Origin of the sequence: Actinoplanes awajinensis subsp. mycoplanecinus, from assembly GCF_001509495.1 — a bacterium.
Taxonomy (GTDB): domain Bacteria; phylum Actinomycetota; class Actinomycetes; order Mycobacteriales; family Micromonosporaceae; genus Actinoplanes; species Actinoplanes palleronii.
Genome location: NZ_LLZH01000312.1, coordinates 1 through 52,303 on the forward strand (window position 1 = coordinate 1; position 52,303 = coordinate 52,303).

Sequence of the window (52,303 nt, forward strand, 5' to 3'; positions counted from 1 at the left end):
GCCGTTGATGCCACCCGCGGCGTTCCACTCGTCGACGGCCAGCCGGGCGCCCTTGAGCTCCCAGGCGCCCAGCGAGCTGAGCTGCCCGCTCTGCGCGTCGACTACAGCGATCTTGATGGGGCCGGTGCCGTCGCCGGTGGACTTCTCGTCGGCGCCGGGCGCGCTGCACCCGGCAGCGAGGACGACAACGGCAAGGGCAAGGACGGAAGGGCGTTTCATGGCGTCTCACCTCAATCAAACGAAGGACCTGCGAGCGGTCGGGAACGGCGGTGTGCTTCACATCTGCGAGAGGTCCGCGAGCTGGCGGAAGTCGGTGAACATCCGCTCCTCGTCCGGGCGGCGGCCGGTGAAGAGCTGGAACGATGCGGCCGCCTGGTGGACGACCATGCCGCCGCCGTCGGCGATCCGGCAGCCGCGTTCCTTGGCCGCCCGGATCAGCGGGGTCAGCAACGGCCGGTAGATGACGTCGGCGACCCACAGGCCCGGGTGCAGGTGACCGGGATCGATCGGGGTGCCGGGATGGCCTTCCATGCCGATCGGGGTGGCGTTGACCAGGCCGTCGGCGGTGGCGAGCCGGTCCGGCACCGCGTGCAGGGGTACCGGCTCGACCGTCGTACCGGGGTGGACGGCCATGGTCCGGGCCAGGCGGCCGGCCCGGTCCGGGTCGACGTCGGCGACGATCAGCCACCGGGTGCCCGCGGCGGCCAGGGCGGAGGCCACCGCCGCTCCGGCACCACCGGCGCCGAGCAGCACGACCCGTTCGGTGCTGACGCCGGGCAGGGCTCGGGCCAGGCCGGTGGCGAAGCCGTACCGATCGGTGTTGTGCCCGATGGTCCGGCCGGGCTCGAACAGCACCGTGTTCACGGCGCCGAGCTCGGCGGCCTCCGGGGCGAGGACGTCGAGGTGCTGGACGACGTCCTGCTTGGCCGGGTGGGTGATGTTGAGCCCCCGGAAGCCGAGGCGGCGGGCTGCGCTGAGCAGCTCACCGATGTCTCCGGCCCGGGAGTCCAGGTCGATGAGCTGGTAGAAGTAGCGCAGACCCTGCCGATCCGCCTCGCGCTCGTGCAGCGCCGGGCTCATCGAGGAGCCGATGCCGCTCCCGATCAGGCCCACCAGAAATCGATCGTCCCGGGCCACCAGCCAGCCTCCCGCACTTTGTACGAACCAGTACGTTAGTTATCGGCGCAGGAGGATCCGATGTCAAGAGAGAGACGCTTATGGATCACCGGCGCCGCGGAGGCGGCGCCGGTGATCGCCGGTCAGAGCCGGCGTTTCAGGGTTCGGCGTTTCAGGGTTCGGCGCTTCAGAGCCCGGCGACCCACTCGGCCGAGGTCACCACGTCGGCCTGCATCGGGAAGACCTTCTCGGTCAGCACCCGGTGCACCTCCGCATCGCTGTCCAGGCAGCCGTCGGCGAGCACGGTGAGCCCGAAGTCCAGGTCGGCGGCCTGCCGCAGGGTCGACAGCACCACGCCACTGGTCGCGATGCCGGTGAGCACCAGGTTGTCGAAACCGCCGGCCCGCAGCACCATCTCCAGGTCGCTGCCGGCGAACCCGCTGACCCGGCGCTTGACCACGACGATGTCGCCGGGCTCGGGCACGACGTCCGGGTGGACCTGCATCCCCTCCTCGGCGGCGGGGTGGGCGGGCGCGCCGGCGAGCCGGCCGAACATCCGGTTACGCGGGCTGATCTCCGGGCCACCGGGGCGGAACCCGACGCTCACGTAGATCACCGGGACGCCGGCGCCACGGGCGGCGTCGATCGTGGAGCGCAGGCGCGGGAGGTAGTCCGGGTCGGGGTAGCGGGCGACGACGGCGCGCTGCACGTCCATGACGAGAAGAGCACTTGCGGACATGGTGATGCCTCTCAGAAGACCGGTCCTTTCACAAGACCGGGAAGGTGACGACTCAGGCGGCCGGGAAGGTGACAACGACTTTGTCCGCCGCGCCGGGCGTGGCGGCCAACTCCAGGGCCCGCTGCACCTCCGTGAACGGCACCGGGTCGCTGACGATCAGCGCGTAGCGCTCCCAGTGCGCCACGAGATCCTCGGTGACCTCGAAGATCTCGGTCGGATAGCCCATCGCGAACGCGATGGTCAGCTCGCTGGTCAGCAGCGCGCCGAAGTCCACGCTGATCGGCTTCTTGTGCACGGCGACGACGCTGAGCCGCGCACCGTGCTTCGCCGTGGCCAGCACCGTCTCGATCACCGCCGGCACCCCGGCCGCGTCCAGGTACAGATCGGTGCCGGGCTTGCCGCCGCGGCTGAAGTGCCGGGGCGCCTCGCCGTGCAGCTCACGCAGCCGCTCGGCGACGTCCTCCTCGGCCGAGTTGATCACCGCGTCCGCGCCGACCCGCAGCGCCTTGGCCAGCCGGTTCGCGACCACGTCCACGACCACCACGTGCGTGATACCGCGCAGTTTGAGGACGATCGTCGCACCCAGCCCGATCGGGCCGGCGCCGAACACGACAGCGGTCTGCCCGGCCTGCGGTTCGAGCCGGTTCACCGCGTGCGAGGCGACCGCCATCGGTTCGTTGAGCGCGGCCACCTCGAACGGGATGTGCTTCGGCACGGTGACCAGGTGACGGCCCACCTCGGCGTCCCTGATCAGCACGAAGTCGGAGAGCCCGCCCTGCGCGCCGCCGCTGCCGATGATGCCGTCGGAGGAGGCCATCGGGTTGAGCACCACGTGGTCACCGACCGCGATCCCGGTCACCGCCGCGCCGACCTGCGCGACCTCGCCGGCCGGCTCGTGGCCGAGCGGGGTGGCGCCCTGCCGGGGTGGGATGCCGCCGACCGCGATGTAGAGGCCGTCGGAGCCGCAGATGCCGCAGGCGCGGATCCGGACCAGCACGTCGGCCGGGCCGACGGCGGGTTCCGGGACGTCCACCACGGCGGTCTGCCCCGGCGCGGTCACCATTACTGTTTTCATCGCTACCTCGCTTTCCGGGGGCATCGTAAGTCACGTGACTTACACTTTCCAGGGAGAGGACCAAGGAGAACGGATGAACCCCGCCGAACCCGCCCGGACCGCCCTGCTCGACGCGGCGGAACGGCTCTTCGCCCTGGCCGGCATCGCGCAGGTCTCCGACCGCCGGGTCGCCGACGAGGCCGGCAACACCAACCACTCCGCGGTGCGGTACTACTTCGGCGGCCGTGACGGGCTACTGCGCGCGCTGCTGCTGCGGCACACCACCGAGTTGGACGCGCCGCGCGCCGCGATGTTCGCGTACTCCGACTCGGTGCTCGGCGACATCCGCAGCCTGGTCATGCCGACCATGACCGTTCTCGATCAGCTGCCCCGGCCGTCCTGGCGCGCCCGGTTCCTCAGCCAGGCCCTGAACGACCCCGGCATCCGCGCGCTGGTGGCCGAGACCACCGACGCGGCATCGGCCACCATGCTGATCCGGCAGTCGCTCTGCGCCCGCCTCGAGCACCTGGACCGTGCCGTGGTGACCGCCCGGGCCAGCCTGATCACCCGGATCATGGTGACCGCCGCGGCCGAGGTGGAGACCCGCGCCGAGCGCGACGGGCAGGACCCGCGCTGGGCCTCGGTCGGCGACTTCCTCTGCGACGCCATCGCCGGCATGCTGCTCGCCCCGATCACCCGTCCCGGCGACCCGAACCCGCTCACCGCTGTCGCGACATGATCAGTATCTGACAACCACTCAGGAGGCGGCCTTGCTCGCGGATCTGCCCACGCCCTACGTCACCGTCGACGCCGACGTGCTCGATCGCAACCTGCGCGCGATGGCCGGTCACGCCGCCACGCTCGGGCTCACGCTGCGCCCGCACGCCAAGACGCACAAGTGCGTGCAGATCGCCCGCCGGCAGGTCGAGCTCGGCGCGGGTGGATTGACCGTGGCCACCGTGCGGGAGGCCGAGATCTTCGCCGACGCGGGACTGACCGACCTGTTCATCGCGTACCCCATCTGGCCATCGGCCCAGCTCACCGCGCGCCTGCGGGATCTCGCGAGCCGAGCGGACCTGAAGGTTGGCGTCGATTCCGCGACGAGCGCGGAAGCCCTGGCCCGCGCGGTCCCCGGGTTGCAGGTGCTGGTGGAGGTCGATAGCGGACATCATCGCAGCGGCGTGGCACCCGAGGCCGCTGCCGACCTCGCGGTCGCTGCCGACAAGACCGGTTTACTCGTACGCGGGGTCTTCACGTTCCCGGGTCACGCCTACGGCCCGGGTCGCCAGCAGCGCGCCGCCGACGACGAGGCGACCGCCCTGACCACCGCGGCCGCCGTGGTCCGCGCCGCCGGCCTGGACGCGGGCGTCCGCAGCGGCGGCTCCACCCCGACCGCCGCGCTGACCACCGCGGGCCCGCTCACCGAGCTACGCCCCGGCGTGTATGTCTTCGGCGACGCCCAGCAGGCCGAACTCGGCTCGTGCGGCTGGGATTCGGTGGCGCTGACCGTCACGTCCACAGTCGTCAGCCGAAATGGTCCGCGGATCATCCTGGACGCGGGCAGCAAGGTCCTCGGCGCCGACCAGCAGTCCTGGGCGACCGGTGCCGGCCGGCTGCTGGACCACTTGGACGCCCGGATCGTGGCTCTTTCGGAGCACCACGCCACGGTCATCTTCCCTGATGGCGCTCCCCTCCCGAAACTCGGCGACACCGTGCAGGTGGTCCCCAACCACGTCTGCGCCACCGTCAACCTCGCCGACGAACTGTTCGTGGTCTCCGCCGGCGAGCTGACGGACCGCTGGCCGGTAGCCGCCCGCGGCGCCAACACCTAGCTTGGACAACCACCACCTGGACATCCGTGATCGACGCGGCGGTGCCGCTCGCCGAAGCCGGGGTGCTCGCCGCGCTCACCCGCACCCTGCGCTGGTGTCCCACCTACCAGACCTGTGCCCGCATGAACTCCTGCTCGGCATGCGTGTGGGTGGTCGGTGCCGTTGAGCGCGAGGTGGCGCAGCGTAGCGAACTCCGCTTCGATTCCAGGTCAGCCCGGAGCCGCAAGGAGCCGGACGGGCTTGCCCAGCGGTCTCCAGGCTTTCCTCGGCCCCGGCCCCGGCCCCAGCCCCGGCCTCGGCCTCGGCTGCAGGTTGAGCGGTCTGAAACTTGTCGGCGCAGACGACCCTGCCGCCGACGGGCGGCTGGTCGTAGAGATCGAGAATCCGGCGCATCGATCAGGTAGTCACGCGGCTTTGACAGCGACCAGCAGGAGAACGCCGGCCCAGGAATCGGGGTATCACACCGGCCGATCACGCAGATCCTGTCACGGGCCAACGGCACCCCGGCACGCCCAGGCACCGAGCGACCGGTTCACCGAACGGCCGGGCGGCTGACGGCGGCCACGCTGGGGTTTCTAAAACGGCTGAGCGCCCCTCGAGGCACTCGTGGTGCTGGTCATGATTCCAGCGCTTGTGCCGGGGCACCGCCAAGCGCCGCGTCCGCAGTGGTGAGCCTGAGCCGGAACCGGGGCCGAAGTCCCGCGCCTCGGGATGATTCGTCCCGTTTGGGCGAGCATGTTGGCGGGCCCAATGCCTCTTGTTCGAGAGGCTCCGCATTTGTTGACTAATGGTGAATGCCTCGATTGCGTCAGGAGGTGGAACCCATGAACAAATCCAAGATCTTCAGTGGTCCGCCAGCAAACAAGGTCGCCGCTTCGACGCTTGCGATCGCCATTTCTACCCTGTTCTGGACCGTTGCCGCTCACACGTTCTGGAAGAGTTTGAGCGCGGAAGACCTGGCCACTTTCGTGACCGCGTCCACTGTTATCGTCACCGCGGTCGTCGGCTACCTGGTCCCGGAGTCGCAGGAGTTTGCCAAGCACACCGTCGCCCGCGCGGCGATTCCTCCCGCTCCTGCACCGAGCGAGGTGGCCCGCATAGAAGCGCGGCTTACCGACCTGGAACAGGGCACCCGGGCCCTGGGCGAAGATGTGACCCGGCTCGCGGTGCACGGCACCAAGGCGCCGCAGTAGCAATTGTGCACTCGGCCCCGGCGCCGCGATCGACCGGCGCCGGGCGCCGACCCGACCGGTAGGGAGACGTCGTTGAGCCCCATGCCTTCCGCGCTCCACCGAGAGCTGGCCTGGCTGCAACTGCGCGTGGCCGCCGAGATAACGCGTACAGGCCAGCCCGACGCCGGCCCGGCATGCATCGAGGAAGACCTGCGGCGACAGCTCCTGGCACAACTGACCGGCGAACTGGACGCTCCGCTGAGCCGGCAGGCGCTTCTGATCCGGGCCGACGACGTACATCGGACCAGCCTCGGTGTGCCCGCCGCCGACCCGGCGGACGGCCTCGGCCAGTTGGCCGCGACGTTCGCCCTCGACGAGCGGGAGCGCGATCTGCTCGTCGTCGCCGCCGCACCCGAACTCGACTCGCGATTCGGCTACCTCTACGGCGTCGTGCTCGGCGACCCCGCACGCCGGGCCGCCTCTCTCGAGCTCGCGCAGCGACTACTCGCCGCGGACGGCGACGAGGAATGGGAGCTGCGCGACCGCCTGGACCCGCACGCGCGCCTTCGACGCTCCGGGCTGGTGCGCGCCGACGGCGCCGGTCCTTTCCCGTTCCGCCCGCTGCGCATGCCGGAGAACATCGTCCACCAACTCGCCACCGGGCAGGCGGACCTCGACACCGCGCTCTCAGGCTGTGCCTGGTTGGATCCACCAGCAACGACCGACCTGGAAGCGCTCGATTCCGCAGCGGTCGACACCCTGCGCCGTGCGGCCGCGCTCTGGTCGGCCACCGAACCCGGCAAGCGGCCGGTGATACAGATCAACGCGCCCCGCGGTGCGGCCCTCGACGAGGCGCTGGCCGCGCTCAGCGACCTCACCGGCCGGCCACGCATCTCCCTCGACCTGGCATGCGCGATCAACGATCCGCTCCGGCCCGAGGAGATTGCAGCCGTCGTAAGCCGTGACGCTCGGGCGTGCCAGGCCATTCTCGTGTTGATCAGTGGCGAGCCGGGGCCGTCCGCAGAGGTCCCGGACGTCATGCTGAGCCGGCTCGCCGAGGCGCCGAGTGTGCCTACCGTACTTGTTCGCCGCGCCGGCCCCTCCCTGCCGCGGCCGCCGCTTGCCGTATGTATCGATCTTGAGCCTGCGACCACGGCCGTTCGGTTCCGGTTGTGGCGCTCGGCGCTGGATGCCGCCGCCATCCCGGCGGACGCCCGCACCGTTCGCGACCTCGCGGCCACCTTTGTGCTCGACCCCGCGCAGCTGGCCAACGCCGCTGAACGCGCGGCCGTCCAGCGCCGATTGCACCCGCAAGACCGCACCCTCACGACCCTGCGCGCCGCCGCCGCATCCGGGTCGGCGCACAACCTGGATACGGTGGGCCGGCGGATCACACCAGCCGCCGGCTGGCCCGACCTGGTGGTTCCTGCTCCGGTCCGGACGCAACTGCAGGAACTCGCGGCTGCGGCCCGGGGCAGGCGGCTGGTCCTCGACGAGTGGGGACTGAGTCGGCGGGTACGAGCCCGCGGCGTCACCGCGCTGTTCACCGGAGGCTCCGGCACGGGCAAGACGACGGCTGCCGAAGTGCTCGCCGCCGACCTCGGCATCGACCTGTATGTGATCGACCTCGCCACGGTGATCTCCAAATGGATCGGTGAGACCGAGAAGAACCTGCGGCGCGTGTTCAGCGCTGCCGATTCGGCGAATGCGGTGCTGCTCTTCGACGAAGCGGATGCGCTCTTCGGTCGCCGGTCGGAGATCAAGGACGCCCACGACCGGTACGCCAACACGGAAGTCGCCTACCTGCTTCAGCTCATGGACACCGTCGACGGAGTCACGATCCTGGCTACGAACCTCGCCACGAACCTGGATCCGGCGTTCCTGCGGCGCCTGCAGTTCGCCGTCGACTTCCCGCCGCCCGATGCACACCTGCGGAGAAAGCTGTGGCAGCTGGCGCTCCCGGCCACTGTGCCCGCTCGCGACCTCGACCTTGACTTCGCCGCACAACACTTCGAGCTCACCGGTGGAGACATTCGCAACGCCGCGTTGCACGCCGCATCACTGGCCGCAGCCGACGGCGCCGTGGTCACCATGCCGCTGTTGGTGAGATCGGTCGTACGGGAATACCAGAAACGGCACCGGGTGCCGCCGCCGGCCGACTTCGGCCCTTGGCAGGACGAGGTCGCGCGGCTGTCCACCGGCGATCCGGTGGGGGTCTGATCATGGCCGAGACCGTGTATCAAGAAACGGAAGAAGACCTTCGGCGGCACCAGGGGCCGACGCTGCTGCCGGTCGTGGCGGAGGCAGATGTTCCCGAACAGCCCGAGGAGTCCTCGGCGGCGCTGGTGCCGCCCGCATTTCAGGCGAGCCTGCCGTCATCGACCGGGGTGACGCCCCGTAAACCTGCTACGCCGTCCGAGGCTGCCGCGAAGCCCCGCTCCAATCCGGCACACGGGGTGATCCATGCGGCCGGCACACCCATCGACCGCCCTTGGGTGCCAACGGCGCTCCTCGGCGACATTCAGAATCGCAAGGTCGGGCCGGGAGTGTATGTGGTGCCTTATACGTGGCCGCAGGGATGGCAGGCTCAGCAGATCGTGGATGTCGGCACCGGCGGCGACTATCGAGCAGTGCGTTTCTACCGTCTCTACCCGGAGGACCTCGCATTCTGGCTTCAGCAAGCAAATGGGGACACCGGCCTGGCGAAGGAGTTGCAGGAGAAATGGGTTAGGCGCAACAAGGATATGCTCCACTACATCGTGGGCCTGCGCGTTCCGGCGGAGTTCGCCGAGGCCGAGTTGCAGCGGATCGACGACGAGATCTACCGAGCGAAGGCTGGGGCCTTCGGCACCGTGCTGGGCCTGGGGGCGGCGATAAGCTCGGTCGGCGCGATGGCCACTCGCGGCGCTGCCCGCCAGCCGGCGAACGCGGGCTCGCCGGCGCACACCGGCGCACCGCAGGAGAAGGCCGTCGCCGGCGCGGCGAGCCAGGAGACACCGGATCGGACGCGTTTCCTGTCGGATCTGGCCGCGAAGGTGTCCTCCTGGTTCCGGGGCTCGAAACCGCCGGCACCGAGCCACCCAGTAACTCCCGCGAAGGCGCCGTCCAGCAGCATCGGGAAGCTTTTCTACAAGCCGACGATACGTTCCGATCCAACGATGGCGGCGGGCCGCGGCGAAACCGACCCCCTTGGCAACGTCGTATATTCGAGCCAAGGCACGGCGACGGACGTGAACCTTGTAAAGAACCATGAAATTGTCCATTCGATCCTTTCTCCGAAACTCCGTTTCCTGCAGAATTTCCGCGCGGAGGTCAGATCAAGGCTGTACGGAATTCCAAATTTTGATCTCACGGCCGGGCAACCGAAGACGGGTTCGAGTCTGCTGCGATATCTGGAGGAGGCAATCGCCGAAAGCTACGCCCAGTTGCACGAATTTGGAATCCGCGGGCTCCCAGCAGGTATTCGTTTCCCCATCGAGAATGGTTATGTAGAGCTCTTGGATGTGGTGACGGAGGCCGCGATCGGGACCATCGTCTACGGCGGCGTGACGTACGGGGTCTACCTCCACGCGAGCGAGCCGGCCCAGCCAGGCCAGTCGATACGGCAAGAGCAGACGAGACCTTCCGCCGACACAAGCGCAGCGCGAGCTCCGTAGCGAGCCGCCCACCACGCCATACCTTTCACTGATCGCGAGAAACCTGTGATCAAGGACCTGGATACGACCATCGCGACGCTCCTGCACGGGCCGGCGGCCGGACCGGAACTGTCCCACGCGGCGATCACGTTCGAGCTGCCCGACCGCGCCTGGCTTCAGCGCCTTGCCGACGACCTGACTGTCAACTGCTATCTGCACGCGGTTGCCGAGAACCTGGATCTGCGCACGGCTGAACCACTGCTGCAGAGATCCGGCGACGGACAGCTGGCGACCTGGCGTGAGCCGCCGGCGCACCTCGACTGCACCTACGCGGTAACCGCGTGGAGCCGCGCCGAAGACGGCACGCTCGACGAGCATCGCCTCCTGAGCCAGGTCGTACGCGTCCTCTTACGTCATCGGGAATTTCCGCGAGACGCCTTGGCCGGCGCGCTCGTCCATCAGCCGCTGCACTCTCCCACCGGAAACCTGGGCCGCGACGGTGTGGCGACCCGGCCGGAGTTCTGGTCGGCGCTGGAGCAGCGGCCCCGGCCGGTCCTGGTGTACGTGGTGACGCTTGCCGTGTTCGTCAACGAGCCAGGTGAGCCCGTCCCCACCGTGGCCAGCCTGGATCACCTTTCCGTCGGCGGCGACGTTCGCTATCCGCCGGTTTCGGAACACTTCTCCGCTGAGGAGGTTGTCCCATGAGTCTGAACCTGGGTATCAACGTCATCGAGACCGACGGGCGTGCGGTGCCCAGCATCGAGCCTGCGCCTACCTCGGTGGCGGGTTTCATCGTCCGTACCCAGCGTGGCGTTCTGCGGGATCAGCCGGTCATGGTGACTAGCTGGCGGCAGTTCCAAGAACAATTCGGCGGCTACGTGCCCGGCGCGTATGGCGCCTACGCCGTGCGGGGCTTTTTCGACAACGGCGGCTCCACAGCGTGGATCACCCGCGTCACCAACGAGATCCCCGCCGCCGTCGCCGCGCACGTCGACTCGGCCAAAGGGCCGTGGGACCTCGGGGACAGCACGGAGGTGACCGTCAGCGCCGAGCAACTGCGCACCAGCGTCAAGGTGCTGTTCACCGGCACACCGGCAGTGCTCGACGGCGGTGCCGGTCCGTTCGACCTGCGGTCCCCGTCGGAGGGCCAGGACCAGACACTGGACTTGACAGTCAATGGACGCGACCTGACGTACCGATTCACTGCGGAGCATTTCGGGGACCTCGCCGCCGTCACCGTGGAGGCCGTGGCCGCCGCACTCAACCGCGATCTGCCCGGCATCCAGGCCTGGACCGATGCGCGTGGCCTGCACCTGCGCACCGACAGGCGCGGCAAGACGGCCGAGCTGGCGTCCGGCGGGACCGCGGCGGCCACGCTCGGCCTGTCCCCGGTCGCGAAAGCGAAGGACAACGTCGGCGACCTGGCACGAGTGGACGCCGCGGAAGCCGTCGAGGTGTTCTCGAGAGCGCTGGACCACACCGACTTGAGCGTCTTCGCCGACGATGGCCGCGTCGTGATCGCCCACCCCACGCCAGGCAGCACGCACACCCTTCAGGTGCAGGATGCGCAGCAACGGTTCGGCTTCGTCTCGCATGCCGGCTCCGACGGCACCGACGGCACCCAGGTGGCCAGGCCTTCCTGGCGGGCGTGGACGCTGGACGGGCAGACCGTGCTGACGGTCCGCGCAGGCTATCGCGGCGCCGCCGACCCGGGAAAATGGGGCTCCGCGCTGCGCGTCATCATCGGGCCGGCGAAGGCGGGCCCTGAGCTGCTCGATCTCGAGGTGCAGCGCCTGCGCCCCGGCATGCCGCCAAGCGACAGCGAGGCGTATGCGGCGGTCGAGACGTGGCCCGCGCTCAGCCCCGACCCCGCGGATCGGCGCTGGATCGAGCGCGTCCTCAACAATTCGTCGTCCGGTTCCCGCTTCATCACCGTGGCCTCGACCGCAGGCGTGACCGTACCCGTGCCGCCCGCTCCCGTCTCCCTCGACCTGGACCAAGGCGCGGACGACGCCTTCGCCACAGGCCGGACCGCCGCCGCGTACAAGAATGCGATGGACCGATTCGCCACGGTGCCGATCCAGCTTCTGTGCTGCCCCGAGTCCGATGACTCGCAGGTGATCGCGGCGGGCCTGGCGCACTGCGCGACGCAGGGGGACCGGATGTTCGTCGGGCACTCCGCGGCCGGTGACGACGCCACGGCGGCGCGTGCCTTCGCACAGGAGCAGCGGGCTGACAAGGTGTACGGCGCGCTCTACTTCCCGTGGATCATGGTGGCGGACCCGGGCAGCGGTGAGCCGATGCCAATTCCGCCGGACGGGCACGTGCTCGGGGTGTATGCGCGCACTGAGCGCGAGCGCGGCGTCTGGAAGGCCCCGGCCGGCAATGCCGCCCAGATCGTCGGAGCCCTGGGCGTCGCGGCCGAGCTAAGCGACGTCGACCATACGGATCTTGTGACCAACGCCAGCCTCAACGCCATCCGCTATCTGCCCGGCCTGGGCATCGTCATCGACAGCTCGCGCACGTTGAGCACGAACACCCTGTGGCGCTATGTCAGCGTGCGCCTGCTGTTCAACTTCGTGAAGTCCTCGTTGAGGACCGGTTTGCGCTGGACGGTGCAGGAGCCGATCACCGAAGCGCTCTGGCGCCGAGTGGAGCACAACACGGTCCGTCCGTTCCTCATGGGGCTGTGGCGCCGCGGCGCTTTCGGCCCCGGAACTCCGGAGCAGGTTTTCGACGTGAAGTGCGACGCCGAGAACAATCCCCCGGCCGACGTCCAGCAGGGCCGTCTGACGGTAGAGGTCTACTTCTATCCGTCTCGGCCCGCGGAGACCGTCGTGATCACCGTCGGCCAGCAGGAAGGTGGTGGCAGCGCCACCGAGAGCTGATTCGACACAAGGCGAGAAGGGAGATGGGCCATGCCGGACGTGGGATTCACCGAGGCCTATAGGACTCACGAGTTCGTCGTGGAGATCCAGGGGATCGAGAGCCCGGGCATCACCAAGGTGACCGGGTTGAGCGAGGGTGAGGTGGAAAGCATCGACCAACCCGACGGAGGCTCGAACATCACTCACAAGATCAACTCAGGGATCGTCAAGTTCTCCGACCTGACTCTCGAGCGGCACCTCGACGGCGGCGCCGGCGATCGCACGTTCCGGGCCTGGTGGGAACAGATGTTCAAGCTGGACGGCACCGGCGAGGGTTCTCGCGCACGCCGGGACGGGTCGGTCGTCGTGAAACGCGCGGGCGCGGAGGTACAGCGCTGGCAGTTCGAGGGCGCATGGGTCAAGTCGTCGAAGTTCAGCGACCTCGACGCCGGCGCGCCGGGCCTGCTCAAACAGACCATCGTGCTGGCCGTCGAACGCATGCACCGGGTATGACGACGGGGGGAGCAATGAGCACGATTCCCGCCCCGGCAGGTTCGCGGCCGCGGAGCTTCGCCGTCGATCTGCCGGTCGGCGTGCCGGCCGGTGACGCCCGCCGCCGTGACGCCGAGCTGCGCAAGATGTGCGGTTACGAAGAGGCGCTGCTCGGCGACGAGACGCTCGACGGCGTTCGGCTGGTGACCGAACTGCTGGCCGCCTGCACCTTGCGGCTCGGGGATGTGGAGCGGCCCGACCGTGCGATCATCGAGCGGCTGTTCGTGGCCGATCGGGACTATCTGCTGCTGGAGCTGCGGCGGATCAGCTACGGCGACGGGCTCTCGGCCGGCTACCCATGCCCGCGATGCGGCGTCGAGACAGTCGTCGAGGAAGACTTGGCGAGCCTGCCGGTCGACCGGCTGGCTCTCGACGCCCCGGTGCCGGCGCCGCGCGTCGAGCTCGAGGACGGATACCTGGACCGGCACGGCAACCGGCACACCACCGTCGTGCTGCGACTGCCGCGCGGCAGCGACGAGGCGTTCGTCTCCTTGGCGCTGCCCAACGGCCGCGCGCAGGCACAGGACGCGCTGATGCTGCGCTGCATCGAGACGTTCGGCTCGCTGTCTCGTGCCGACCTCGACGCGTTCGGCAGCAAGGTATTGCGTGAGCTGACAGTCGGGGACCGGGCCCGGCTGGTGGGCGCGCTGCGCGGTGGGCCCGGCGTGCGGTGGCAGCGGCAGGTTCCGTGCCTCGGGTGCGGGCAGACCGCGGCTCACACGCTCGACGTCTCGGATTTTTTTCCCAACGGCTAGGAGGCGACGCGTTGCTCCGGCGAGAGGTCTTCTACCTGGCCTACCACCTGCACTGGTCCTGGGCCGAGGCGATGGCGATGGAGGTGGGCGAACGCCGCGCGTACGTGCGGATGCTGGCCGCCCGCATCGATGAGGAGAACCGGGCGCTCGCGCACGGCTGGACTCATCAGGGGAGTCCATGATGGGCACAGCCGAGAGCACGGCTCGGCGCAGCGACTTCGCGGAGTTGTCGGTGTCGCTGCGGCTGCCTCGTCCGACCCCGCCGGCCGGTATCTTCTCACCGCTGGCCACGCTGGCCGGCCACGCCGCCCGTCCGCGTGTCTTCACCCTCGGCCTGAGCTTCGCCTGGCGCACACCGCAGCACGGCTGGTCCCCCTCCGGAGCGCGGCCACCGCGCGCCGCGGCCACCGAGGACGGCGGCCGCGATCGCGGCCACCAGCGTCGGCTTGCTGCCGCGGGAGGTCCCGAGCCCTCCGAGCCGCCGGGCTGGACGGCGCCGGCCGCTGACGGCAGGACGCCAACGGCGCCACCGGACGGAATCGGCCGCGAAAGGACGCCGCCGGCAACCCGCGCGCTCGGCGGCGATCGCCCCGCCACAGCGTCATGGAGCACGGCAGCCCACGTCGGGATGTCGGCGGCCAGGACATCTCAGGACGACACCACGGCAGCGACCGTCGCGGGGCGCGACCGGTCCGACGCCGCCACCGGAGACCGGCCGACCGCCCTCGGGCTTGAGCGGCCGGCCGCGGTCGAGCCATCGTTGGATACCGGCCTTCCGTTGAGGATCGTGCCGGTTCGGGACGGCCGCGGCGGGGATCAAGGTCGGCTGTACCCCGTCCATCGCTCCGCACCAGAATCGTGGCGCGCGGACGAGCGGCACGGCGCGCCTCCGCCTGCAGCCGTTCAGGGAAACCGTGCCGGTCCGGCCCCTCGCGAGGACCCCGGCAACGGCGCGCATCCGGACACGCCCGAGCGGCCGGGCACGGTGCTGTTCGCCCGGCTGGCAGCCGCCGGGATGACGACCGCTCCCCCGCGTGACCATGCTCGCGACGGCGACGTCCGCACCCCGGTGGCCCGCGGAAGGCACGGGCCCACGTCCGAGCGGTCCGGTCTGCGGCCGCCGCCGGTGTTTGCCGCGGCGGAGCCGGACCGGGCCGGCGCCGAGCGTTGGAGGTCCGGCTTCGCCGCGCGGAGCCTGCTTCCGGCCGGCTCGCCGGCGGCGTTTCCGGCCGCCCACCCACCGCCACAGCCGTCCCCGCCACGTGCAACGCGCCCAGAGCCGATCCCGGCGCCGCGCCCGGAATCGATCCTCGCGCCGAGCCCGGAGCCGATCCCGGCGCCCGCCGATCACCGGCGACCAGCGGATCGGCTCCCGGATCCACTCGACGACCGAACCGTACGCGAGCTGCGCGAGCGCCTGGCCGATCTGGGGCACGACGAGCGATTCCGCCGCGGCCGGCCCCGGTAGACCGGGCAGCGTGCGAAGGAGGACAGCATGCAGGAACGACAGACACTACGAGGCTTCCTGATGAGCATCGACATGCTCCCGCCGCTGGTGGTCCGCTTCGACTACAACCCTGAGTCGCTCCGCGATGACAAGGCGGTCAGCTACACGGACGCCCATCCTGGCGCCGGAATCCGCGCGCCGGGAAAGGTCTACGTCGGCGGCGGCGACCGCACCATCACCTTCACGCTGCATCTGCACGGCCTGGAAAAGGGACACAACCGCACCGTGCCTGGCCCGACCGACAACGGCGTGTCCACCGACCTGGCGGTGCTGCGTTCATTCCTGTATCCCCGAGAGGACGCGTGGGCGGTCGCGGCCCGGCGCAGCCCCGGACAAAGCATCGGCGAACCACCCCTGTGCCTGTTCGGCTTCGGCACGCGGCTGCTGCACTGCTGGGTCACCGGGCTGCAGATCACCGAGCAGCAGTTCAACAGCCGTCTGGCACCGGTGCGAGCCGAGGTGGTGGTCACCCTGATCGTCGTGGAGGAGGCCACCGACGCGCTGCACCGCCTCGACGTTCAGCACCGCGAGGCCCTCGCCGCGCTCGGCGCCGCAGGCCTGCCGCCGTGGTGAGGAGGTTCATCATGCCCGTAGGACCCCGATCTCGTTACGCCGGCTGCGACACCGTCATGGTGGACAGCCGCCCGAGCCTGACGACACGTCCCGGGCCGGTGGTCGATCGGGCGCTGACCGTGGCACACGTCCTGGTCGGCGACGAGACGTTCGAGCACCTGGCATGGGCTTATTACGGCCAATCGCAGCTGTGGTGGCTGATCGCCGACGCCAACGCCGGACGCCCACCGTGGGATTGGCGGCCCGGCGACGTCGTGCGCATACCGCCGCTGGCCGCGGTGGGTGCGATATCGCGGGAGTAAGGGGACGCCATGCTGGCCGACAACCAGTACTACCGGGTGGGCGTGCGCGGCGGCGCGGGCGTTGCCGACCTGTCCGCGCTGGTGACGGCGGTGGAGGTCGAGGAGGACGAGGCTCGTCCGAGCCGCTGCGCCCTGCGCCTGTCCGACCCGTTCGTCGCCCTCGCGGCGGCGCTACCCGAAGGCGTCGCCGTCGAGGTGGAGCTCGGCACCGCCGTCGCGCACATGGCGGTTTTTCGCGGACGTGTCCATCGGGTGGAGGAGATGTTCGCACCGGGCCGGATCGCTGAGCTCACGCTGTACGCCGACGACGCCCGGATGCGGCTGGGGTTGCGGCCGCGCAGCCGGCTGTGGTCGGACGTGACGCTGACCGAACTCGTCGCGCGCATCGCCCGTGATCACGGTCTCGGCGTCCTCGCCGCCGATGTGACCGCGGACGTCCGGTTCGGCGGGCCGGGTATTCGCCAACAGGACGAGACGGACCTGGCGTTCGTACTCCGGATAGCGGCCGAGCACGCCTGCCTGCTCACCCTGCTGCTCGGCCCGCAGGATGAGCGGCTCGGCCTGGTCGCCGAGGCCCGCCTGGGGCTCGACCCGCCGGTGACGACTCTGGTGCTGGCTGGCGACGGCGGCCTCCTGGTCACCGGTTTCCAGGCACGCTGCGACATCGCGCAGGTACGGCTTCCGGTGGAGCAGGGGGCCATGGACGGCGAGCAGGCCCGGTTCGTGCAGGTGCGCGAGCCGGCGCCGGCGGCCGTTGCCGCGCCCGCGCGGGTCGACACCGGCTGGGTGACGTTGCTCCGGCACTCTCCGGAGCAGGCGACGCTGGTGGAGCAGATGCTGCCGGAGGCGCCCGGCGCCGCGGGGCAACTGCTCGCCGACCTAGGTGTCGATGACGTGGCCGCCGCAGAGCCTTTCGCCCCCGCCGACGCTCTGACCAGCCGGGTCCGCAATCGCTCCGCGCGATTCTGCGGCGGCATGCGCGCCAGCGGCAGCACCGTCGGTGAGCCACGGCTGCGGCCGCTGACCACGGTGAACGTCGAGGGGGCGGGCGCCCGTTTCTCCGGCATCTGGCTCGTCTCGCGGGTCCGGCACGTGATGGACAGCGCGGGCTACCGCACCGAGTTCGTCTTGCGGAGGTGAACAGATGGACGGGGTGACCAGTGACGACGGCGTCCGCCGCTACTACGGCAAGTACCCGGGTCGCGTGCTGCACAACGAAACCACCGGCGGGGCGCACCGCGGCGCGGTGGTCATCGAGGTCGGCGGCCTGCTCGAGGACGAGCCGCAGGGATCGGGCCGGCGTGCCCTGCAGGTCACCGCACGGCCGTGCCTGCCGCCCGGGTTGTTCTGGGTGCCGGAGCCGGGTCAGCCGGTGTGGGTGGAATTCGTCGCCGGGCGCCTCGACGAGGCGGTGTGGTCGGGTGTCTGGTACGCGACCGACGCGACGCCGCGCACCGTCGACGGTGAAGCCCCGACGGCGAACCAGAAGTTGCTGCGCACCGCCGCGGGCCATGTCGTGCAATTGGAGGACGCCACCGGCGACGGAAAGGAACCCGGAGCGGTCACCGTGCTCGACGCCCGTGGTAATCGCGTGGTCCTGGCGAAACAGCGAATCGAAGTCCATGCCGCACGGGGTCAGGACGGCGACTCCGGCGACGGTAAGGCAGAGGTCCGGCTGGCGGCCGGTGACGAGGCTCGGATCGTCGTGCAGAACGACGGCACGACACAGAGCATCGTCCTCACAGCCGGTAAGGCCGAGATCTCCGTCTCCCCGGACGGCGTGAGCATCACCGACGGCACCAACGTGATCACCGTCGCCGCCGCCCAGGTGACCATCAACGATCACCTCGTAGCCTTGGACGGATTGCTGGACATCTTCAAGAACCATCTGCATGCCACGGCGATGGGCCCGGCGGCACTGTCTCCCGCCGACGTGGTGAAGTGCGCGCAGGGCGACGCCGCCGGCACGGCGCTGTCGCGGGCAAGGGCCAAGTGATCGCCATGGCACTAAACCGCGATCGCCTCGCCCTAGCCATCTGTGACGCGCTCGTTGCGCAGCTGAAGCCTTCGCTCGAGGACACGCTGAAGAGGAGCAAGGTGGAGCCGGAGACCGCGAAGAACATCATCGAGCAGTCCGTCGTCAGCTGGCAGAAGGTCAGCCGTGCCATCGCTGACGGCCTGCTCGACCAGTTCCTTTCCGAGAACACGGCCGAGCGCGCACAGACCTACTCCTCCAGCGAGCAGGACGAGACGTTCTGGGGCTGGCTGAACGCGTTGACCTCCCTCGCGTCGGCGCTGCAGGACTGGGCCACCGATGCTGGCGCCGATATCACGGTCCTGCGGGACAACGTGGCCGGTGCCCTCGGCAAGGAGGCCCTTTCCCACCCACCGTCGAGCTTGACGGGAGAGTTGCGATGAGTGACACGGTCTTCGGAGTCTCGGTCCCCTTCCGGGTTGTCGACGGGCGGATCGCCGTCAGCGCCGGCACGGACAAGATCGAGGAGAACATCGTTCATCTCTTACTGACCCGCGTCGGTGAGCGGCCGATGCGGCGTGACATCGGGTCCGGCCTGCATGAGCTGCTGCAGGAACCGGACGACGAGGCTCTGCGCGCCCTGCTGCGCCAGCGGCTGCTTGCCGTGCAGCAGTGGGAGCCACGCATCCGGGTCGTTGCGATCGACCTCGAGCGTCGCGACGACCTGCTCCTGATCCTGTTCACCTATGCCCCGTCCGGTAGCGCCGAGCAACGGACCCTGACCGTGCCCGTTGCCTTGTCCGCAGGAGGAAGCCCATGACCGGCACTATGTCTCCGGTGGCCGTCGACGCCACCGACAAAGATTACGAGGCGCTGCGTACGGCGATGCTCGACCTCGCCGCCGAATTGCTGCCCGCGTGGACCGACCACTCGCCCGGCGATCTCGGCACCCTGTTGGTGGAGCTGTTCGCCTATGCCGGCGACATCCTGACCTACTACCAGGACCGCATCGCCGCGGAGAGTTACCTGGCGACGGCGACCGAGCCCCAGAGCCTGCGCCATCTGCTGCGCCTGATCGGCTATGAGCCGACGCCGGCTCAGCCCGCCTCGGCGGACCTCACGCTGCTGTGCGCGGACCGGGCGGGCGCCCTCCACGTGCCCTCCGGGGCCACGTTCGTCACCGGCGCCGCCGATCCTGTGCGCTTCCGCTATCTCGGCGCCGCGCAGCGCGTCGACCTCGGCAGCCTGCCGCTGGTCGAGCACCGGGGCAACAGCTACCGGCGATTCTGCCCGGACAACGTCATCGGAGAGGATCGGCTGAACGGCACACTGCCCGTTCAGGAATGCGTCGAGCAATGCACCGACCTCGTCGGGATCTCCGACGGGTCGGTCTGGCAGCGCTTCGCGCTCGACCGCAGCCCGGTGGTCACCGAGTCGGTCGAACTCGTGGTCACCGGCGGCGGCGGGGGTGACGAACCAACCAGCTGGAAGCGTCAGACCACGCTGCTGGGCAGCGGCCCCGCCGACACGCACTACCAGCTCACCCACGGCGACGTGGGAACCGTGTCGGTAGAGTTCGGCGACGGCCGCACCGGGCAGATTCCGCGCAGCGGCGACCACGTCACGGTCTCCTACCGCGTCGGCGGCGGCGCCCATGGCAACGTGCCGGCCGACTCGATCGTGCGCCCCGACCCCGCGATCCCCGGCGTCGAGGTCGTCCTCAACGAGACCGCGGCCTCCGGCGGCGTCGATGCACAGACACCCGCCGAGGCCGCCCGCCGCGCTCCCGCGCTATTTCGTACCGCGAACCGGGCCGTCACCGGCGCCGACTACGAGAACCTCGCCTGCAGCTTCGGCATCGCCAAGGCATACGCCCGACCGGTCGAGGCGAACATCGTCGAACTCTTCGTCGCCCCGGCCGGCGGCGGCCTACCGAGCGACCTGCTCCTGCACGACCTGCACCAGTGGCTCGAGGGCAAACGCCTGCTGACCGTACAGCTACGGCTCCGGCCGCCGGCCTACGTGCCGGTGCAGATTCAGGCGACGTGGGGCGTCGAGCCGCACCGGTTCTTCGCCGACGTGCAGCAGCGCCTGGAGCGGGCCATCGCCGACGTGGTCGCCTTCAACCGGGTGCGCTTCGGTGACACAGTCTATCTGAGCAAGATCTACGAAGCGGCGGAGAGCGTCGACGGTCTGAGTTTCATCAACGTCACCAGGTTCCAGCGGGCCGACCGGGCGGCGCCGGACCTGCCGCAGGACGGACGACTGTCCTTCGAGGAGCACGAGATACCCCTCGTCGATCCGCCGCGAGACATCGAGCTGCACCCGGCGGGAGGCGGCGATGTTAGGTGAGCTGACGGCCGCGGCCAGCACACGACCGTACCAAATCGATCTGCAGTGGACCTGGTCTTACCCGGCGGACGGGCAACGGCCGCCGCACCGGCTGCGGCGCTGCGCCGGCAGCTTCCCTGAGGAGCGTCCTGGCCGTGCCGGCGTCCTGCTGACCCTGGTCGAGCTCGCCGGCTCGCGGGCGCCCGGCATTCGCGCCCTGCACCTGGCCTACCGCGCCGACGGGGAGCGGCCGGACGTGGCGGCAACCGTCACGATGCGCGGGACCGGCGCGGCCGCTCCGGATGAATTCATCGTCGGTCACCGCGACGACGCCGGGACCTGGCAGCAAACCCGCCTCGCACCGGTCCACCGGATCGACTATGACGATCGACCGGCGCCCGGCTGGAACGTCTCCCACACGCTGCGCGTCTATGACGGCCCGGGCCATCTGGCGGGCACGCTCACCGTGCGCGCCGGCGCGGCCGCCGTGGACACGGCCAACGAGTGGCGCTGGCATCCTCGTGGCGGCGACGAAATCATCGTCGCCTTCGCCCGCGACCACGTGCGTCGGCCGCTGCGGGTGGCCGGGCGGCCGCCGTGGTGGCCGGTGCGCCGGCGCACGGGGTTGCCCGGCCCGCCACCGCAGCCACTGCCGGCATCGATCTATTGCGAGGCCGCAGAGCGCCGCGACGCCGACACCGGCGACTGGCAAGGGTCCGCTGTCCTGCTCGATTTGGCCGCCGAGGCCGGGCAGTTCACCTATTACGAGTTGCACCGTGACGACGCCGGCGACGCCGTGCAGGCGGGCCTGCGGGCGTGGGCGGCGGCCACCGGTGACTACGGCTGGGCGGGCCGCCTGTACCGGCTGCTGCCCGCGGTGCACCGACGCCTCGACGAACCAGCGCCCGACCGGCACGACGGCGAGCTGCGCCGGTTCCTGCTGATCTTCGAGACCACGCTGAACCACCTGCAGGGCCGCGCCGAGGCGTTGCGGCTGCGCCAGGACCTCGACCGGACGCCTCCACCAGCGCTTGTCCTGCTCGCCGAGGGGGTCGGCTGGACGCCCGACCAGACCACTTCGTTGCTGACCCAGCGGCACGACATCGCGCAGGCGAGCGCGCTGTATCGGCAGACCGCGACCGCGACCGCCGTGCGGGCTCTGATCCACCGGTACACCGGCGGCGATTGCCGCATCAAGGAACACGTCGCCACGATCTTGCGGACCAACGCTCCCGAGCCGATTCCGCTGTGGGAGCTGTGGGAACGCGCCGCAGCGCCGCAGCCCGCCGATCAGGACGTCATCGCGCCCGACACGTGGACGCCCGCCCGGCCGGTCCTGCACACCGAGCGCTTCGACGGGCGGCCGGCGACGGCGTGGGTTCCCGGCGATCCGCCCGGCATCCGGCGCTACTTCCACTCCGATCGCGACGGGACGCGGCGGCTCTGGCTGCTGCGGCCGGGCGCCACGGAGCCAGAGCCGGGCCCCGGGGTCGCGGCTGGCGACCCCGGCATCGTGGAGCAGGAGCCGGCGGCGGCCGCGACCGACGGCACGCTGTGGCTAGTCTGGTCGGTAGGTCGCGGTGACGCCGGCGACCTGTGGGCGTGCCGGACGGAGGATGGCTCTGCGACCCCGCCGGTGCGGGTGACGTCCGGCGCGCGGGCTCACCGGCCGGCCGCCGCCGTTGACCAGGACGGCCGGCTGTGGATTTTCTGGGAAGTCGGCCGGTCCGGGCGCAGCGACATATGGACCCGGCGTCTCGACGAGCACGGTTGGTCGCCGGCGCAGCGGATGCCCGGCGACGGGCACGACCATGCGCCCAGCGCCGCCTGCGACGACGACGGACGGCTCTGGCTGGCGTGGCACCGCGGCGGCGACACCGGTGCGGGCAGCGCTCTGTGGGCGCAGGTCTGCGATCCCGCCCGCGGGTCGTGGGATCCGCCGCGTTGTCTCGGGGAAGGTGAGGGCGCACAGCGCGACGAGTTCCCGTCCATCGTGTCGTGGAGCGGGCGGCTTTGGGTCTTTTGGCACTCCGACCGCGACGGGCACTGGCGGCTGTGGGGCCGGGCGAAGGCCCGCGACGACCGTTGGACCGCCGCTTTCGCTGCGACCGGGCCGGCGGCCGGCGACTCCGGCCCTCCCCTGAGCGACAAGGAACCCGCCGCGGCGGTCGGTCAGGACGGGCGCCTGCTGCTGACCTGGCGTTCGCAGCGCGGCGGGACCGGGTACCAGTCGCGCACGGTGGACACGCGCAACCGGGAGGCGCTGGCCCGGCTCGGACGGTTCGACGACCGTACCCACTACCTGCACGACGCTCGCGCCGGGCAGCCGCACAACCTCAACACCGTCAGTGTCCACCTCGACCGGCCGGCGGATCCCGCCGAGGTCGAGGCGCGCCTGGCCGCGTTCCAGCCTCTTCACACTCGGTACCTGTGCGTCGTCGAACCGGGGGGCAGACCCTAGTCACGGCTTCGTCCAGACAATGGCCTCTCCCTGTTCGAATGAGCGGCCGACCACTTCGCCACTGTCACTGGTGGCGTACGCCTCTGCAAAGATGGTGGGTGCGACGAGCAGAACCTGTCCGTCGCGGCGGCTCCAGAGCACCGGGTAGCCCGGTGGGGAGGTCGCCGGTCGGGCCGGCTGAAGGTTGGCCAAGACGTGCCCGCTCGCCGTAATCCCGCGTGGTTCGACGCCGGGTTCGCTCATCAGCAGGCAGGACTCTGTCATCAGGAACTCGCCGGTGTTCGCATCCCAGGCGAACAGGAAGGTCTCGTCGTCTTTCGTGAAGGCGCCGGCCACCACGCCGGCGTCGTTCACGGCCGTCGCCCAACTGCTAGACGGACGCCTTTGCGGATCGGGAAAGACGTCCTGGAACCGCCACTCGTCAAAGAAGTACCAGATGACGGCCCGCGTTCCCTGGTCATCGGTGACGCTCCCGGCGATGAATCCCGCAGCAGCCGCCTGAGGACGAACGGTCGCCGGGCCCGATGTGTCGCCGTGGCTCAAGGATCCGATGTACTCCCAATCCTCCTTGTCACGCTGGCGACGCCACAGCACGGCGGACTCTTCTCCCTCGTACGCGCCATAGCCGGCGATGAACCGGCCGTCCGGTGTGATGACCGTCGCCGTGCACTCGAGAACGTCCGCGGTCAGCGTAGCCTGCGCCGCGCCAGTGCCGAGGTCCCACACGACGGCACGTCCGGCGCTCGCGCCGATGGCGTGGCCGGCGTCATCGAGGGCGACCACCGTCGAGCCGGGGTTGGCGCCATCCACATCGCGCAGGATCGTGACCTCCCATTCCTCGCCGTTCTTCTCCCAGAGCAGCGGCCTGCGGGTCACCTCGCCGACAACGCTGTTGCCGACGACCTGGTGACGATTGTTGACGGCCACCGGACAGACCTTTCGGTAGTCGTCGTCCCCGGGGACCGGCAGGGCTTCGCAGCGCAACACGGTCACCGGGTCGTCCGTGGTGGCAGCGCCGTAATCGTTGCCGACCGAGATGACACAGTCGCCCCACGTTCCGTCCGGGACCGTGACGACGACCTCGCCGGGGCGTCCGCCGATGCTGACGTCGGCGTAGCCGCCGAGCCCGGTATCGACGGGCGTCAGGAACGCCGCGTTGGCCGTCTCCAGGTTCCGGCCGGAAACGATCAAGGCTGTGCCGGGGACGCCGACGCTGGGTCGCACCTGGTAGCCGGCCGCGGTGAACCCCGGCGAGAAGCCGAGACGAAGGCGCCGCAGCAGATCGCCCAGGTTGAGTCCGGTCAGCCGCAGGTCGTCGATCTCGGTGATCCGCGGCGCCTGCGGCCGCCGCCGCAGCACGGCCAGGCGGGTGTGCACATGTCCGGCAGGCGCGGCCGGGAGCGCCGGCTCTTGCGCTTCGGCGTCGTCCTCCGCTTCCGCGCCCTCCACCACCTGGACCGTCCACGCGCATCGCTGGCGAACCGACGTTTGCATGCCGACGTCGTCGTTGAACAGGGACCCGTCCTGCGCCGCGGTCACCTCGTCGAGCCAGGCATCGAGATATACCAGGTCCCGGCGGCTTGCGCGCCGCGGTGAGGTCAGTGGGGGCGGCTCGGGCAGCTGGGCGCTGTAGCGCGTGCTCTCCTTGATGACCGGCCGGAGGCCGCCGGCTAGGAAGCTTCCCGGCACTCGGTCGCCGTCCGAGATGAGGAAGTCGTTGTCAGCGTCGGCCTGGGGCGCCCCGTCCATGTCGTCTGTGTCGTCCTCCGGGATGGGCAGGATGCGAAACGCCTCATCGCCGAGCAGGTGTGTGCCGTCGCCGACATAGTCGTGCAGGACAGCTTGCAGGGCCGACGCGAGAAGGTCCTGCAGGAGGTTGACATCGCGGTCCAGCAGCGGGACGCCCTGCTCGATGTGCAGGCCGACATAGTGCTCTCGCTGGCTCGCAGCCAGCACCTTCCCAGGTTCACGCGAGTAGTTGCTCATGCTTCTCCAAGGTGCTCGGCCCGGCCCCGGATCGCTCCCGTTCTTTCAGCACACCCCTTGGGTCACTCCCGCCACCAGGGGCGGTGGTCCCGGGACAAAGTGAGGGTCGTCCCGCGGAAGCCGTCGTCGATGGCCTGCACCTCTCACGGCCGGCCGTGACAGGCGGCATCGTGGAGACGGTCGCCCGGCGACGACACCACCTCACCGCAAGTGGGAAGGCGTCCCATGACGTACGCGCAGCACGAGGAAGAGATCGAGGGGCAGGTGCGGCGTCCGGCTGCTCGGCCGGCACAGGTCGACGCGGCGCAGCGGCCGGCCACGGTTCTGCTTCCGCCTGGAGGATTGCGGGCCCTTGTCACTGCAGCCGCCCGCACCGACGTTGGAGATCAGCGCGGTGGACGGTCCCCTGGAACGGGAGACCGACCGGATCGCCGACGCGATGGCAACCGGGGCGCCGCGGTCGATATCGCCACCGGTCGGCGCGACCGCGCGGATCGCTCGTTCCGCGGTGGCCGACGAGCCCAAAGAGTTCGACTGCGCGGCCGCCTCGCTCGATGAGATCGACAACCTGTACCTTCGACGCCAACCACGGCGCCTTCAGGAAAGCGCTGCGCCCGGTGGCCCGCAAAGCCGTCAAGCTCATCCTTACGAAGCGGCCCCCTGTCCCGACGCAACCGAGCGAGATGAAGTAGCCGCCCGGACCGCAACGGCGCCGGGTGCAGAGGCGCGCATTCAGTCGGAGCAGAGCGTTGTGGGTGCCGAAACGCCATCCACGCCGGCCAAGCGGCATGATCGTATTCGTGGATGAGTCCGCCGGGTAGATCGTGTCGGCGGACGTCCAGTCGTGCGAGGGTTGTCGGTGATCGGGTCGAGCCGTCGACAGCACAGCGAGGCTCCCGGCAGGGGCATCCGCCTCTACCTGCCGTGCCAGCACCGTCAGGATGGAAAGGCTCATTACGACCGGGTAGCGGCGCCGCGGCTGCGGTGACGCCGAAGCCAAGGCACGACGATCGGGACGGTGGAGACCACCACGATGGCGACCAAGATCAGTTCGATGTGGCCGCGTACCAAAGGCACCTGGCCGAGGAGATAGCCGAGCACGGTGACTCCGCTGCCCCACAGCGCCCCGCCCACCACGTTGAAGATGGTGAAGGTGCGATAGCGCATGTGCAGCGTGCCGGCGACGATCGGGGTGAAGGTACGCACTACCGGCACGAACCGGGCCAGGACCAGGGCCTGAGGGCCGTAGCGGCGGGAGAATTCTCGTGCCCGTCGCAGATTCTCCTGTCTGAACAGACGTCGGTCGCGGCGGCGGAACAGCGGCGGGCCGAGCCGTCGCCCCGTGGCGTAGCCGACCTGGTCACCGGCGACCGCAGCGGCGGTGATGAGAAGGCACAGCTGCCACAGCGGTAGCCGGAGCACGGTGTGCTGGGAGGCCAGCAGACCCGCGGTGAACAGCAGCGAGTCACCAGGCAGGAAGAACCCGAGCAGGACGCCGGACTCGGCGAAGACCAGGGTGAGGATTCCGAGTACACCGAAGGTTGAGATCAGCGTCTCGGGGTCGAGGAACCTCATGGCTCGTGAGCGTCGTGGCGCACGACCAGCACCGGCCGATGAGCATGGTGCAGGGTTGCCATGGCCACGCTGCCGAGAAGAATCTCGCGAGCGGCGGAGTGCCCGCGCGAGCCCACCACCACAACGGCCGCCCGTCGTTGGCAAGCAGCGAGAGCGAGCGCATCGGCGACCGCCCGGCCAGGCGTGACATGGTCGCCACGCGCCGGCAACCGCAGAAACTCAGACGGTGCCGCAGGCGGGTCGACGGCATTGTCACTGACGGTGGCGACAACCACCGGTCGACCGCGGAACAGCTTCCGGGCAGTTTCCAGGGCCAGCAATGCACCCGCTGACCCGTCCCATCCCACCAACACCGGCCCGGTGGCAAGGTCCGCGCTTTCGGTGGTCAGTAGCGGGTACGGCACAACCAGCACCGGTCGGGGTGCATAGTGTGCAACCACGTCGGAGACGCTGCCCAGCACAGCAGAAGCACCGCTGAGGCCGCGCGAGCCGACCACGACGACGTCGGCATCCACCTTCTCGGCGAGCACACCGATGGCGAATCCTTCCCCGCCATAGCTTCGATCGATCAGGGGTTCGGGCGTCCACCCAGCGACGCGGGCCAGAATGACGCCCGTCGCGGTGATGCGTCCAGCCTCGGCCGCGCCTTCGCGCTCGATCGCAGCGACAAGATCGTTCAACCCGGTCTCCCGGATGCGCAGGCGCCTGCGAATCGCCTCGTTGGCGAACGGCGGCGTCCAGCAGAATGCGATCCATACCCGGGCCGACGGCAGCAACACCGCGCCCGCCTCGATCGCCGCAGCGGCCGACAGTGACCCGTCGTAGCCCGCTAACACTCGAACGTCTCTCATACCGCACATCGACATCACCCGCTCTCCGGGCTTCCACTCCACCGTCACCCGTGCGTAGCGCACTCGGAAAGAGGCATCCGGCCCGTCATCACGCGCCAGCCCGCGGCAGAGTCGGCCCGGTGACGACCTGGCACTCCGGTCGGCCGCGACGTGAGACGTGACGGCCACCCGGACGATCTCGTGGTCGGCATGCGAGCCGATTCCCTGCCTCGCGCACGGTGTCGCTCGCAACGGCGAGACGACGAACCGTCCGCCGCCGTCACAGCCTGGTGGCTGTGGCTATTCCATGACGCGTAGCGTGGCGGAGATGTCCATCCGGCGGGTGCGGCGCAGCGTGAACAACGGTGCGATGGCAACGGTGAGTACGCCGAGGGCGAGCGCTTCGAGAACCGTACGCGCGGACAGGGCGGCGGTGACGCCGATTTCGGGCAGCACCGATGGAATAGTGGTCGCGGTCAACCAGCGCAGCAGCCCGTAGCCGCCGAGAATGCCCACCACGGTGCCGACGCCACCGATCAGCACGGTTTCGACGGTGGTCATGCCGAGCACGGTGCGGGGCGGGAGTCCGAACGCGAGCATGGTGGCATGTTCCCGGCCGCGTTCGTCGACCCCGATGGTGGTGGTGTTGAAGGCGATCAGCAGGGCCAGCAGAAGGGTGACGGCGGCGGCGACTTGCAGGATGCCGACGAACTCGTCGAGGCTGGCCTTCATGCCGTCGGTGGACGCTTGGGCGGTCTGCGCGGAGGCGACGTGCGGGACGGCCAGCAGCGCCCGGCGTACGGTCTCCGGGCCGGCGCCGGCCGCCGGCGTGACCGTCAGCAGATTGGTCGTGCCGGCCATGCCGAACGCGGCGGCGGAGTCCGGGTCGAGGTAGGCCAGCATCCGCATCGGATTCGGGTGCACGCCGGCGACCCGCATCCGGGTCTGCACGGTCCGCAGGCCGGCGGCTGTGGCTTGCGGATGTGCGACGGTGACCGAGTCACCGACGTGGATGTCCAGATCACGCGCGGCCTTGCCGGCCAGGACGATGCCGCCGGCGGCGGTGCCCTCGGTCAGGGTGGGCGTCCACGAGGCGTGGCGGGCGACCACTTCGATGGCCAGGTCGACCTGATGACCGCCGGAACGGGCGGTCGCCGCAGCGAGGAGACCCACGTCGACCGAGCCGACTTCGGGCAGCGTGGCCACCCGCCGCACCACGTCGCCGTTCCGGGGCTGGAAGGTGTCCAGGGTGACGGCGACCCGGTCCGGGGCAGCGTGTAGGAGTTCGTCCGAGGCCCGGTCGAGGGTGCCGCGGAACGTGTCCAAGAACCCGACCACGGTGACCAGTGTGGTGATCGCGGCCGCGATGCCGAGCGCGGTCAGCGCACTACGGCGCGGAGTCCGCAGCACGTTGCGGACCGGGATCTGGTGGTAGCCCGGGCCGGGCAGCCGCAGCCGGGGCAGAAATCCGACCAGTCCGCCGCTGCGGGCCGCGAGGTGGCCGACCCGGATGGCCTGCACCGGCTGAACCCGCAGGGCCCGCCAGATCGGCCAGGCCACCGCCGCGAACGGCAGCACGAAACCGAGCGCGGCGGCCTGGGCGAACACGTCCAGTTGCAGAGGCGTACGCCAGATCGGTAACGGCACCATGTCGGTGAACAGCGAGCGCAGCGGAATCCCGATCGCCCAGCCGACGAGCAGACCGAGCACCACCCCGAGCAGCGCGACCTGGGCGCCGAACAGCAGCGGCCGGACGGCCAGCAGACGCGACGGTACGCCCAGGGCCATCCCGATGCCGATCTCGCGGCGCTGGGCCTCGACGATCCGCGTGGTCAGGTTGAGCGCGGCCAGCGCCCCGCCGAGCAGCACCAACAGGGCGACGACGCGCCACAGTTTCGCGTCGCCGGCGATGTCCTGGTAGAGGATGCGATAGGCGTCGATGTCGTCACGGGTGCCGACGGTCGCCGCGACCGGCGGCCGGGCCGTGTCGAGCGCGTGGCGCAGCTCGCCGGCGATCATGTTCCGGTCCGTGCCTGGGCGCAGGGTCAGCACCACGTCGTTGACCGCACCGCCGGTGCCGGTGACCTGCTGCACGGTGTGCAGGGAGGCGAAGAGCACACCGTACGACTTCTGGCTGAGGAACGGGGTGCCACCGCCCTGGGCGCCGGTAACCAGGAAATACTCCGGCGACTGGCCACGACCGACCACGGTCAGCGCAGTGCCACCGGACACGGTGAGTTCGGCCGGCAGCGGCAGATTGTTCTTGCGGGCGAACACCGCCTCCGCCACCACGTAGGGACGGCCGTCATCGGCGGCGCCGAGCGCGCGGCCTTGGTTGATCCAGACGCCGTCGACCGGCGCTCCGGGTCGGGTGTCGGTGCCGACGAGTTCCCCGGTGACCAGCAGCCCGCCCGGCCCAGCGATCTGGGTCGGCACGACGAGGCGCTCCCGCGCCGCGGCCACATCGCCGGCGTGTGGCAGGCCGGACACCAGGGCCGCGAGGCTGCCCTCTGCGACGAGGCTGCCCTGCGGCAGCGCCACGCGCAGATCATGCGTGTGGACGGCGGCGAAGCTCTCATCGTTGGATTGCGTGCGCCAGGCCGAGGTGCCGAGCAAGCCGGCGTACGTCCCGGTGCCCAGTGCGATGACCGCGGCGATCGCGCCGACCAACACCCACCGGCGGCGAAGATCACGCCAGGACCAGACCATCCAGAACCGGAACCGGTGCACGGCGCACCTCCTACCAGTGCAGGTCGGCGAGCGGGGCCGGGCCGCCCTCGGGTCTGCGGTCGGCGACGATGTGACCGCTGGACAGCTCGATCACCCGACCGGCAACCCGCGAGATCTCCCGGTTGTGCGTTACCACGACCACGGTCTTCCCTGCTTCCGCCTGCGCCCGCAGCAGCTCGAGGATCTGCACGCCGGTACGGAAGTCCAGTTCACCGGTCGGCTCGTCGGCCAGCAGGATCGGATTGCCGGTGGCCAGCGCCCGCGCGATCGCGACCCGCTGCTGCTCACCACCGGACAACTGATGGGCGAAATGTCGCCCTCGCTCCCCCAGCCCGACCTGCTCCAGCACCTCGGCGGCCACCCGCTCGGCGTGCGCACGCCCGGCCACGTCCGCGCCGAACTGAACGTTCTCCAACGCCGTCAGACCCGGGAACAGGTTGAAACTCTGGAAGACGAAACTGACCGTGCGCCGGCGGATGCGGATCAGTTCGGCCCGCGACGCGGTGGTCAACTCGACCCCGGCCAGGCGGATCGTGCCCGACGTCGGCGCGTCCAGGGCGCCGACCAGATTCAGCAACGTGGTCTTACCCGACCCGGAAGGCCCCAGCACCACCACGAACGCCGACTCGTCGACATGCAGGTTCACCTGGTCCAGCGCCTTCACCACGCCGCCGCCCACGGTGAAATGCCGGCAGACGTCGTCGAGGTCGAGGCGGGTGCCCTCAGCTCCGGCCCGGGCGTCGACCGCCGGGCCGAAATCCATCTTCGCGCCACCCATGGCTCCGGTATCCCATGCGTCATCTCGATCGGGCAGGGCCATCCGGCACCACTGCGATGACCGGCAGCCCCCTACCGCTGCGCAGGCTTCGCGGTGAGGAAACGATCTATCTCAGTGACAGCGCGGCGCGAGGCGATCGTGCCGAGGTGGCCCTTGCGCCGGTACAGACAGAACCGCGCCGACGGAATCCGGTTCGCGGTCTCGATGAACAGGCGCGGACTGTAGAAGCGGTCCCTGGCACCCCCGATGATCAGAGTGGGGGCGCTGATGCGCGGCAGCTCGGGTGCGGCGTCGAAGACGTCCTCGGCGGCGATGGTGGTCAGCAGATCCGCCGGGTCCTGCTGATCCAGCTGCGGACCGGCCAGCCACAGCAGAGCCGTGAGCAGCGCACCGCCGATGCCGGTGCCGGCCAGTGCTGGTCCGGTGGCAGCCCAGGCCGCTCGGGGCCGGTCGGCTCGGGTAAGGGCGGCCAGCCGCCGCTGGACCTGACGGCCGTACGGCGAGAGCCGGCACGCGCTGCCGAGCAGAATCAGCCGATCGAGCAGTCCCGGATGGTCGGCGGCGAATACCTGCGCGATCGACCCGCCGGTGGAAATCCCGATCAGATGGACCGGGGCGGTGAACTCCCGGCGGATTGCCTGCGCGTAGTGGTCGGCCAGGTCACGCACCGACGCTCCCGGCGCCAGACCCGGCCCGCGGTTGATGACGTAGACGGTCAGGTGATCGGTGAGTGCCCGGAACAAGCGCAGGGTGCGGCGGCGGCTGCTCCCGGCCGGGTCTGCGTTGCCCGGTTCGAGGCCGGGGAACACAACCACCGCCGGGCCTCTCCCCGCGGCCAGGTAAGGCAGGCCACCGGGTAGCAAATCCTGGCGGATGCCGCTCATCGGCTCACCGCCCCTACCGGCCTCGGGCGCGGCCGCCGCGGAGCTTGTCAAGCATCTCTATCGCCTTCTGCTGGTTCTGCGGCTTGGCGAGCTGACGTTGCCCTTGCTCGATGAGAAGTTTGCCTCGCGGACTGCTAAGGAACGCGCGTACGCGCTCGGCAAGTGTCGGCACGGGTGACTCCTTCCGAGTGGATGGCGGCTCGGTGTCTAGCCGCCGAAGCGGCCGTGGAAGTCCGACACCTTGCTACGCGTGGTCCTACCCTCCTCAGCTGAGGAAGGCGGCGCGGTGGCCGACGACGATCTACCCGCTGGTGGCGTCGGCGGGTGTGGCGCAGAGATGCCGGCGCAGGAAGGCGGTCTGGTCGGTGACCATGCGCTGCTGCACCTCCCCCAGGTATGCCGAGAAGTGCCCGCCCGGATACCGGCGCAACTCGCCGTGCGGCGCCTCCCGCGCGGCGCGCGTCGCCAGCGGCAGCGACGCGGCGGTGTCGGCCTCGGCGACGCAGACCAGCAACGGCATCTCGAGCCGCCGCGCCAACCGTCCTGGCCGGTAGCGCATCAGCGCGAACAGCGAACGCGCGGCCATCTCGTTGCGCCAGGTCGGCGCTTCCGCGGCCAGGTGCCGGGCGACCGCATCGTCCTCGGCACCGGTGAAAACGGCGACCGCACCGGGCGGACCGACGATCGGAACGGTTACCGGCGCCCTGGCGAACAGCGCACCGGCCGCGTCGCGCAGCGCCGCCGCGAACAATGCCGCGGTGACCTTGCCGGAGCGAGGGCTGGAACGGCCAGCTTCGATTCCCATGAACGGCAGTTGCGCGACGACCGCGCGGATCGCCGGGTCGGCGGCGGCCACCGTCATCACATGACCACCACTGAGCGAGGTGCCCCACAGAGCCACCCGATCGGGGTCCACCTCCGGCAACGCCCGGGCGAAGCGAATCGCGGCCTGCCAGTCCGCCACCTGCCTTCGTACGCTGATCACCTGCCGAGGTCGCCCCTCGCTGGCACCGAACTGACGGTAGTCGAAGGTGAGCACGACCAGGCCCGCCTCGGCGAAACGCTGGGCGTAACGGGCCAGGCCGAAGTCCATCGTGCCGGTCGTGCCGTGCGCCGACACCACACACGCGGTCCACGCGGCCTCGGGCGGCAGGAAGAGCCGTCCCGCACATCGCTGACCATCGGAGAAGAACGACACCTCACGTAGTGTGATCACGGTAACCCTCCCGGACCCGGCCGGACATGCCACCACGGGGTCAGTGTCGATCGCCACGGTCGTGATGGTCAGAGGCCTTCGACCGGAACACGAAGTCCGATCGTCAGAGGGCCCTGGGGCCCTACCAGCATGGCCGCTGTGGCCGACCGGTGATCCGAGCGCGGGCGCCCGAAGCGGCCAGATCCGGCGGCCTTCACCTCGTCAGAGAACCCTGGCGATCCAGCGCATCCGGCTGATCAGCAGCCACGACAGCCAGAAGGACACGGCTACGCCGCCGGCCGCCACGATCGACGCCTTCGCCTCTGCGGGCAGTGGGACGGATCGCAAGACGACCGCGAGGCCGATCAGGACAGGCGTCTGCACCATGAACGCGCCATAGGTGCTGCGGACGACCGCCGGGCCGGCCCAGCGCCGCGATGCGCCAAGGTGGCGTTGGACGACGCCGAGCAACCACACCGGCCCGAACACCGCCAGCGTCGTTTCGACCGCGGTGAAACCCACAGCCGGCCACTGCCAGCCGCCCATCAGGTCGTCGATGCGATCGAGCATGCCCGCCACGCTCAGGAGCACCACTGTTGCGGCGACGGCCGCGGCTGCCACCGCGCGGCTGCCCCGGTACAGCTGGTCCGGAAGTCGTTCAAGCCAGCCCTGGCCAACGGCGGTGACGCCGACCCCGAACGTGGCCAGACAGGCCGGCCACTGCCAGAAGTTCAGGTCGGTGAAGCCGCTGTCGCTGCCGTAGGGGTATATCAGCCGGATCAGGAACGACGCGGGCGCCACCGCCGAGGCCACCAGCAGCAGGCGACCCATCGTGATCGTCCGGCGTACCTGCCCTACGGCACGGGGGTATCCGGTCCGTACCCAGCCGGCGTACCCGAGCGAGAAGATCAGCAGTACGCCGACGAACCACAGCGGTCCGGTGTCCACCACCCCCTCGTCGTCGACGAGGTTGTCCCAGTAGGAGCCCGGCGCGTTGCCCAGCGGGTGCTCCAGCGCATAAATGACCACTGGCTGTAGGAGCAGGACGTACACCATGAACGGCGCACCAAGCCGCAGCAGCCGGTCCCGGACGAACCGTACGGCGCCCTTGCGCTCCAGCGATGGCGGGGTGAGCAGCCCGGCGACGAGAAACAACAACGTCATCAGGATCAGGCCGAACGGGGTGATCACCACCAGCAGCACTGCCTCGACCACCGGGTTGAGCGTCACCTCGCGTACCTCGGTGTACGACCACACCTCCATGGAGCCTACGTACCCGAGGACCGCGTGCAGCGCGATGATGACCGCGATCAGAACAACTTTGAGGTTGTCCAGGTAGCGGACGCGCCGGGCCGCCCACCGCGCCGGCCCGCCGTCCCGCCGGCCGGGTGGGGAGACGCTCGATGAGCTCCCGGCCGCCACACCTCGACCGTCGCGCTGCCCGGGATCGCGAGCCAGAGCCGATGGACCTGCGTGCGACGAAGGACGTCCTGCTCCCGAACGGCCCCGGTGGGCGCAGGCGCCCTCCCGAGGCGGGACATGCCCGGTGACCACCACCTCGATGCGGTGGAGGCGCGACGTCCGCAGGTCGTTGAGCGTTTGAGCGTTTGAGCGCCAGGCTGTCCCGGTGAGAGTCCAGCCCCAGCAGCATCGCACTGCCCCGATCAGGGCGGATCAGGTCCGTCACAGGCGGAGGGTGACTGTTCTGCCTGCCCCGTTCGGGCCGATGAACCCGAACGTCTCCCGTATGCCATGGTCAGGTCGAACAGCCCGTGGCCGTTGCCGTAGTCCATCGTCAGACCCGTACGGGTGATCGCGGCCGTCGTCGGCTCAGCCAGCGGCGAACGCGCCGTCATCTCGGTTCGCGCCAACCATCCAGGCTCCCGCTGCCCGGCAGCGCCAGGGCCGGAAGGCCACCTCATTCCGAGACGTCCCCTGGTGCCGCCCGACGCCGAATGCCGGATCAGCAGACCGGCGGGCGGGCCGTGCCGGTGCCACCTTTCGAGCTGCCCAATGCGCTGACGTCGACGGCTGCCGCTTCAGCGGCGAGTTCGTCCAGGCGATGGAGCACCGCGAGGACCCGAGCGGTGGCGAAACCCGACGCTGTCCTCTTCTGACCGAACGAGAAGGACGCGAAGCCCTGGAAAGTGGAACCAGGTGTCACGGTGCCGTCCACGCTCAGGTTGTACCGGACCAGACATGCGGACAGATCGGCCAGAGCAACCCGATCCGCCGGGTCTGCCTGCCCACCGCGCCACAGCGCCGGGTAGCGGCCAAGAGCATCGAGGACGGCGTACGCGCCGTACCAGGTGGGCGGCCACTTGGCAGTCTTGAACCCCTTGCCGTGGCCGAACATGTACGGCTTCTCGGTTGCTCGCATCCGCCAGGCCCGCAGCGCGACCCGAGCGACCGCCAGCAGCTCTTCCGGACGTGGAGACGGCGGCTGCGCACGGGCGAGCACGCGTAGGCCCTCCAGCGTCACCTGCGGGCAGAAGTCGTTCCGCCGCCCAGGACCACGGAATCCGGTGACCGGGTGCGGACGGCACGGCCATGCCGGACCCTGCGCGGTTTGCGTCACGTCAGCGGCGAGGCGCTGCAAACCGGCCTGGACCTTCGGGTGAGCGGTTCGGCCGGCGCGGACAAGGACATCGAGAACCGCGTGGCTGTCACAAAGCAACGCACCCCAGACCGGCGCCTCACCCGCTCGCCGCGCGGCGTACGCCTCGAAGCGTCCCCCGCCGTCCTGGTGGTCGAGCATCTGATCGAGCAACCGGTCGATCCGCGGATCATCGGTGGGCGTCACGCCGAGGTCGAACAGCAGGTTCAGCAGGTTCGGCGCGAACCGCGGGCTGCTGTGGCCGCCGAGATCGTCACCAGCAGTCCAGTCGGGGAGACGGTCGAGCAGTTCCCGCGTGCCGGAATCGGCCACGACCGCCTGGTGCGCCGCCACCACCTCGGGGTCATCGGCCGGACGGTCAAGCACAGCGGTCAGCGTCACCCACTGGGCAGCCGGCTCGGCACACCCCAGCAACCACCGTCGCGGATCGGCCACACCGAGCGCCACCCAGGACCATCTGTCCGACTGTGCCGTACCGGAACGTCGCCCCATACCTCGACCCTGCCCGCCGCTGAGCAGGGCGCCAGGGCCAGAGGACCCGCAATACCGACGCTCGGCTCGGTCACCGTGATCGCCTCCGACAAGACCGGCACCCTCACCTAGGGACGGATGGTCGCCGCCGGCTGCGGACCCCGTTACCCCCGGCGCGGCCGAGATCGACGGCCACGGCACCGGCAGGGTGATCTGCAAGGACGCGCCCGAGGTGCCCGTGAACAACACATGGGGTCGGGCTACGGCATGGGGTCGGGCTACGGCATGGGCGCCGGAAACGGCGGCTGCAACCAGCTGCAGGTCACCGCACCGCAGGCACGCTCACCGCGGCGCACAAGACCACGCTGGCGTCGATGGCTCAGGTGGAGAAACTCGCCCACGCCCTGTACGCCACTTTCGGCGCCAGCTATGACGCGGCCGTCTTCGACCACATCGCCGCCGCCGAGACCCGGCATCTGAGCGCGGTACGCATCCTGCTACAGCGCTACGGTGTCAGCGACCCGACCGCCGGCCAGCCGGTCGGCACGTGCACCGACAAGGCCGCGCAGGCCACCTACGACAAGCTGCTCGCGCAGGGCAAGCAGAGCCGGGCCGCCGCGTTGGCCGCCGATCAGCAGGTGGAACGCGACGACACCGCCGACCTCACCGCGGCGGCGAACGGACTGACCGCTCCGGACCTCCAGCAGGCGTGCGCCAACCTGCTCGCGGCGTCCCAGCGGCACCTGACCGCCTTCACCCGCTGGTCGAACCGATAACCACGTCCGTGACGGGGCGGCTCGGCCGACCCGTCACCGTGGCGGAAACACCGTGATCGATGACCGGTGTGCCGGCCGTAGTGGCGCATCCGGACAACGAGTCGTCAGGCCACGGCGCCGTGATCAGAGAGCTGGTCGAGCGCGGCGTCCCGGTCACCGTGCGGTGCTTCACACACGGCAAGGCCTCCACGCTGTACGGCGTCGGCGGGGACCTCGGCACACCTACACCCGCGGCAGCCGGCACCCAGCACCACGAGGCCGGCGCCGCCGCCACTGCGATGGCCACCCCGGCGACCGTGATCAGCCATCCCGAGTCGGCCACACGCGGTGCCCGGGCGCCCAGACCAGACCAGCAAGCAAGCAAGCAAGCAAGCACAGCTGTACCACGACCAGTGACCAGGCAGATACCCGCGCGAATTTGTCCCTCCGCACGGCGCAACCGATTGATCACAACAATCGTCCGCCGTCGGCGGCGGTTCACTCACCGTCCGCCTCCTGACCGGCTTCGCCGGAAAACCGCCACACCCGGACAGGCGATCTCCTTCAGCACCCCCGGGCTGACGATCGCCGGTTTTGGGTACGCCGGGAGCCTGCCGTGACGTCGCCACCAGCGTGCCCTTCCCGCCGTCACCCCCACTGGAGCACCCGCGATCCGCACCCGGTCGGCGCGCTCACCCTGCTGCGATGCGCAGCCCGTACCGAACACATCGCCCACGCCGACCCGCGCACCCACCCTGCACGGCCCCGGCGACGAGCCGCCACAGTGGCTGACCGCCGGTGAAGCGTTGTCCGCCGGCTGGCTGACGGCGACCGGGCTGGCGGTTTCGGTACTGCCGTTGAGCGTCGTGGTGGAGGTGGCCGGCAGCCGGGAGATGATCCAGCGGCTGACGAACGGCTCCGAACTGCCTTACCTGGTACTTCGGTTCGCTGCCGCGGAACCGCACGGCACTGATGTTCCACGTACCCCGCGTCTGCCGCCCGAGGTGACGGTCCGTGTGATCGAGTGAGGGTCGGTCGGCCGCTACGAATCAGCCGAGACGGGTACGGGGCGCCCTCAGCGCTCTCGCCCATCAGGTGAGTCCGGCCCGGACGGCGCGGGGCCCGCCGGCTCCCCGGCTGGTGGGCCTGCAACCGGCGCCGTCGCCGACCGTGTCGGCACCGGCCTCGCCGCTACGTGCGACTTCCGGCGCAACTGATCCATCTGCTGGAAGGCCTGGTCACCGACGTAGCGACCCAGAGCGGTGTAGGCATCGAACTTGGCCACGTCGAACCACTGGTCACCGGTGGCGTCGTGCGGGAACAGCGCGTGTTGCTCGGCATGCTGACGAACCTCCCACGGCGTCTGCGCGGTGAGGACGCTTTTCCCGATCACCAGGCGGCCCGTGGGCCCGGTTCCGGCACCCCGGGGGCCGGGGTAACGGATCTGTCCGGTCACGATGCAGCTCTCCGCGGTGCGCGCCTGGACCGTGGCGGCCTCCTGCCGTTCGCCACCGGCAGGCTGGGCTCGCTCGGGGCGGTCGAGTTTGATGACCACGCCGAGTTCCTCCCTGGCCAGGGTGACCGAGCTGGCCAGCGAGGCGGCGAACGAGCTCTGCGGGCTGGTCGCGTCGAAACAGTAGATCTCCGTGCAGCCGTGGCGCAGCAGCTCGATCAGCCCGAGATCCTCGTAGTGGCCACCGTCGGCGACGAAGACGAGCGGGTCGTCCTTCGGGTAGCGGCCGAACAGTTCCCGCAGCAGATAGCTCAGCCGGCGCCACCGGGGGAAGCGCGGCTGCCACCATCGGCGGCCGGCGTATCTCATCTCCCAGACCACGCGGGGATTGGGCATCCACGTGCCCAGACGCGCGTTGGTCAGCGCCAGCACCACGTTGGCGGGATGGTGGTAGCGGCCCATGGCTGACGCGAACGCCGCGCCCGAGACCGCCATCGCGGTCTGGACGGTGAGGTCGACTTGCAGCCGTGGGGAGATGCAGTCGCGGATCTCCGCCGGTGTGTACCAGCCGAGCTCGGGGCCGCCGATCCAGTCGCCGGAGATGGTGAACGGCAGCGCCTTGCGGCCGGGCGGGACGTCGTCGGGATCGCTGGAGTGTGCCGCGGCGCAGAAGATGACTCGTGGGAACGCGGATCGCGGTTCGCCGTAATTCTCGAGCCGGGTCACCTCATCGTGGTCGTACGGCTGCGCCTCGTATCTGATGTCCGGCTCGAGCCGGTCTCCCGCGTCGCGCCCGTCGCGCGGTGCGTTCCACCGCACCCGGCGAACCGCGAACGCCTTGCTGAGCCGGCGCCGGTAGAAGGGGTGCAGGCCCAGTGCGGTCTCGTCGATGATGCCGTACAAGATCAGGAAGAGGCAGGTCAGCGCGATGGTGAAGGTGATCTGATCACCGGGCAGGGTGACCTTGGGGACGCCCCAGGACCAATGAATCGAATCGGTGACCTGGTGCCGCGCCGTCTCGCGAACGACGATCCCGAAGACGAGCAGGTAGACGCCGGCGACCAGGGCGATACCGCCGTAGACGCTCAGCCACTGCGCGATGCGCTTGCCGGTGTCGCCCAGTCGCTGATGCCGCGCCCGGCGGCGAGCGCCGTGCAGCGCTGTCTCGATTTCGGTCCGGTGCCGGCTCCACAGGCCGAGAACTGTGGTGGCGACCCCGGCGGCCGCGGTCACCGCCCCGCCGGCCACGGCCGGGCGGGCACTCGACAGACCGCCGGTGGTGATGTGGTCGCCGGCCCAGACGACCAGTGGGATCACCGCGCCGAAGACGACCATGACGGACACTATCCCGACGAGGATCTGCGGTGTCCCGTGCCGTACCTGCCGCTTGCGGCGGGCGACTCTCCCGAGCGGAACAACCGCCCCGGGAGTCGACGGCCCCGACGGGGACGAGCAGTCTGTGTCATCGCGCCGGCGGCTCCATCGGCTGAGCGATAACAACTCCAGCAGCGCTCCCCCAGCGGCGACGGCGACGACGGCCAGGACCGGCCCCCACAGCGGATGCCAGGGCATGGACGACTTCTCCCCACCGAGAAACCCGCTCCGCTGGTAGATGTGGCCGACCCACCGGCCGGCGAGGACGGCGAGCAAGCCGAGGAACAGCACGGAGATCAGGACGCCGCGCATCAGGGTGAAGACCGCCGCCGCCCACTCGCGGACCGTGTCCGCGAGATAGCTGCTGTGCCGGCGCAGGTAGTCGAACTCCGGCGAGCCCTCGCTGAACGTGCTGCCGTCCGGCGGCTCGACGCTCTCGACGCCCCGGTAGGCGTCGTAGCCCGCCGCGTCAGCGGGCAGACCCTGCCGGGCCAGCTGGATCGCTCCGGCGGCGTACGCCCCACCTGACACGGCGGTCAGGTAGTCGGCACCGGTCAGCTCACCTGGCCGATTCTGCAGGGCCTGTAGCGCGCCCAGGCAGAAGGTCGCCGATCGGATGCCACCGCCGGACAGGGCAATGCCCCGGCCACCCGGCGGTGAACCTGCGGGCCGGCGCGGGGACTGCCGACTAGACCGCCAATGCTCGTAGGCGCCGGCATCGCCGTCCTGCTGCACCGCTGAGCCGATGGACTCCGCGGGCAGCGTACGGGAGGGTTTCCGGAACCTCCGGGTCGAGATCACCAGAGCCGTGGTGACGACGACCAGGGTCGCCAGCGGCATCAGGACCAGACGCGGAAAAGCCACCCCTTGCAGCATCGTCAGATGTCGCTGCCAGGACACGGGGTCGTCCACGGTGCCGGCGAGCAGGTGCAGCAGCCAGTTCTCCCACCCATACAGCCCGAGGAGCACCAGCAGGGTCCAGCCGGCTGTGGCGACGATGAGGCTCACATGCGTGGGTTGCCAACTCTCGTCCACCTCGGGCCATCGGCGCCGATGGAACAACGGCGCCAGGAGACCACCGGCTGACAGCAACAGCAGGCCTAGACCGATCCAGGCGTCGGTCGGCAGCGCGTTCTCGTGGGTGAAACCTTCGATCAGGTCCGCGCGCTGCTGGGCCGTGAACGGCGCCGATCCGGGGAACTCGGCTTCGAAGACCGCCTGATTCAGCTTGACCATGTGGACGGTGAGCAGAACGGCGCCCACACCGACCGCCAGACAGAAGATGAGCGGCAGGGCGACGTGGTCCTGGTCGCGGAGAAGGTCGCTCCACCGTTTCTTACGACCATGGGGACGGTTCGTGCACCTCACAGGCAGTGACGGGCCGGCCACGCTGTTGCCCCCAACCCCGGACTCGACCATAAGGCAGTTGTATCGACCGCGATGATCGTCTTGCAGGGTCGCAGGTCCCGTCGGCTCCGCCAGAACGGCCCCGTCCCCGGTGACGGCGGCGTCAACAGTCCAGCGACCAGGAACAGCAAGGTGATCAGAAAAACCTGAACGACTGAGCAGCACCAGCAGGACGGCCTCGACGACCGGGTGCAGCGTCGTCTCACGGACCTCGGTCTACGACCACACCGTCAGGAAGCCGGTGTACCCGAGCAGGGCATGCAGCGCGATGCTGGCTGCGATCAGCACGACTTTGAGGTTGTCCAGGTAGCACATCCGACCGGCCGCCCACCGCGCCAACCCGCCGTCGCGCTGGCCGGACGCGGAACTGCCAGACCACCCTGCGGTGCCATCCCTCGACCGTCGTGCCCGGTCCCCGCCGCCGGTTCGGGCCCATCGGCCTGTTTTGCCGGCTGCCCGTAGCAGCGCACGCCGGCGCACCGTTCGGCGTCCGGGCAGTCAGAGCAACGGTCCGAAAGGCCGGCGTTCTCGGCGGTCGCCCCGGATGGGTCGATCGTTCCATGCACAGTGTTCGGCTGGCGCACGTCGGCAACGCGGGTACCGACGGCGGACGACCGGGGACGGTCGGCCCTACCGATGCCGCCGTCAGCGGCGGGAGGCTGGCCGAGGAAGGGCAGAGCCATGACCACAGCAACCGAGCACCGCCGCCCGTCGGTCGCCGCGCGCCGGTTCGGCTACGGCATCGCCGCCACGATCAACGTCGTCCTACTCTATGTCGTCAACGTCCGGCCCGGCTGGGACGCGATCCCGTTCCTGACCCCGGACACCTCCACGATCATCCCGCTGGTCAACGCCTCGCTGATCGTCGGGCTGATCGTGGACGCCGCACAGTCCGTGCGAGACCCGGCCTGGCTGGTCGCGCTCGGCGGCTTGGCCACCACCTCGATCGGGCTGGCCGTGCTGACCCGCACCTGGCAGGTCTTCCCGTTCGACTTCGGCGACACGTCGTTCAACTGGGCGCTCCTGACCCGGGTCGGGCTCGCCGCCTGCCTGGCGGGTGCACTGATCGGCTTGATCGCGCAGGCCGTCACGCTGGTGCGCACGGCGGCCCGGGCCCACCCGGAATGACGGCTCCCCGCGACATCGGGATGTCTGACACCGAGCAGGCACGTCAGCGCTGATCGGGTTCACGCTGCTGCGGCTGATCGCCGCCCTCGGCGAACGCACCGGAGGGCAGGCCTGCCCGGTGGTCAGCCGCTCCGCTGACGACCTGGTCCGCCGGCGTATCAGGGACCTTCGGCAGTTGACCGGCGGCCGGCGGCGAAAAAGACTGGGTTCGTATCCGATGCCGGCCGCGGGAGGTGGCCACCTGATGAGTGCACGCAAACCCAGGGTCACGGTACTCGGCGGGGGCACGTGGGGCACGACGGTGGCGTCCATCGCGGCCCGCCGGACCGACACCCTGCTCTGGGCGCGTGACCCGCGGATCGCGGAGGCGATCAATCGGACGCAGCAGAATCCGCGCTACCTCGCCGGCTTCGACCTCACCCCGGGCCTGCGCGCCACCGCCGACCTGGTCGGAGCCGTCGAGCGGGCCGACGTCCTCATCGCCGGGGTCCCGGCGCAGTATCTGCGGGCGGTGCTGGAGCGGGCGGTGGACCACGTCCGGCCGTTCATCCCGATCGTGAGCCTGGTGAAAGGTCTGGAGCAGGGTTCGCGCAAACGGATGACCGAGGTGATCGGCGAGGTGCTGCCCGGGCACCCGGCCGGCGTGCTGTCCGGGCCGAACATCGCCCGGGAGGTGGTGCAGGGTTTTGCGGCGGCGGCCACTCTGGCGATGCCCGACCACCACAGTGCGCAGATGCTGCAGGGCGTGGTCAACACCTCCCGCTACCGGGTGTACACCAGCGAGGACGTCGTGGGTGTGGAGATCGCCGGCGCGCTCAAGAACGTGTTCGCGCTCGCCGTGGGCTTCGGTGACGGGCTGGGCGCCGGCGACAACACCCGGGCCATGGTGATCACCCGGTCGCTGCACGAACTGACCAGGCTCGGGGTGGCACTGGGCGGACGGGCCGAGACGTTCGCCGGCCTGGCCGGCCTAGGCGATCTCCTGGTCACCTGCATCAGCCCGCACAGCCGCAACCGGTACGTGGGACTCGAGCTCGGGCGCGGCCGACCGTTGGAGGAGATCCTCGCCTCGATGAACCAGATCGCGGAGGGTGTACGGACCACGGCCGCGGTGATGAAGCTGGCCGCCGGGCGGGGTATCGACATGCCGATCGCCCGTGAGGTCGACGCCGTGCTCAACCATCGGCAGCCGGTCGAGAAGACCTACCGCGGACTGCTGCGGGCCACGCCCGGCCACGAGGTGTACGGGGAGGGCTGGTGACGGGCGGCGCCGCGGCGATCCGGGCGGCCGGACCGGGCGCCGGCGAACCGCCGCGAACGCCGTGACCGGCGACTCCGGGCCACGGTGGATGGCCCGGGGCGAGGCGGCCGTGCCGGGCGGGACGCGGTGGCTGTCCGGTGCCGAGGCCCGCCGGTCTGCCGCGCTGGCCTACCCGAAGCGGCGGACCGAATATCTGCTGCGCCGGCTGGCCGTCAAACACACGGTGGCCGCCGTCACCGGGCGCCCGGCCGAGCCGGTCGCACTGGCCGCCATCGAGGTGCCGAACGCGCCGGACGGAGCACCGTACGTGCTGGTCGACGGGGTGCGGGCGGCGTTCGACGCGTCGGTGACCGACCGGGCCGGCTGGGCGGTGTGCGTCCTCGGGCGGCGGGTCGGCTGCGATCTGGAGCTGGTGGAGCCCCGCAGCCCCGCGTTCGTCCGGGACTTCCTGACCGCCGCCGAACAGCGCTTCGTCGCCGGGTGCCGGCCCGGCGACGACCGGGACGCCGCCGCCAACCTGATCTGGTCGGCGAAGGAGAGCGCGCTCAAGGTGCTCCGCAGTGGGCTGCGCCGCGACACCCGCAGCGTGCAGGTGGACATCCGGGCGGTCGGTCCGGACGGCTGGGGGCAGCTGTCGGTACGCCAGGCAACCGGCCCGCCGATCACCGGCTGGTGGCGCCGGGAGGGCGCGTACCTGCTGACGGTGGCCACCGGGGCGCCGACCCTCCCGCCGATCGCGCTGGAGTGCCCGAGCCCGCTGGCGACCGCGACGCCCCAGCACTCCTGGCTCGATCACCCGGCGCCGCGGTGAGCGGCCATCCCCCGCTCCAGCGCGTCGATCAACTCCGGTCGTAGTCGTTCGGCACTGATGATGCGGTCGACCGAGCCCACCGCCATCGCCCGGTGCACCGTGTGGATCCGGTCGAACTCCTCGGCCACCTCACCCAGCTTCGCCGCCCGTACCGTCGCGGTGATCTCGGCCAACCGGGCCCGTAAGGTGCCCACGGCGGGCTCGGCGGCGTGGAGCAGCCGCTCGGCCGCCTCGCGGACGCGCGGGTCACGGTCGGTACGGGCCCGCACCTCGCGTGCGAAGACGGTGGCCGCGGCGGGTGCTCCGCCGATCACCGACGCGAACGAGCCCTCGACGGCGATCATCTCGAGCTGGTCGTTGAGCACCTTGGAGAAGACCACGAACGCGCCGCCGTGGTAGCGGGAGACCACCACGAAGACGATCGGGCCGCGGAAGTTGGTCATCGCCCGGCCGATCTCGGCGCCGTACTCCAGCTGCCACCGGCGCATCGACTCCGGTGAGCCGTCGAAGCCGGACAGATTCGCCAGCACCACCAGCGGCCGGTTGCCGCTGGCGGCGTTCACCGCCCGGGCCAGCTTGCGCGACGACTGCGGGAACAGCGTGCCGGACGTCCAGGCCGACGGGCCGCCGGCCGGCACGAACCCACGTCGGGTCACCGTGTGTGACTCCACCCCGAGCAGGCAGACCGGGATGCCGCCGACCCGGGCGTCCCAGACGATCGCGATCTCCGCGCCCCGCCAGTAGGCCCAGCGTTCCAGCGGCACGGCGTCGGCGTCGGCGACGGCCCGCATCACCGAGCGCATGTCGAACGGCTTCTTGCGGTCGGCGTTGCGCGCGGCGGAGAACACGTCGCCGACCGAGACGAGGTCGGTGCCGGGCACGGCGGTGTGCGGTGCGGTGCGGACGTCGCGGGCGGCCGGGTCGGTGGTCCGGTGCCTGCGCGGGAAGGTCTCGCCGGGTACCACGTACGTGTGCTCGTAGTGGCGCAGCAGGATCTCGCAGGCGCCACCGAGGTCGGCGGCCCAGTACTGCGCCTGCCCGTTCGGGCCCATCACCCGGTCGAAGCCGCCGATACCGAAGTTGTCCTCGGCCGACACCCCGCCGGAGAAGTCCAGCGCCTGCTTGCCGGTCAGGACCATGGTGCTCGCCGGCGTCATCACGAGGATGCCGCGGGTGTGCATGAGCATCGTCGCCTCGGCGTTCCAGTAGGGTTGCGCGCCCACGTTGATCCCGGTGACGACGACGTTCACCTCCCCGCCGGCCTGGGTGAACTCGATCAGCCGGCGCAGCACGGCGGCGATCCAGTCCATGTTCTCGGTGCCGCTGTCCATAGCGATCTTCGCGCCCGAGGAGAGGGCGAACCACTCCACGGGTACCTGCATCCGCTCGGCCAGGTCCAGGGCGGCGATCACCCGCCGGCACTCCGGCTCGGCGAGGTTGCCCAGCCCACGGGTCGGGTCGCCGAGCAACGCCACCCGCGCCATCCCCTCGGGCACCGTCTCGGTGTCGTTGCTGAGCACCCCGACCACGATGTTCGCGGTGTTCCGCCCGTACGGACGGGACACCGCGGCGAGGTCGCCGCGCTCGTCCAGGTCGTACTCGGTGAACCGGCCGACCGGGAACCGGGCGACGGCGCCGGGCGGCGGGGTGAGCAGCCGCACGATCTCGTAAGGGTAGGGCGCCCCGAACCGCCGGGCCCGCAGCACCTTCTGCCGGTACGGGGTCAGTGGCCGGATCGGCTCCGCACCCGGCGGCCGCTCGCGTACCGTCACCCCGGTCCCCCAGCCCTCGACGTGCAGCACCGTGTCCGTGGCGTCCGGCTTGCGCACCCGCAGCACCACCTTCTCCAAGCCGGCACCGGCGGCCAGTGGTGCCAGCGAGCCGACCAGCTCCGTCCAGGCGTCCGGCCTCAGGTCCCAGGGCGGCCGGACGTAGAGCACGATCCGGTTGGCCGCGGGCGGGTCGTCGGCGGGGAAGCCGGGGAGTGCCTCCCGGATGCCGGCCAGCGCCTGCAGCCCCAGCCGCTCCAGGTTCGGGTAACGCAGGTTGCCGTCCGCATCCCGGGTGGGCTGCAGGTCGCGCACCTCGGCCAGGGCGAACAGGCGGTGATCCTTGGGATTGTCGTGGGCGATGCCGTGGAACAGGTACACGTCCTCGGCCGAGCGCAGCCGTTCGAGCCGGAAGTTCCCCAGTCGCCACAGGTCCAGCCGCTTGGCGAGCATCGGGTGCAGGTTGCGGTAGACGCGGTCCTCGACGAACTCGCCGTCGCGCTGGCGGTAGGTGACGTGGTGGGTGCGGAACCGTTCCGGCGCCGAGCCCTCCACGGTGGTGACGGTCACGTCCAGGCGCCGCAGCCGTCGGCCGAAGTCGCAGGCCGGCAGCATTTTGCCGAGCTCCACCAGCACGTCCTCGACGTCGGCCGGTTCACCGTGCCGCCAGGTGGCCAGATCGACCACGACCTCACCGGCGGTGCCGGGCCTATGCAGGTGCGCGGCGACGGTCCGGGACAGCCGGGGCAGGTCACCCAGCGGCGCGTACGCCGTCACGAGGTGGATCTGCGCCCCGTCGTGGTGGTAGTCGGCCGAGCACAGCTGCCGGCCGTCCACCTCGGAGACGTGCAGGTCGGTCAGCGTACGGATGCGGTAGAAGCGCCGGGTGTAGACCTCGATCAGCGTCCGGCGCATGGCGGGGTCGGTGGTGCCGCGCCAGCGACGCAGGAGCGTGCCGCGCAGCGGCTGCCGGCAGGCCACCAGCCGCTCGATGCGCGCGGCGTGCTCCGGAGCCGGTCCGGTGCCGAACGCGTCGAGGTCCGCCTCCACTCTGGCGTACTCCTCGGCGATGACCGCGTCCAGGACGGGTTCGTCGAGATAGTGGTAGCGGACGTCACGGGCCAGGTCGGCGATGACCGGTTGGCAGCCCTGGACCGCGGCGGCGAACCGGTCGAGGCGGGCGCGGGTGCCGGCGTCGGCCAGGCGGGCGAGTTCGGCGTGGTGTCGCAGGCGCCGTTCCAGGATGTTCGTCACCACCGGCACCAACTCGTCGAGCCGGTGGAACGAGCGGAACATCCACAGCACCGCCTCCTCCAGCTCCGCGGTGCGGTCGAGGCCTAAGACGCCGTAGCGGCGCAACGCCCGTTCCAGGCGGCGGCGGTACGCCTCCGGCAGTCCCACCCGGTCGGCGTCGAGCCACTGCAGGTACGACAGCAGGTACTCCTGGGTGCTGCCGTTCGCGCCGGCGTCGTCCGGGTCTGCCGGGCCGCGCGGCCGGTACAGCGAGCCGACGTCGGCGAACAGGTCGAGCAGGCTGTCCTCGCAGTGCCGCAGACCCGGGTCGGCCGGCGGCGCGGTCTCACCGAGACGCCGCTGGCGGGTCGTCATCGCCCGCGCCGAGTCCGGGTCGAGGTCGAAGCCGAGCAGGTACCCGCGCAGCGCGGAGTAGACCCGCTCGCACGGCGGGGTGCCCGGCGGTGGCGCGGCGACCAGCCCGGCGAACGTCAGCAGGGAGCCGGCCGGCGTGGGCCGCGTACCGGTCGGCCGGATCCGCATGATCGCTGCCCCCGCGTCCACCTGCGCGTTCTCGGCCGCCTCGATGGAGGCGACCACGCCGTCGAGCGGCGCGGTGACGGTGGACTCCATCTTCATGCTCTCGAGCACTGCCAGCGGCTGCCCCGCTGTCACCACGTCATCCTGGGCGACCAGCACCGACACCAGGAACGCCGGTCCGGCACTGCGGACCACGCCGCCGTCGTCCCGGGAGAACTCGTGGGACCTGCCGTCGACGTCCACCCGGATCCTGGCACCCTCGACGACCGCCACGGTCCGGTGCGAACGGTCACCGACGCGTACCCGGCCCTGCGCACCGTCGCGCCGTTCCACAATCAGATCGGCGTCCCCGGTCGCGGCTGAGGTGATCCGGTACGTGTGCCGGTCGGTCCGGTACACCCGCAGGTCGTAGTGCTGACGCCGATATTCCAGCTGACAGCGGTGGCCCACCTCGGTGGTGGACTGCGCGCCGCCGCGCCGCGCCCGGGCGTGGAACGCGGCCTGCTCGGCGGCCTGGTCGAGGTCGTAGGACGTCACGGCGGCCACCAGCAGGGCGACCGGGTCCGGGGCGGGCAGATGCTCACCCGCGGCGGTCAGCCGGTCCAGCCAGTGGTTGTCGAACCGGCCGGCGGCCACCTCCGGCCGGCCCAGCAGACCGATCAGGAAGGACCGGTTGCTGGTACCGCCGTCGATCACCACCGTGGTGTCGTCCAGCGCCCGCCGCAGCCGGGCCAGGGCCTCCTCGCGGTCCTGGCCCCACGCCACGATCTTCGCGATCATCGAGTCGAAGTCCGGCGGAATCCGGTCGCCCTCGCGGAACCCGGAGTCGACGCGGACACCGGTGCCGCCGGGCAGGACCAGAGCGGCCAACCGGCCCGGCGCGGGTACGAAACCGTTCTGCGGGTCCTCCGCGCACAGCCGGGCCTCGACCGCGTGGCCACGCACCGGCGGCGGCGCACCGGTCAGCCGGCCACCCGCGGCCACGTGCAGCTGGAGTTTCACCAGGTCCAGCCCGGTGGTCAACTCGGTCACCGGATGCTCGACCTGCAGCCGGGTGTTCACCTCCAGGAACAGATACCGCTCGGTGTCCGGGTCGACGAGGAACTCGACCGTGCCGGCGTTGCGGTAGCCGGCCGCCGCGACAACCCGGACCGCCGCGTCGCGGATGGCGTGCTCCGCCGCGGCGTCCAGCACCGTCGACGCGGACTCCTCGATCACCTTCTGGTGGCGGCGTTGCAGGGTGCAGTCGCGTACCCCGACCGCCCAGGTGGTGCCCTGGCCATCGGCGATCACCTGCACCTCGACGTGCCGGGCACCGGGTATCAGTTTCTCCAGGAACAGCGTCGGGTCGCCGAAGGCGGACTGCGCCTCGTCCCGCGCCGAGGTGAACGCGGCGGAGAGGTCGCCGGCCGTGTGCACGATCCGGATACCCCGCCCGCCGCCGCCGGCCGCCGCCTTCAGCACCAGCGAGTAGCCGATCCGCTCGGCGTGCACGCCGGCCTGCGACAGATCGTCCACCGGTCCGTCGCTACACGGCACGACGGGCACCCCGACCCGCTGTGCCATCTGTTTGGCGGCCACCTTGTCGCCCAGCAGCCGGATGGTGGCACTGTCCGGGCCGACAAAGACGATCCCGGCCTGTTCGCAGCGCTGCGCGAAGGACGCCCGCTCGGACAGGAATCCCCACCCGACCCACACCGCGTCCACGCCGGCGCGCAGCAGCGCGCCGAGCACCACCGCCTCGTCGACATACCGGGATCGGCGGACCCCGGTGACCGGGTCGGTGACGGTTGCCGGACCGAGCGCCACCGCCTCGTCGGCCTCCCGGACAAACCAGGCGTCGGCGTCCGGCTCGGTGTACAGGACCACCGTGGTGATCGGCGGCCGGTCGCCGGCCCGGTTCAACTCGTGCACGGCGGTCAGCGCGCGGATCGCCGGTTCGCCGCGGTTGGCGATGGCCAACCGCCGGATCGTACGGGGCATGCCGTCCACCCCCCTCAGCCGTGCATGACGGATCGGAACGGGGCGCACACGTCCTCCGGCAGCGCATCGGGCAGCTCCACCGTGCGATATCCGTCAACGCACAGGACGACCGCGCCGTCGTCGTCGCGCACCACACAGTCGAAGCCGCCTCTGCCGTCCGGTCGTACCGTGGCCAGCAGCCCGGCGTGCTCAGCCGGGTCGCCGCCGAGACGCACGGCGCCGACGTGGGCCGGCAGCGCCAGCCGGCCCTGCCGGCCGGCCTCCCACAGGCCGGCGGTCTGGAAGCAGAGCTCGACCAGCCGCGGTCCGACGACCGTGGGCTCACCCGCCGGTGCCGCCAGATCGGTGGCGAAGCGGGCGGCGGCGCCGTCACCGTGCCGCCAGGCGGAGCCGACGACCTGGTAGGCCGGGCCGTGGAAGTACAGCCGGTAAACCTCCGCCGGGCTCAGCTCCGGCGGTTGCGGATGCACCTCGGCGTCGTCGCGCCCGAGGTCATACGGCTGCGCGGACAGACGTACCGACCCGGTGAAGTGGGTGGTGCGCTGCACCTCGCCGGTGCCCGGCAGGGTGCGTTCGGCGGACAGCCGGCACTCGGCGAGCAAGTCCGCGCCGGCCGGGCGCAGCAGCGCGGTGACGCGCAGCGTCCGCGGTTCGTCGCGGTAGAACTTCACCGGCGCCGAGAAGTTCACGTCCTCGACCGCCACCACGTGCCAGCCGGGCACGAGGAGACGCGCTACCTCGGCGAACGCCTCGATGCCCATCACTCCGGGCAGCACCGGGGTGCCGTCGATGCGGTGGTCGTCGAGGAACGGTGTGGCCGCCGGGTCCAGCGTGGTCTGCACGATCAGTCCGTCGTGCACGCTGAAGCCGGCCGGCGCCGCGGCCATCGGTCCGCCCGGTGACAGGCTCGCCAGGTCCAGGCCGCCGGCCTCGTGGTACTCCCCGGCCATCGCGCCCAGTTCACCGGCGACGACCACCTCGCCGTCGGCGGTGCCGCAGGTCAGCTCGCGCCGGATCCAGGCGACGCCGGCCGCGGCGGGGAGCATCTCGACCCCGGCCATCTCCATCACCTTGGGGATCGAGCCGCGGGTGGCCATCCCGATCCCACCCCACGCCGTCCAGTCGACGGCGAGGGCGTGTATCCCGGGGCGGCTGCGCCGCAGACTGCTCAACACCTTGCACTGCAGGTCGTTCGCGGCGCTGTAGTCGGTCTGTCCCACGTTGCCGAAACGGCCGGCGACCGAACTGAACGCGACGACCGTGCCGAGCGGCAGGTCACGCGCCGCGTGCAGGACGTTGAACAGCCCGTCGCCCTTCACCGCCAGCACGAGGTCGAACTCGGCGGGCTCCTTGTCGGGCAGGGTGTGACTGATCTCCACCCCGGCGGCGTGCAGCAGCACGTCGATCCGGCCGCTGATGGCGCGTACGTCAGCCATGGCCTTCTCGACGGCGCCCGGATCCGTCAGGTCGACGCTGTGGTAATGCGCGGTCCCGCCGGCGCGTTCCACCGCCTGCACGGCGGCCAGCGCGGCCTGCAACCGCTCGAAACGGGCCAGTGCCCGGTCGATCAGGACCGGCGTGGGCCGTTCACCGCGATCGCGGAGCCGGGTCGCCAGCTCGGCCTTGAAGCCCTCGCGGTCCTCGGCGTAGCGGCGCAGATCCGGGTCGGCCGGGTCCGGCGCGGGGGTCAGGTCGAACAGGTGGAAGGTGCCGCGTGCGGCGTCCGCCAGGTCCGCGGTGATCGCCGAGACGATGCTGCCGGCCGCGCCGGTGACCAGGAAGACCTGGTCTGAACCGAGCGGGGTCCCGGTGGCGGGGAACGGACGGACGGCCAGGCCCACGCCCCAGCGCCGACCGTCGGCGTAGCCGACCTCGACGCAGCCGGGATCGCGCAGGGTCTCGTCGACCAACCGGTCCGCCAGCGCGGCGGTCTTCCGGCCGGACGCGAAGTCGACCGCCTTGACCAGCGCGCCGGGCCGCTCCCGGCGGTACGCCTTGGCGAAGCCGGTGACCGCACCGCCCAGCGGGCAGGTCGCCCCGTCCTCGCCGTAGCCGTGGTAGCCGCCGAGCCGGGTCGCGGCGACCAGGAACGGGCTGTCGTCGTAGAGCCGGCGCATCGTGGCGTAGAGCGTGCGGACACGCCGGTGCAGTGCGGCGCGCCAGCCGTCGAGGTCGAGACCGTCGAGGTCCCCCTCGTCGTCCAGGGCGGCCAGCCAGTACACGCCGTGCACCGGCCCGCCTGCCAGTGCGTCGTCCAGTGCCGCGTCCGGGTGGTCCGGGTCCAGCGTCAGCACCTGGACGCCCAGCCGGGTCAGCCGGGTGGCCAGGGCCTCGCCGACGCCGCCCTGGTCCGGCAGCAGGACGACACGGGTGTCACCGTCCAGGGTGATGCCGGTCGGCACACATGCGGCCGTTTCGGGACGCAGCGCCGGTACGGGCACCCGGCGGGTGATCCGGTCGGTGGCGGCGAGGTCACCGGCGACGGCGGTGATGACCGGCGGGCCCGCGGTGTCCCGGCGCTCCGGCACCGCCGCGGTGGCCGGTCCGGCGGTGTTGTCCCGGACCCAGCCGACGACATGCGTCAAGGTCGGGAAGTCCCGCACCTGGAGGGTTTCGTCCCGGGCCAACCCGAACCGCTCCCGCACCGCCGCG

General features: G+C 70.7%; 42 protein-coding genes. 26 read left to right on the top strand and 16 right to left on the bottom strand.

Going from position 1 to position 52,303, the window contains the following annotated elements; translation table 11 throughout:
* From ADL15_RS40275 to ADL15_RS40290, 4 genes are all read right to left on the bottom strand, one after another.
* A partial coding sequence (locus ADL15_RS40275) for an ABC transporter substrate-binding protein (RefSeq protein WP_157441907.1) occupies nucleotides 1-219 on the bottom strand: 219 nt, incomplete at its 3' end.
* A gap of 57 nt (nucleotides 220-276) precedes the next feature.
* Complete coding sequence (locus ADL15_RS40280; protein ID WP_067703277.1) at nucleotides 277-1,137, bottom strand: shikimate dehydrogenase; 861 nt, start codon at nucleotides 1,135-1,137, stop codon at nucleotides 277-279.
* Nucleotides 1,138-1,303: 166 nt separating this feature from the next.
* Nucleotides 1,304-1,855, bottom strand: a complete 552-nt coding sequence (locus ADL15_RS40285) for a cysteine hydrolase family protein (RefSeq protein WP_067703282.1) — start codon at nucleotides 1,853-1,855, stop codon at nucleotides 1,304-1,306.
* A gap of 52 nt (nucleotides 1,856-1,907) precedes the next feature.
* Nucleotides 1,908-2,930, bottom strand: coding sequence for a zinc-dependent alcohol dehydrogenase (locus ADL15_RS40290; RefSeq protein WP_067703288.1), 1,023 nt, complete (start codon nucleotides 2,928-2,930; stop codon nucleotides 1,908-1,910).
* Nucleotides 2,931-3,003: 73 nt separating this feature from the next.
* On the opposite strand from ADL15_RS40290, the gene ADL15_RS40295 reads away from it, so the two are divergent.
* From ADL15_RS40295 to ADL15_RS40375, 19 genes are all read left to right on the top strand, one after another.
* Entirely contained in the window at nucleotides 3,004-3,648 is a 645-nt protein-coding gene (locus ADL15_RS40295; protein ID WP_067703291.1) for a TetR/AcrR family transcriptional regulator, read from the top strand.
* A gap of 31 nt (nucleotides 3,649-3,679) precedes the next feature.
* The gene (locus ADL15_RS40300) at nucleotides 3,680-4,741 is read left to right on the top strand and encodes an alanine racemase (protein WP_067703293.1); all 1,062 of its coding nucleotides are present in this window, start codon (nucleotides 3,680-3,682) and stop codon (nucleotides 4,739-4,741) included.
* A gap of 824 nt (nucleotides 4,742-5,565) precedes the next feature.
* Nucleotides 5,566-5,934: a hypothetical protein gene (locus ADL15_RS40305; RefSeq protein ID WP_067703296.1), complete on the top strand. Its 369-nt coding sequence runs from the start codon at nucleotides 5,566-5,568 to the stop codon at nucleotides 5,932-5,934.
* 81 nt (nucleotides 5,935-6,015) lie between these two features.
* The gene (locus ADL15_RS40310; protein ID WP_067703299.1) at nucleotides 6,016-8,133 is read left to right on the top strand and encodes an ATP-binding protein; all 2,118 of its coding nucleotides are present in this window, start codon (nucleotides 6,016-6,018) and stop codon (nucleotides 8,131-8,133) included.
* 2 nt (nucleotides 8,134-8,135) lie between these two features.
* A complete protein-coding gene (locus ADL15_RS40315; protein WP_067703302.1) occupies nucleotides 8,136-9,569 on the top strand; it encodes a hypothetical protein in 1,434 nt (477 codons plus the stop codon).
* Between the two features lie 45 nt (nucleotides 9,570-9,614).
* Nucleotides 9,615-10,253: a DUF4255 domain-containing protein gene (locus ADL15_RS40320; RefSeq protein ID WP_067703307.1), complete on the top strand. Its 639-nt coding sequence runs from the start codon at nucleotides 9,615-9,617 to the stop codon at nucleotides 10,251-10,253.
* A complete protein-coding gene (locus ADL15_RS40325; RefSeq protein WP_067703310.1) occupies nucleotides 10,250-12,436 on the top strand; it encodes a phage tail sheath family protein in 2,187 nt (728 codons plus the stop codon). The genes ADL15_RS40320 and ADL15_RS40325 overlap by 4 nt, the downstream gene beginning before the upstream one ends.
* A 30-nt stretch (nucleotides 12,437-12,466) precedes the next feature.
* On the top strand, nucleotides 12,467-12,928 hold the full coding sequence (locus ADL15_RS40330) for a phage tail protein (protein WP_067703313.1): 462 nt from the start codon (nucleotides 12,467-12,469) through the stop codon (nucleotides 12,926-12,928).
* A gap of 14 nt (nucleotides 12,929-12,942) precedes the next feature.
* The gene (locus ADL15_RS40335; protein ID WP_067703317.1) at nucleotides 12,943-13,722 is read left to right on the top strand and encodes a T4 family baseplate hub assembly chaperone; all 780 of its coding nucleotides are present in this window, start codon (nucleotides 12,943-12,945) and stop codon (nucleotides 13,720-13,722) included.
* Nucleotides 13,723-13,733: 11 nt separating this feature from the next.
* Entirely contained in the window at nucleotides 13,734-13,904 is a 171-nt protein-coding gene (locus ADL15_RS54690; protein WP_198171222.1) for a hypothetical protein, read from the top strand.
* 50 nt (nucleotides 13,905-13,954) lie between these two features.
* Complete coding sequence (locus tag ADL15_RS53585) at nucleotides 13,955-15,190, top strand: hypothetical protein (RefSeq protein ID WP_157441909.1); 1,236 nt, start codon at nucleotides 13,955-13,957, stop codon at nucleotides 15,188-15,190.
* Between the two features lie 27 nt (nucleotides 15,191-15,217).
* Nucleotides 15,218-15,802 carry a CIS tube protein gene (locus tag ADL15_RS40340; RefSeq protein WP_198171223.1) on the top strand — a complete coding sequence of 195 codons (585 nt, stop codon included), beginning with the start codon at nucleotides 15,218-15,220 and terminating at the stop codon, nucleotides 15,800-15,802.
* 11 nt (nucleotides 15,803-15,813) lie between these two features.
* Nucleotides 15,814-16,104 (top strand): hypothetical protein, encoded by a 291-nt coding sequence (locus ADL15_RS40345; protein ID WP_157441910.1) that lies wholly within the window; start codon nucleotides 15,814-15,816, stop codon nucleotides 16,102-16,104.
* Between the two features lie 9 nt (nucleotides 16,105-16,113).
* Nucleotides 16,114-17,244 carry a phage late control D family protein gene (locus ADL15_RS40350; RefSeq protein WP_067703326.1) on the top strand — a complete coding sequence of 377 codons (1,131 nt, stop codon included), beginning with the start codon at nucleotides 16,114-16,116 and terminating at the stop codon, nucleotides 17,242-17,244.
* A gap of 4 nt (nucleotides 17,245-17,248) precedes the next feature.
* A complete protein-coding gene (locus ADL15_RS40355) occupies nucleotides 17,249-18,100 on the top strand; it encodes a hypothetical protein (RefSeq protein WP_067703330.1) in 852 nt (283 codons plus the stop codon).
* On the top strand, nucleotides 18,097-18,522 hold the full coding sequence (locus ADL15_RS40360) for a hypothetical protein (RefSeq protein WP_157441911.1): 426 nt from the start codon (nucleotides 18,097-18,099) through the stop codon (nucleotides 18,520-18,522). The genes ADL15_RS40355 and ADL15_RS40360 overlap by 4 nt, the downstream gene beginning before the upstream one ends.
* Nucleotides 18,519-18,899: a GPW/gp25 family protein gene (locus ADL15_RS40365; RefSeq protein ID WP_067703346.1), complete on the top strand. Its 381-nt coding sequence runs from the start codon at nucleotides 18,519-18,521 to the stop codon at nucleotides 18,897-18,899. Before ADL15_RS40360 ends, ADL15_RS40365 begins: the two co-directional genes overlap by 4 nt.
* A gap of 17 nt (nucleotides 18,900-18,916) precedes the next feature.
* Nucleotides 18,917-20,431 carry a putative baseplate assembly protein gene (locus ADL15_RS40370; RefSeq protein WP_067703349.1) on the top strand — a complete coding sequence of 505 codons (1,515 nt, stop codon included), beginning with the start codon at nucleotides 18,917-18,919 and terminating at the stop codon, nucleotides 20,429-20,431.
* Nucleotides 20,421-22,871 (top strand): phage tail protein, encoded by a 2,451-nt coding sequence (locus ADL15_RS40375; protein WP_067703352.1) that lies wholly within the window; start codon nucleotides 20,421-20,423, stop codon nucleotides 22,869-22,871. The genes ADL15_RS40370 and ADL15_RS40375 overlap by 11 nt, the downstream gene beginning before the upstream one ends.
* Here the strand turns inward: ADL15_RS40375 and ADL15_RS40380 are convergent, their stop codons facing one another.
* On the bottom strand, nucleotides 22,872-24,857 hold the full coding sequence (locus ADL15_RS40380; RefSeq protein ID WP_157441912.1) for a hypothetical protein: 1,986 nt from the start codon (nucleotides 24,855-24,857) through the stop codon (nucleotides 22,872-22,874).
* 352 nt (nucleotides 24,858-25,209) lie between these two features.
* Here ADL15_RS40380 and ADL15_RS53590 point away from each other — a divergent pair, with 352 nt between their 5' ends.
* On the top strand, nucleotides 25,210-25,665 hold the full coding sequence (locus tag ADL15_RS53590; RefSeq protein ID WP_157441913.1) for a hypothetical protein: 456 nt from the start codon (nucleotides 25,210-25,212) through the stop codon (nucleotides 25,663-25,665).
* A 146-nt stretch (nucleotides 25,666-25,811) separates the two neighbouring features.
* Here ADL15_RS53590 and ADL15_RS40385 read toward each other — a convergent pair whose 3' ends face one another.
* From ADL15_RS40385 to ADL15_RS40425, 8 genes are all read right to left on the bottom strand, one after another.
* A complete protein-coding gene (locus ADL15_RS40385) occupies nucleotides 25,812-26,432 on the bottom strand; it encodes a DedA family protein (RefSeq protein ID WP_067703358.1) in 621 nt (206 codons plus the stop codon).
* Nucleotides 26,429-27,283: a universal stress protein gene (locus ADL15_RS40390; RefSeq protein ID WP_394326979.1), complete on the bottom strand. Its 855-nt coding sequence runs from the start codon at nucleotides 27,281-27,283 to the stop codon at nucleotides 26,429-26,431. Before ADL15_RS40390 ends, ADL15_RS40385 begins: the two co-directional genes overlap by 4 nt.
* A gap of 279 nt (nucleotides 27,284-27,562) precedes the next feature.
* A complete protein-coding gene (locus tag ADL15_RS40395) occupies nucleotides 27,563-29,992 on the bottom strand; it encodes an FtsX-like permease family protein (RefSeq protein ID WP_198171224.1) in 2,430 nt (809 codons plus the stop codon).
* Nucleotides 29,993-30,002: 10 nt separating this feature from the next.
* A complete protein-coding gene (locus ADL15_RS40400; RefSeq protein ID WP_067703401.1) occupies nucleotides 30,003-30,755 on the bottom strand; it encodes an ABC transporter ATP-binding protein in 753 nt (250 codons plus the stop codon).
* 86 nt (nucleotides 30,756-30,841) lie between these two features.
* Nucleotides 30,842-31,654: an alpha/beta fold hydrolase gene (locus tag ADL15_RS40405; RefSeq protein WP_083972377.1), complete on the bottom strand. Its 813-nt coding sequence runs from the start codon at nucleotides 31,652-31,654 to the stop codon at nucleotides 30,842-30,844.
* Nucleotides 31,655-31,955: 301 nt separating this feature from the next.
* On the bottom strand, nucleotides 31,956-32,927 hold the full coding sequence (locus tag ADL15_RS40415; RefSeq protein WP_449369313.1) for an alpha/beta hydrolase: 972 nt from the start codon (nucleotides 32,925-32,927) through the stop codon (nucleotides 31,956-31,958).
* A gap of 144 nt (nucleotides 32,928-33,071) precedes the next feature.
* Nucleotides 33,072-34,271, bottom strand: coding sequence for an acyltransferase family protein (locus tag ADL15_RS40420; protein WP_067703366.1), 1,200 nt, complete (start codon nucleotides 34,269-34,271; stop codon nucleotides 33,072-33,074).
* A 541-nt stretch (nucleotides 34,272-34,812) separates the two neighbouring features.
* Nucleotides 34,813-35,913, bottom strand: coding sequence for a hypothetical protein (locus ADL15_RS40425; protein ID WP_157441914.1), 1,101 nt, complete (start codon nucleotides 35,911-35,913; stop codon nucleotides 34,813-34,815).
* Nucleotides 35,914-36,311: 398 nt separating this feature from the next.
* On the opposite strand from ADL15_RS40425, the gene ADL15_RS40430 reads away from it, so the two are divergent.
* The 3 genes from ADL15_RS40430 (at nucleotide 36,312) to ADL15_RS40435 (ending at nucleotide 37,720) form a co-directional block, all read left to right on the top strand.
* Entirely contained in the window at nucleotides 36,312-36,713 is a 402-nt protein-coding gene (locus ADL15_RS40430) for a DUF2202 domain-containing protein (protein ID WP_083972381.1), read from the top strand.
* A gap of 59 nt (nucleotides 36,714-36,772) precedes the next feature.
* Nucleotides 36,773-37,312 (top strand): PIG-L family deacetylase, encoded by a 540-nt coding sequence (locus ADL15_RS57220; RefSeq protein WP_157441915.1) that lies wholly within the window; start codon nucleotides 36,773-36,775, stop codon nucleotides 37,310-37,312.
* A gap of 186 nt (nucleotides 37,313-37,498) precedes the next feature.
* Entirely contained in the window at nucleotides 37,499-37,720 is a 222-nt protein-coding gene (locus ADL15_RS40435; RefSeq protein ID WP_067703377.1) for a hypothetical protein, read from the top strand.
* Nucleotides 37,721-37,767: 47 nt separating this feature from the next.
* Here the strand turns inward: ADL15_RS40435 and ADL15_RS40440 are convergent, their stop codons facing one another.
* Nucleotides 37,768-40,782, bottom strand: a complete 3,015-nt coding sequence (locus ADL15_RS40440) for a hypothetical protein (RefSeq protein ID WP_232344858.1) — start codon at nucleotides 40,780-40,782, stop codon at nucleotides 37,768-37,770.
* 825 nt (nucleotides 40,783-41,607) lie between these two features.
* Between ADL15_RS40440 and ADL15_RS40445 the strand changes: the two genes are divergently transcribed.
* The 3 genes from ADL15_RS40445 (at nucleotide 41,608) to ADL15_RS40455 (ending at nucleotide 44,126) form a co-directional block, all read left to right on the top strand.
* Nucleotides 41,608-42,054 carry a hypothetical protein gene (locus ADL15_RS40445; RefSeq protein WP_067703383.1) on the top strand — a complete coding sequence of 149 codons (447 nt, stop codon included), beginning with the start codon at nucleotides 41,608-41,610 and terminating at the stop codon, nucleotides 42,052-42,054.
* 244 nt (nucleotides 42,055-42,298) lie between these two features.
* Nucleotides 42,299-43,315, top strand: coding sequence for an NAD(P)H-dependent glycerol-3-phosphate dehydrogenase (locus tag ADL15_RS40450; RefSeq protein ID WP_157441917.1), 1,017 nt, complete (start codon nucleotides 42,299-42,301; stop codon nucleotides 43,313-43,315).
* A 61-nt stretch (nucleotides 43,316-43,376) separates the two neighbouring features.
* On the top strand, nucleotides 43,377-44,126 hold the full coding sequence (locus ADL15_RS40455) for a 4'-phosphopantetheinyl transferase family protein (protein WP_067703390.1): 750 nt from the start codon (nucleotides 43,377-43,379) through the stop codon (nucleotides 44,124-44,126).
* Here the strand turns inward: ADL15_RS40455 and ADL15_RS40460 are convergent.
* Together ADL15_RS40460 and ADL15_RS40465 are read right to left on the bottom strand one after the other, a co-directional pair.
* Complete coding sequence (locus ADL15_RS40460; protein ID WP_067703407.1) at nucleotides 44,108-49,651, bottom strand: ATP-binding protein; 5,544 nt, start codon at nucleotides 49,649-49,651, stop codon at nucleotides 44,108-44,110. The genes ADL15_RS40455 and ADL15_RS40460 overlap by 19 nt on opposite strands.
* Nucleotides 49,652-49,665: 14 nt before the next feature.
* A partial coding sequence (locus tag ADL15_RS40465; RefSeq protein ID WP_157441918.1) for an SDR family NAD(P)-dependent oxidoreductase occupies nucleotides 49,666-52,303 on the bottom strand: 2,638 nt, incomplete at its 5' end.

What these genes read in the sequence shown, in the direction of transcription:
- ADL15_RS40430 (WP_083972381.1), top strand. Translation starts at nt 36,312, where the DNA reads ATGGCTCAGGTGGAGAAACTCGCCCACGCCCTGTACGCCACTTTCGGC.
- ADL15_RS40355 (WP_067703330.1), top strand. Translation starts at nt 17,249, where the DNA reads ATGGACGGGGTGACCAGTGACGACGGCGTCCGCCGCTACTACGGCAAG.
- ADL15_RS40330 (WP_067703313.1), top strand. Translation starts at nt 12,467, where the DNA reads ATGCCGGACGTGGGATTCACCGAGGCCTATAGGACTCACGAGTTCGTC.
- ADL15_RS40345 (WP_157441910.1), top strand. Translation starts at nt 15,814, where the DNA reads ATGCCCGTAGGACCCCGATCTCGTTACGCCGGCTGCGACACCGTCATG.
- ADL15_RS40375 (WP_067703352.1), top strand. Translation starts at nt 20,421, where the DNA reads ATGTTAGGTGAGCTGACGGCCGCGGCCAGCACACGACCGTACCAAATC.
- ADL15_RS40380 (WP_157441912.1), bottom strand. Translation starts at nt 24,857, where the DNA reads ATGAGCAACTACTCGCGTGAACCTGGGAAGGTGCTGGCTGCGAGCCAG.
- ADL15_RS40290 (WP_067703288.1), bottom strand. Translation starts at nt 2,930, where the DNA reads ATGAAAACAGTAATGGTGACCGCGCCGGGGCAGACCGCCGTGGTGGAC.
- ADL15_RS40390 (WP_394326979.1), bottom strand. Translation starts at nt 27,283, where the DNA reads ATGAGAGACGTTCGAGTGTTAGCGGGCTACGACGGGTCACTGTCGGCC.
- ADL15_RS40325 (WP_067703310.1), top strand. Translation starts at nt 10,250, where the DNA reads ATGAGTCTGAACCTGGGTATCAACGTCATCGAGACCGACGGGCGTGCG.
- ADL15_RS40385 (WP_067703358.1), bottom strand. Translation starts at nt 26,432, where the DNA reads ATGAGGTTCCTCGACCCCGAGACGCTGATCTCAACCTTCGGTGTACTC.
- ADL15_RS40315 (WP_067703302.1), top strand. Translation starts at nt 8,136, where the DNA reads ATGGCCGAGACCGTGTATCAAGAAACGGAAGAAGACCTTCGGCGGCAC.
- ADL15_RS40445 (WP_067703383.1), top strand. Translation starts at nt 41,608, where the DNA reads ATGACCACAGCAACCGAGCACCGCCGCCCGTCGGTCGCCGCGCGCCGG.
- ADL15_RS40285 (WP_067703282.1), bottom strand. Translation starts at nt 1,855, where the DNA reads ATGTCCGCAAGTGCTCTTCTCGTCATGGACGTGCAGCGCGCCGTCGTC.
- ADL15_RS57220 (WP_157441915.1), top strand. Translation starts at nt 36,773, where the DNA reads ATGACCGGTGTGCCGGCCGTAGTGGCGCATCCGGACAACGAGTCGTCA.
- ADL15_RS40310 (WP_067703299.1), top strand. Translation starts at nt 6,016, where the DNA reads ATGCCTTCCGCGCTCCACCGAGAGCTGGCCTGGCTGCAACTGCGCGTG.
- ADL15_RS40340 (WP_198171223.1), top strand. Translation starts at nt 15,218, where the DNA reads ATGCAGGAACGACAGACACTACGAGGCTTCCTGATGAGCATCGACATG.
- ADL15_RS40295 (WP_067703291.1), top strand. Translation starts at nt 3,004, where the DNA reads ATGAACCCCGCCGAACCCGCCCGGACCGCCCTGCTCGACGCGGCGGAA.
- ADL15_RS40400 (WP_067703401.1), bottom strand. Translation starts at nt 30,755, where the DNA reads ATGGATTTCGGCCCGGCGGTCGACGCCCGGGCCGGAGCTGAGGGCACC.
- ADL15_RS40335 (WP_067703317.1), top strand. Translation starts at nt 12,943, where the DNA reads ATGAGCACGATTCCCGCCCCGGCAGGTTCGCGGCCGCGGAGCTTCGCC.
- ADL15_RS40305 (WP_067703296.1), top strand. Translation starts at nt 5,566, where the DNA reads ATGAACAAATCCAAGATCTTCAGTGGTCCGCCAGCAAACAAGGTCGCC.
- ADL15_RS40450 (WP_157441917.1), top strand. Translation starts at nt 42,299, where the DNA reads ATGAGTGCACGCAAACCCAGGGTCACGGTACTCGGCGGGGGCACGTGG.
- ADL15_RS40405 (WP_083972377.1), bottom strand. Translation starts at nt 31,654, where the DNA reads ATGAGCGGCATCCGCCAGGATTTGCTACCCGGTGGCCTGCCTTACCTG.
- ADL15_RS40460 (WP_067703407.1), bottom strand. Translation starts at nt 49,651, where the DNA reads ATGCCCCGTACGATCCGGCGGTTGGCCATCGCCAACCGCGGCGAACCG.
- ADL15_RS40350 (WP_067703326.1), top strand. Translation starts at nt 16,114, where the DNA reads ATGCTGGCCGACAACCAGTACTACCGGGTGGGCGTGCGCGGCGGCGCG.
- ADL15_RS40365 (WP_067703346.1), top strand. Translation starts at nt 18,519, where the DNA reads ATGAGTGACACGGTCTTCGGAGTCTCGGTCCCCTTCCGGGTTGTCGAC.